Raw genomic sequence first — 45,373 nt, forward strand, 5'->3', positions numbered from 1 at the left:
CCGCGTGGGCCTGGCGGAGGCCGGCCTGGTGGTCCTCCGCGGGTCGGGGGGGGGCGTGGGGGGGGGGGGGGGGGGCGGCGGGGGGGGTGGCGCGGGGGCGCCGTCGGCCGGTGGCGGGGGTTCTTGGGGCTTACAGCGCGCCGATCACCGCGCGGAGCAGGATGATGGCCAGGAAGACCACGATGAACGCCAGGTCCAGGGAGACGCCGCCCATGCGGACGGGGGGCAGGACGCGGCGCACCGGGGCCAGGACCGGCTCGGTGATGGCGCGCACGCCGACGGCCAGGCGGTTGCGCACCGAGCCGGCGGCGGCCGGACCGGCGAGCACGAAGCTCCAGTCCAGCGCGGCGCGGGCCAGCAGCAACACCTGGAACGCCAGCAACGCCAGGCTCACGAGCCAGAGCACAAGTCCCATCTGGTACCTCCATCAAACCGTCGAGACCCTGCGTCAACTGTGCGTCAGGCCGGTGTGGTTTCGCTGAGTGCCGGCTGAGAACCCGCTTGAGTGGGGTGAATCCGGAAAAGTGGATCGCTTCCAGAAAATCGGCATATGGTCGTTATGTGACTTCGGAGGGATTGACATGAGCGACATCAAGGACCAAAATGCGGCCGGCTGTCCGGTCGCGCACGACTCCGTCACCGCACACGGCAGCGAGAGCGAGAACCCGGCCATCGACTCGCCGACGCCGAAGGCCGGGCGGCGGGCGCACACGAACCGGGACTGGTGGCCCAACCAGCTCGACCTGTCGGTGCTGCACGCCCACTCGGACAAGAGCAACCCGCTGGGTGAGGGCTTCGCCTACGCCACGGAGTTCGCGAAGCTCGACGTGGACGCGCTCAAGCGGGACATCGTCGAGGTGCTCACCACGTCGCAGGACTGGTGGCCGGCCGACTTCGGCCACTACGGCGGGCTCATGATCCGGATGAGCTGGCACGCGGCCGGCACGTACCGCATCTCCGACGGCCGCGGCGGGGCCGGCGACGGGGCCCAGCGCTTCGCCCCGCTCAACAGCTGGCCCGACAACGCCAACCTCGACAAGGCGCGCCGGCTGCTGTGGCCGGTGAAGCAGAAATACGGCCAGAAGATCTCGTGGGCCGACCTGCTCGTGCTCGCCGGGAACGTGGCCCTGGAGTCGATGGGGTTCAAGACCTTCGGCTTCGGCTTCGGCCGCGAGGACGTGTGGGAGCCCGAGGAGATCTTCTGGGGCCCGGAGGACGACTGGCTCGGCGACGAGCGGTACGTGAGCGACTCCGAGATGGTGCCGGACGTCGGCGCCACCGAGATGGGGCTCATCTACGTCAACCCCGAGGGGCCGCGCGGCAGCGCCGACCCGCGGGCGGCGGCCCACTTCATCCGGGAGACGTTCGGCCGGATGGCGATGAACGACGAGGAGACCGTCGCCCTCATCGCCGGCGGCCACACCTTCGGCAAGACCCACGGCGCCGGGATCGCCGACGAGCACGTCGGGCCGGAGCCGGAGGGCGCCCCGATCGAGGCGCAGGGCCTGGGCTGGCTGAGCAGCCACGGCACCGGCGCCGGCGCCGACGCGATCACCAGCGGGCTCGAGGTCACGTGGAGCGACCGGCCGACCCAGTGGAGCAACCGGTTCCTCGAGATCCTCTTCGGCTACGAGTGGGAGCTCACCACGAGCCCCGGCGGTGCCAAGCAGTGGGTGGCCAAGGACGCCGAGGCGATCATCCCCGACGCGCACGACCCGTCGAAGCGGCACAGGCCGACGATGCTCACCACCGACCTGTCGCTGCGGCTGGATCCGGTGTACGAGAAGATCTCCCGCCGCTTCCTGGAGCGCCCCGACGAGTTCGCGCTCGCCTTCGCCAAGGCCTGGTACAAGCTGCTGCACCGCGACATGGGACCGGTCAGCCGCTTCCTCGGGCCCTGGGTTCCCGAGTCCCAGCTGTGGCAGGACCCGGTGCCGGCGGTCGAGGGTGACCTCGTGGGCGACGCCGACATCGCCGCCCTCAAGGCCAAGGTGCTCGAGTCCGGCCTCACGACCGCCCAGCTGGTCTCGACCGCCTGGGCCGCGGCCGCGAGCTTCCGCTCCACCGACAAGCGCGGCGGGGCCAACGGGGCCCGGCTGCGCCTGGAGCCCCAGCGCTCCTGGGAGGTCAACCAGTCCGAGCGGCTCGCCCCGGTGCTGAGCACCCTCGAGGGCATCCAGCGCGAGTTCAACGCGGCCGGCGGCGCGAAGATTTCGCTGGCCGACCTGATCGTGCTGGCCGGCTCGGCGGCGGTGGAGCAGGCGGCGCGCGACGCCGGCGCCGACGTGACCGTGCCGTTCCGCCCGGGCCGCACCGACGCCACGCAGCAGCAGACCGACGTCGAGTCCTTCGCGGTCCTCGAGCCGCGGGCCGACGGGTTCCGCAACTGGGTGCGGGCCGGCGAGAAGCTCCCGCCGGAGACGCTGCTCGTCGACCGGGCCTACATGCTCGACCTGACCGCGCCGGAGATGACCGTCCTCGTCGGCGGCCTGCGCGGCCTCGGCGCCAACGTCGGCGCCGCCGGGCACGGCGTGTTCACCGAGCGGCCCGGCCTGCTCACCAACGACTTCTTCGTCAACCTGCTCGCCCCGGGCACCCGGTGGAAGGCGTCGGAGTCCGAGGAGAACGTGTACGAGATCCGGGACGTGACCACGGACGAACTGCAGTGGACGGCCACCGCGGTCGACCTCGTCTTCGGCTCCAACTCCCAGCTGCGGGCCCTCGCCGAGGTCTACGCCAGCCAGGACGCCCGCGACAAGTTCGTCGCCGACTTCGTCGCGGCGTGGACGAAGGTGATGGAGCTGGACCGCTTCGACCTGAAGCACTGACGTGACGCCGATGCGACCTGCAGCGACGCCGACGCGGCCGCGGCTACCCGACCTCCGGGTGGCCGCGGCCGCGTCATAGGCGGGACGCCGAGCAGGCGCTGGATGGCGCCGGTGACCGAGGACGCGCACGGTCGAACCGCAACCCCCAACCGGGCCCGGGTATGGTCACGAACGGTGCCGGATCGGGAGAAGGAGGAAGCGGCTATGGGTTGGCGGGCACGGCGCGTGGGCGACAATCACCACACCGTGACACTGGACGCGTGGCGGGCGATCGACCTGCGGGTGCGGCCCGACTTCCGCAAGACCCTGGTCTTCGGGACGCTCGCCCTGGGCGCCCTGGTCGCCGGCCATGACGTCGGCGGGGTGCACGCCCAGTCGCTGCGCGTGCGGCTGGTCGCCTACGGCTGCGCGCTGCTGACCGTGGTGTTCGGGCTGGCGGCCACCCGCAGCGCGGCCCGCGAGGTGCGCCGGATCGTGGTGGCCCGGGCCGGTGACGCGGCCGGCACGCCGCTGCGGCTCATGGTGCTGCTGGCCGGGTACCTGATCACCGCCCTGGCCGTCTGCGACCTGCTCGGCGTCCAGCTGCGCCAGGTGCTCGTCGGCGGGGCCATCACCGGCATCGTGGTCGGCCTGGCGGCGCAGCCGGTGCTCGGCAACCTGTTCGCCGGTCTGGTACTGCTCTTCGCCCGCCCCTACGTACCGGGCCAGCAGGTGCGGGTCATGTCCGGTGCCATCAACGGCCCGCACGTCGGCATCGTCGTGTCGGCGGGCCTGCTGTACACCATGCTGGAGACCGCCGACGGGCCGCTCAACATCCCGAACTCCGCCCTGCTGGCCGCGGCGGTCGGCCCGGCGCCCAAGGATGCCGCCGAGCCCGCCGCGGCATCCGACCCGGGCGTCGCCCCGGCCGACCCGGGCGCCGAGCTCGCCACCGTGATCGCCGGCGCCGAGTCGGGCGAGCAGCGCAAGAACGTCGGCTAGCGGCAATACCGCTGACCTAAGTGGTGTTGTTGGGGTTCTTTCGTTTGGCGGGGCTGGGTTTGGTGGCTTCCACGATGGTGATCGTGTGGTCGGGAGGTGCGAGGTTGGACGCCGCCGTTCGCCTACGATGCCGACGTGGGTGAGTTCGTGGGCGGAGACGTCTAGGTGGTGCGGAACGCGGCCATCATGGCCATGTCCTCGTGCTCGAGGTTGTGGCAGTGGAGCAGGTACCGGCCCGGGTAGTCGGTGAACCGTACGGCCACGTCCACCGATTCGCTGGGCGCGAGGTCCACAGTGTCCTTCCAGCCCTTGTCGAGCGGGCCGGGGCCCTTACCGCGCCGGGAGAGCACCTGGAACGGGTCGAGGTGCACGTGGACGGGGTGGTGCAGGTCCGACTGGAACCGCCACACCTCGATCTCGCCGAGCCGTACGTCGGCGTCGATGCGGTCGGGGTCGAAGGGGCGTCCGTCGAGCAGCCAGCCCGGGTGTTCGCCGGTGGGCGCCCGGCGGAAGGTCCAAGTGCGGGTGCGCACCGCCCGGTCCGCCCGCAGCGGCTCGATCAGACTCAGGTGCCGCGGGATTCGACTGTCGTCGCTGCCGCGACCGGTGACCCGGAACCGCATCACGTCGGCGGCACCCCCGCTTCCGAGGCCGTTGCGCAGTGTGATCTCCGTGCCCGGTGGGAAGGCAGCGAAGTCGACGACGACCTCGCACCGCTCGCCGGGGGCGAGGAGCACAGTGGAGTGCTCGATCGGCTGTTCCAGCAGGCCGCCGTCCGATGCGATCTGTACCAGCGGCGTCCGCGCCGGGTCCAGGCCGAGGCGGTACCGGCGCGCGTTGGACGCGTTGAGCAGCCGCAGCCGGTAGCGGGCGGCCGCGACCTCCAGCACCGGCCAGGGCGCGCCGTTGACCAGGACGACGTCGCCGAGAGCCCCCTCCGTGTGCGCGTCGTCGACGCCCGCCCCGTGGTGGTTCGCGGGGTACCGGAACGAGCCGTCCTCGTCGAAGGAACGGTCGCTGATCATCAGCGGGACGTCCCGCTCGCCCGAGGGCAGGCCGAGCGCGTCCTGCTCGTCGTCGGTGACCAGGTGGAACCCCGCGAGCCCCCGGTACACCTGCGGACCGGTGAAGTCCATCCGATGGTCGTGGTACCAGAGCGTCGCGGCCCGCTGTCGCATCGGATAGCTGTAGTCGCGTCGGCCGCCGGGCTGGATGAGGTCGGTCGGGTAGCCGTCGCTGTCCGCGGGCGTGTGCCCGCCGTGCAGGTGCACGGCGACCGGCACTCGCAGGTCGTTGCGGTGGGTGACCACGGCCCGGCGTCCGCTGCGGGTGACCAGCGTGGGGCCGGGGAACGTTCCGTCGTAGCCGAGGACGCGGGTGCGCACGCCCGGCAGGATGTCCAGGTCCGCCTCGCGCTGGACGATCTCGTAGAAGTCGGTGGTCGCGTCGGTGCGTACCGGCCGGGCGACCGCCGGGATCGGCAGCGGCACCTGGAACGGCCGGGGCAGCGGGACCCGGCTGTGCACCAGTTCACCGGTCTGCCCGCGCGGGACCGGCAGGGTCAGACCGCCGAGGCTGGCCGCGCCGAGCGCCGACAGTCCAAGCGCGCCGAGGACCTGTCGCCGCTTCACCGCGCACCGTCCGCGGGCGACGGGCGGGACCGGCGGGAGCGGCGCGGCCGGGCGGACGCGGCGCCGGCGCTGAACAACCAGATGGTGATCAGGATCTGGCCGACGGTGAGTGAGACCCCGAGCGGCAGGTGCACCACGAGCAGGCGTTCGTACCCCATGCCCACCTGGACCTCGACGGCCAACGCGACCGCGAGGCTGGCCCAGATCGGCCACACCCGCCCGCGCCCGCCCCAGAAGTAGACCACCGCGCAGATGAGCTGGGCCAGGTCCAGGCCAGTGATGACGAATGCGTTGATGTCGTGCAGGGCGAGCGAGTCGACGTCGCCCATGAGAAACCCGCCGGCGAACACCGGTTGGCCGAGGAACGCGAGCGAGTGCAGGACCGCGACGACCCGCAGCACCTGCAGCGAGGCGCGGGGACCGCGATCCGCCGGTGGCGGGGACGCGGCGGGTTCCCCGATGATGGCGTCGGCTTGCGTACTCATGCGGCCGCTCCTTGCGTTTGTGCTGGTCTTCGTGTCTTCGTGCCGCCTGACCACCAGGCTGTCCACAGCGCCCACCACGACACCACGACACGACGCCTCGTCGGGCTGGGGCGAAGCCCCGTCAGCCGTAAGCGGTGCGGTCTTGGTAGCGTTCTGAGCAGGCACAGGGCCGCCGCGCGGCGGCCTCGGGTGCGGGCTCGGTCAGTGCCGCAGGGCCGCGATGACGGCCTCACGCAGGGTGGTGGTGGGGCGGCCGAGCAACGCGGCGAGGTCGCTGGTCACGGTCTGCAGCGCCCCCTGGGAAACCTTCACGTCGGCGTCGACGAGCAGCTCGACCAGGAAGCCGGGTAGCCCGGCGCCGGTGAGAACATGCGCGTACCGCTCGGCGGGCAGGTCGGTGTAGGTGACCGGCTTGCCGGAGACCGCGGCGGCCTCGGCGGCCAGGTCCGGCAGCGACCAGGCGACCTCGCCGGTGAGTACATAGACCTTGCCGGACTGCGGCTGCTGACCGGCCAGCACGATGGCGGCGGCTTCGGCGAGGTCGGCGCGGGTGGCCGAGGCGATGCGCCCCTGTCCGGCGGAGCCGACGATCGCGCCGCGCTCGACCGCGCCGGCCAGCGCGGCGGTGTAGTTCTCGGTATACCAGCCGTTGCGCAGCAGGACCGTCGGCAGGCCGGAGGCGGCGAGCGCCTGCTCGGTGTCGCGGTGCACCCGCGCGACGTTGATCGGGTTGGTGTCGGCGTCGGCGATCGAGGTGTAGGCGACCAGACCCACGCCGGCCGCCTTCGCCGCGTCGACAACCGCGCGGTGCTGGATGATGCGCAGATCGTCCGGCCCGGTGGTCGAGACGAACAGCAGCTTGTCGGCGCCCGTGAACGCGGCGGCGAGGGTGTCGGGGCGGTCGTAGTCCGCCTGCCGGACCTGCACACCGCGGCCGGCGAGGTCGGCTGCCTTCTCCGGGCTGCGTACCGCCACCGCGATCCGCTCGGCGGGCACACCCATCTTGATCAGGTTCTCCACCGAGTGGCGGCCGAACTGCCCGGTGGCTCCGGTAACAACGATCATCGCCTTACTCCCTGTCACGTCGAGGGGTTGCCGGGCAAGTCTCCCGGCTTCGATATCGCGCCGCCGGACGGAGCGGTCCTGCTTCGTTCGCACAGAACACGAACGTCGCGGCAGCTGGGAAGTCCGCTGCGTGCTGCGGGTATTCGGCGCTGGTGGCCCGCTGCTGCGGCGTCGGCCTGCTCGGCAGTCAAGCCATCGCGAGCGCCGTCCTTGAGGCTGAACTCTGCGAACAGGTGTTGACACATGATCATGTGCTCGAGTTGCAATGCATCCGAGAGGAGCTGCCACAGGCGCACCCACCCCACAGCACCCTTTTGATTCCCGCCTTCTTAATCGCGGCGATGATGGATGCTGCTCCTCGAACCTGGACGTCATAAAGGTTCGGGTTCTTCCATCCAGCATTGAAGGCGCACAATCGGATACAAGTCTCCAGCGCTAGGCAATACAGATGCCTGGCACCGCGACCTTCTGAAAGAGGTGCGGAGTGGCGACCACGGAGGACGGATACGCGGCGAGGCCGGCTTTGAACTCTGGATGCGTGAAGGCGGTGCGGTACTGGGCCGTCGACTCCCAAACTGAGTAGTTCACATAGGTCGAACTGTCCCCGATGGCGCGGTGAAGCTGAGTCGAGATGAACCCCGGTTGCCGCTTCATGAAGGCCGCGTCGTTCTGCCATGCCTCGAGGAAACGTGGCTCATCGGCTTTGTCCAGCGTGACCAGGTTCACGAGTACGACGGGCGTGGCATCCACCGCGAGCTGTCGGTCGATCGGAAACGCGGGGTCGAGGGGGCGAAGTACCGGCATGACAGGCGCTCCTTTCAGGCCACGTTGGTTGTATGATGTCAACGTGGTGCTATGGAGCGTAGGAGTTTGACATGGTGATGTCAATACAACAGCATGGTGACAGATGACGACCAATCGCACGCGGGCCGCCGACGCCTTGACCGACCTCGTCATCGACGTACTGAGGCTGAACGGCCTCCTCGTGACGGCAGGCGACCGGATGGTGGCGCAGCTCGGGCTGACGAGTACCCGCTGGCAGGTCCTCCGAGCCATCATCGACGCCGAACACGCCCAGCCCGTTGCGTGGCTCGCCCGCGACATGGGCGGAAATCGCCAGAATGTGCAGCGAATCGTGAACGACTTGCAGAAGATGGGGTTCGTGACACTCGAGGAGAACCCGCATCACCGCCGCGCGTCACTCGTCGTGCTGACCGATAAGGGGCGCCGGACGTACGACGAGGCCAGCCGGCTGCAAGTGCCGTGGGCGAACGGCCTTTCCGAGGACCTGGCGATCAAGGACATCGACACGACTCGCCGCGTCGTCGCGGAGCTGCGGAAGAAGCTCGAGCTGAATGGCGAACGGGCTTCGACATGACCTGATCATGGGAGCCGTAAGCCGAAAAACACTCGTGAAGGGTCGGTCCGCATGACGCCGGGACCGACCCTGCGGCTAGCGGCTCAGCGCGGCCTTGTCGCCGAGGTACGCGAGCTTCTCGGGATTGCGCACCGCGTAAGGCCTGTTTCATAACTGGGGTGGGAGCGAGGCGGAGTCCAGATTTCGTCTGGTGGTGGCCCGCGGGAGCCAGGCTACCGGTGTTGTAACCGGGCTTCCGCGGGACGCCGCCAGACGGAATCTGGGCCCGCCGCAGCCCCGCCTCAGTTATGAAACAGGCCTTAGACGCCGGCGATGCGGCCGTCCTCCACGTGCAGCGCGAGGACCGTGTCGATCCGGCCGCCGATGCGCGATCGTGGTCGAGCTGGCCACCTTCCCGGGCGACGGCCCGACCGGTGGCTTCTTCAGTGACGAGGGCCCGATTCCCTGGTAACGGAGTTGCTGAGCTCCTCCACCTGCCGCCGCACGCCGGGCAGGAAGGGGGAGCTCAGCAGCTGTACCCAGGGAAGGAACAGCGGCTCGGGAAGGCTCTGGAACCCGAACCACCCCTGGTCCACGAACTTGCCGGGTTCCAGGATCTCCGGCTCCCCGTCCGGGCACTCGCCGACCATCCACACGGTCACGTAGTGGCGCCCCTCGGCGGCGAACACGTCGTTGGTGACCGCGGCGACGCGCAGGCCGCCGACCTCCAGCCCGGTCTCCTCGGCGACCTCCCGGGCCGCCGCCTCCTCGAACGACTCGCCGTACTCGAGGTGCCCGCCCGGCACCGACCACGTCCCGGCGCCGTGGGCGCCGCGCCGCCGCCCCATGAGGAACTCCCCGCCCCGCACCACGAACACCCCGACACCGACCCGCGGCTGCGCCTGATCCATACCACCAAGTGTCCCTGAGCGGGAACGAGGCGGGGGCGCGGAAGACACTTCCGCGCCCCCGGTAGCGGGTCAGCCGAGGAGCAGGAGCTGCCACAGGTCGTAGGAGCGGATGCCGCGGCCGTGGGTGGCGGCGTACAGGCGGAGGCCCTGCAGGCCGGTGCGCAGTTGCATCGTGGTGGTCGTGGGCAGGTTGCGGCCGAGGACCTTCCAGCCGGTCTGGCCCGGCGCCCGGTACAGCACGCCCAGGTCGGTGCCGACGATCAGGCCGCCGCCCCAGCTGACCTTGACGGCGTTGGCCGGGATGTCGGGCAGGTTCGAGGAGATGTCCGTCCAGTGCGCGCCCGCGTCGCGGGATTCGAAGACGTGGCCGACGCCGGCGCCCGGGCCCTCCGTCCACTTGCGGGAGTAGCCGTTCATGGCCACGAAGACGTGGTTCGGGTCGGCCGGGTCGGCGTCGAAGCCGGAGACGTACCGGTTGGGGATGACGCCGTCGACCGGCAGGCTCAGCTGGTGCCAGCCGGTGCCGTCGGCCCTGCCGACCGCGATGCCGCGGGTGAAGCCCTGGTTGTTGCAGGGGCCGCACCAGCCGACGTAGACCAGGCCGCCGGAGATCGCGACGCCGGTGGAGACGTGGCCCTTGCCGAGGTCGAACACGTTGACCCAGTCGGCGCCGGACTGGATGTCGAAGCCGTTGTGCTGGACCCACACGTGGGTGCCGCCGGCCACCCAGTCCTTGCCGTCGGCGGCGATCGGCGCGATGAACCGGGCGCCGGCCGAGCCGAGGGCGTTGTCGGGCGGGGCGATGCCGCGGCTGGAGACCTTGCTCGGGTCGCTCATCCAGGAGCCGTCGTTGACGGCGCAGTTGTTGGTGACGGACAGGGCGAGGTACACGTATTCGGCGGCGATGTTGCAGCCGTTGGCCGGGTCGACGATGGTGTCGCCGCCGTCGCCGCCGAAGTTGGAGCCCATCACCCGGTCGCCGGGGCGCAGGATCGACTGGCCGTTGTCCTGCAGGCCGCCGCTGACGGCCAGGCCCGCGGTGCGGCCCTGCCGGTCGGCGCCGACGCCCACCGAGTAGTACTGCAGCACGTCCATGCTGCCGTCGTTGAGCGACGCCCAGTCGGTGGCGTGGCCGGACGCGTCGGCCTTGCCGTTGACCGGCCGCCGGTAGATGCCGCCGTCGTCGCCGACGAGCAGGTACGGCTGGCCGCCGTTGCTGCCGATGGCGGCGGCGTGCTGGTCGGCGTGGACGGTCTGGTGGCAGTCGCCGGTCTGCTTCGACGGGTCGATGCTCCAGCACGGGAAGTTGAAGTTCCAGTACGGGCCCGGCGTCGTCCACGTGGCTCCGGCGTCCTTGGTCTCGAAGACCTCCTCGAGCCCGACGTACAGGTGCCGCGGGTCCTTCGGGTCGACCTGGAGGAACTGGTTGTACCAGGCCTGGACGCCGGGCATGTAGCCGGGCGCGGTGTTCGCCGAGCCGGACGCGGCCAGCTTGTGGTAGTCGGCGGCCAGCCGCCACGGGCCGAACGGCGAGCCGCTGTCGGAGACGAAGACGCCGTACAGGTTGCTGTCGCCGTTCGTCGCCAGCATCTCGGGGGACTGCTCGATGGCGTAGTACTTCGAGCCGTCAGCGGAGCGGCCGAAGGTGACCGCGCCGACGTTGTCGGGGTCGCTGGCGATGTCGCCGGCGAGCGTGACCTTCTGCCAGGCGCCGCCGACCTTGGTGTAGAAGCCGTTGTAGTCGTCGCCGCTGCGCCAGCCGGCGGCGAGCACGACCTTCGAGGGGTCGCGCGGGTCGATGGCGACGTCGTTGGTGATGTTCTTGTACGGGGCGTCCTCGTCGCCGGCGTCCGTGCCGCCCGGCAGGAACGCCGGGTTGGGCGCGAACTCCAGGTGCCACGGCCCCGCGAGGCTGGTGGTGGAGTGCGTCCACACGCCGCGGCTGGTGGCCGCCCACACCGTGTCGCCGCCGAAGCGCAGCGCCCGGATCGTGGTGTTCTCCAGCTCCGTGCCGCCGACCCGGTCCGACGGGGAGAACTCGCCGTGGCGGGGGTCGGCGAGCACGTACACGCCGGTGCCGACGAAGCTGGTCGAGCTGGTGTTGGCCTCGCCGGTGGCGAACCACAACCGGCCGCGCCCGTCCAGGCGCAGGTCGCCGGTGGCCGGCGCGGGCAGCCTGTCGGAGATCGGCTGCCAGCGGCCGCCGCCGGTGGTGGAGCGCCACACGCCGCCGTTGGCCGAACCGGCGTACACGTCGCCGCGGTCGTCGGCGGCCATGCCCACGACCCGGCCGGTGACGTTGCCCGCGCCGCCCGACGAGTTGGAGTTGATGTCGCGGTACCGCGGGTCGTCCGAGTTGTAGGGCAGGCCCGTCTCGTCGAGCCAGCGACCGCCGGTGCGCGGCAGCGACTGCAGCTGCGCCCACGCGGCCGAGTAGGCGCCGGGCGCGACGATGCCGGGCGCGCTGCGGGCCTCGTTCCACTGGTCCGCCTGCTCCATGATGTCGCTGGTGCCCTCTTCGTCGCCGTCGCCCGGCGCGAAGCCGTGCACGACGCCGTGGCGATGCGCGGTGGCCGCCCGGTCCCCGGCGTGCACGGGCCGGGGCGATCCCGGCGGCGCCGCGCCGGCGGGCAGCCCGCCGAGGATCAGGACCGTCGCCGACAATCCGGCGACGAGGGGGACACGTCGGTGCATGCTGGGCCGCAATGCCCGCTCCCTCCGTGACGAGCGCCGGCCGCGGGAGGACGGCGCGTTCACGACTGATCGTTCATGCGGCGCGGGCCCACGCAATGCAAACTGATCAATACCGAAATGGCCGAGGGTGCAGGAGAGGGTAGAGGGATGTCGATTTCCTACACCGTGACGTGCAGGTGATTGGTTGGCCGGATGCGGCGCGTGGGCGTCACGGTGCCAGGGGTCCGGCGGCGGCGGTTGCCGGCCTTGCCCGCCCCCGCACCGTAGTGGTCAGGCCGGGCCGAGCGCGAGGTCGGGCTGGCCCAGTTCGAAGGGGTACCGGGCATGCACGGCTTCCCACCACGGCTCGAACGGGGTGAAGATCGTGCCGAGTTCCTCGTGTGCGACCTCGGCGTAGCGGCCGGCGCGCTCGACCGGTTCGAGCGGGACGCCGTACAGGGCGGCGACCGCGGACCAGGACGCCGGGCCGTTGACGGTCCCGTCGGGGGCCACGTCGAGCCCGTCGGGCACCGCGACGTCCGTCAGGGTCGGTTCGAACTCGTCGTCGGGTTCGCCGTCCGGGTACACGTAGACGTGCTGCAGCCGGCGCAGGCCTTCGCCGGAGCCGGCCAGGATGATGTGTTCGGCGCCGTACTCGTCGTGGTCGAGGGCCAGGATCGCGCGGCGGAGGCCGGGCACCCGCGCGGCCGCGATGGCGAGCGCCTCCGCAAGCCAGGTGTTGCCGCTGTCGGCGAGCAGCGACACGCGGGCGCCTTCGTCGGTGGAGCGGATCCAGGCCGCGGCGGGTTGCGTCGCGTGCTGCGCCAGCGGCTGCTGGCGGGATGCCTCGGCGATCGCCTCGAGCAGCTGCCGCGGGTCGGCGCCGGGCTCGAGATCGGCCGCGGCGCAAGCCATGAAGGTCGACACGGCTCAGACTATCCCGAGACGCCCTTGCCCCGGGTTGTACGTACTGAGAGTGATCTTCGCTACGGAAGCCAGGAGTGACTTGCGGCATTGCCGTCCGGCGGGCGCCCGTGGCCGGCGCGCCCGCCGTGCAGCTCGTGTCCAAGCCCTGCGAACGGCCTACACGGGCAGGCGGACGACCTCGCCGCGCTCGGCGGACTCGCGGGCGGCCTCCAGCACGCGCAGGGCGGCGATCGGGCCGGCGGGGTCCACCGGGGCGGGGCCGCCGTCGCGCAGGGCCGCGGCCAGGCCGGCGTAGAAGTCCTGGTACGCGCCCGGCTCGGTCGGCACGGTGCGCTGGGCGCCGTCGTAGTCGGTGAGCACGCCGTACTGCGCCGGGTCCTCCTCGCCCCAGCCGGGCTCCGTCGGTAGGCGGCCGGCGCGCAGGGCGTCCTCCTGGACGTCCAGCCCGTACTTCACGTAGGCGCCCCGGTCGCCCAGGACCCGCAGCCGGGGGCCGGGGGCGGCGGCCAGCGCGCTCATCCACAGGTGCGAGCGGGCCTCGCCCTCGTGGCGCAGGGCCACGAAGACGTCGTCGTCGACGGTCAGGCCGGCGCGGCGGGTGAGGACCTCGGCGTACACCTCGGTGGCCGGACCGAGCAGTTGGAGGGCCTGATCCACCAGGTGGCTGCCCAGGTCGTACAGCAGGCCGCCCACCTCCGCGGGGTCCCCGCTCTCGCGCCAGCCGCCCTTGGGGACCGGGCGCCAGCGTTCGTAGCGCGACTCGAAGCGCAGCACGCGGCCGAGGTCGCCGTCCTCGACCAGCTTACGGGCGGTGAGGAAGTCGCCGTCCCAGCGCCGGTTCTGGTACACGGTCAGCAGCAGGCCCCGCTCGGCGGCCAGGGCGGCCAGCGCGGCGCCCTCCGCGGCCGTGCGGGTCAGCGGCTTGTCGACGACGACGGGCAGGCCGGCCTCCAGCGCGGCGCGGGTCAGCGGCACGTGGGTGCGGTTCGGCGAGGCGATGACGACCGCGTCGAGCTCGCCGGGGGCGGCCCACAGCTGCTCGGCCCGCTCGACGAGCCGGGCGTCCGGGTAGGCCTCGGCGGCGCTCGCGCGGCGGCCCGGGTCGGCGGTGACGATCGCGGCCAGCCGCAGGCCCGGCGTCGAACTGATCAGCGGCGCGTGGAACGCGGAGCCGGCGAGGCCGTAGCCCACGAGGCCCACGCGGAGGGTGGTGTCGCTCATGCCTCCAGTCTTCAGCACGATCACCCCGTCGATGCGTAGGGTGGGCCCCATGAGCACCGTCTTCTCGAAGATCATCGCCGGGGAGCTGCCCGGGCGCTTCGTGTGGCAGGACCCGGACGTGGTGGCCTTCCTGAGCATCGCGCCGCTGCGGCCGGGGCACGCACTCGTGGTACCGCGGCAGGAAATCGACCAGTGGACCACGGCCGAGGACGGGCTGTTCGCGCGGTGCACGGCCGTGGCGCAGCACGTCGGGCGGGCCGTCCAGCGGGTCTGGGACGCGCCGAGGGTCGGCCTGGTGGTGGCCGGTTTCGAGGTACCACACGTGCACCTGCACGTCTTCCCGACCTGGGGCATGGACGACTTCGACTTCGGCCGCGCCGACCAGCACCCCGACCCGGCCGCGCTGGACGACGCCGCCGGCCGCATCCGCGCCGCGCTGCGCGAACTCGGCCACGCCGCCGAGGTGCCGGCCTAGCCCAGGCCGGGCGGCACCACCGTTACGCACGACGGCGCCGGATGAGCCTCTCGACCACGATCAGGTTGACGATCCAGCCCAGGGTCTGACCGATCGGGATCATCGCGGGTGCGCGTTCGCCGATCGCTCCCGGGTCGGCGCCACCGAACGGGATCTGGACCAGCAGGAGCAGGGGGACGATGATGCGCGCCGTGACGGCGAGGAACGTCAGCGCGTAGTTGCGCATCATCCACGCCCGGTGGCCGGCGAAGTCGCGCCGGCGGGCCGCCCGGTACGCGAGGCCGCCCGTGACCAGCCACAGGACGGCCGCGGTGGTCAGGCCGATCTGCGTGAGGAGGCGTCCGGACCACACCGCGACCGGGATCGCGGTCAGGGCCGACGGCAGGACCCCGGCGAGGAGATAGACCCGGCCGAGCGTGCGGTGCAGCCGCCGGCGCGCCCGCACCTTCGGCACGAACTGCAGCGGGCCGAGCACGAGCGCCACCGCGGCCGTGAAGACGTGCGCCACCAGCATGGAGTAGTGCAGGCCGCCGCCCACGTCGATGCGGCTGCCGCCGGCATCGAGGCTCAGGTACGGGTACGCGAGCACCAGACCGAAAATGATCGCGACGACGAGGAGCAGTCTCTGCATGGCTCGATCGTCCGCGCTCCGGCCGGGGCCGGCGTCAACCTCACAGAGGCTCCGACGTACGCAAATCTGCGTAGCGTCGCGTGGCGCCGGCCGGACGACGTGTTTGTCGACGACCGCGTCTTACGGGGCGGTGGCCTCGTCGACCGCCGTCTGCTCCATGCCGTACAGCAGGGCCTCCGCGGTCGAAGGGGCGACGAAGTGGGTGTCGATTTCGATGCGCAGGAGCACCTTGCCGGTCGAGCCGAACGCCGTGCCGTCGTCGACGTTGAGGAACAGCCGGGCGTAGATCTCGTCGCGCTTGATCGGCCAGTCCATCGTGGTGTGCGGCAGCGCCGCGCGGATGTCGGCCGGGTCGACGGCCTCGGGGCGGATCGGGCCGCGGCGGTCGTTGTAGAAGCAGTTGAGGTCGAACTCGGGGCCGCGGTCGCGGATCACCTCGGCGGTGACCTCCTCCAGCCGGGCACGGTCGTAGTAGCCGTGCTTGTGTGCGGACATCGCGGCGCGCCGCACGCGGTCCAGCGCCTCGGCGAACGGCACCCCGGCCACGTCCATGCTGCACAGGCTGGTCTGCGACACCGGCCCGACGACCTCGGCCAGGCCGGGGCGGAACCGGTTGCTGGTGATGAGCCGGGTCGCGACCGGGTTCACGCCGCCGACGCGGGCCATCGTCACCGCGTAGACGGTCTGCATGATCACGGCCGGGTCGACCTGGGTGCGCGCGGCGAGCGTGCGCAGCGCGAGCTCGAGGGCGGTGGAGTTGAGCTCGCCGCGCCAGTACCGCGGCGACTGCGGGTCGCCGTCGTTTGCGAACCGGCGCAGCGGGATGGCCCGCATGGTGCTCTCCCAGTGCCGGATCGCGGACGCGCTCTGCCGCTGCCCGGCCGGGGAGCGCTGCCACCGCACCTGCTCCAGGGCCTGCAAGCCGTTGACGGGGGCGGTCTCGTTGCGCTCGCCCTCGGCCAGCATCACCGCCGAGCCGCCGCCGTCCATGACCAGGTGGCTCACGATGGCGACCAGGTGTGTCGGGGTGCCGCCCCGCTCGATGACCGCCATGCGCACCGGCCACTCGGTGGCGAAGTCGAGCTCGGTCTCCTCGTAGCGGCGCTGGACGGCCAGCCCCACCTCGTAGGGGTCGGCGTCGCCGGCGTCGACGACCTCCAGCCCGATCGTGCCGGCGGCGTGCACCACCTGGCGGGGCGTGCCGTCGGGGACGAACGCCAGCCGGGTGCGCATCGACTGGTAGCGGGACATGAGGTACCGCAGCCGCTCGACGGCGTCGTCCAGCGTGTGCCCATCGGGAAGCGGCAGTGTCCCGCCGAGCGGCATCCAGGACTTCTGCTCGACGAGGGCCTGCCAGATCTCTCGCTGCCCCCACGACAGCTCGTCCTCGCCGGAACCCTCTCCCGCGAACTCCACGGGAATCACACGCATCATCGGCCGATGGTAAGGCCCTTTTTTCGGGTCGCGTATTCATGGCTCCCGCTTCCGTCCCATCGGCCGATGACCCCTCCCGCGATCAGCCCATGGACCGTGACCGTGCGCTGCTGAGCGGGGTGCTCGCTGTGACGTCGCGGGCCCGCACGATCGACCCCGCCGGAGTGGGCCGTGCTGCTGGGCCGCCTGGCGGCGCGGGTGCTGCCGGGCGCTACGAGGTGGTGCCGTAGGGGCGGGGCGGGAAGCAGTCGGCGGCGCACTTCAGGTAGCCGGTCCAGCTGTTGCCGCCGCTGCCCGAGTAGAAGAAGACCAGGTAGACCTGGCCGTCGCCGGGGCGCAGCGCGTTCATGGTGACCGAGCCGAGGTGCTCGTCCGCCTTCGTGTGCTCGTCGATGGCCAGCTTCACGTCCGCGTGCGGGCCATCGGTGGCGTTCGAGCCGCGGTTCAGCGTGTACCGCCCGGCGGCGTCGATCGGCGGCGCTGCCGGGTCGGGGCTGGTGGGGTAGTCCTCGAACAGTTCGTGCGGCAGGTTCAGCGCGGTGAAGGTGCCGTCCTCGTTGAAGGTGATGAAGCGCGCGGTGCCGGCGTGCCACGTGCCGGCGATGGTGGCCGTGGTCATGTCGACGGGGTCGCCCGGATCCTGCAGCGCCTCCCCGATGGAGCAGCCGAGCGTGACCGCCAGCAGCGCCAGGAAGGCCACGGAAACCAGGCCCCGTTTCATGGTGCTCGATTGTTCCACGGGCGGCCGGGTGGCGGGGTGCTCCAGGCGCTTACCGCCCGCGCGCCATGTGGTCGAGCAGGTGCTGCACCTCGCGGTGCTCGCCCCCGGCGCGCAGCACGCGTCCGGCGTCCTCGCGCCGCTGCGCGCGCAGCAGCGCCCGGGCGGTGCGCAGGATCGCCTCGACGGACGGCTCGCTCGGTTCGCGCCCGCCGCGGGCCCGCACCGCCCTGTCGTGCGCGGCCAGCGCCTCGTCGAACGACCCGATGCCGGCCAGCAGGGCGGCGTGCAGCTCGTGATCCAGCTCGTCGCCGGAGCGGGCGGCCACCCCGCCCTGCAGCGGCGCGGCGATCGCCGGCTCGCCGTGGTACTCCTGCACGGCCCAGGCCAGCTGCCCCCGCGTGCCCGTCGCCGTGAGGTCGGCCAGGAGAGCCTCGAGGTCGGCGGCGCGACCCGGCCGGCACAGCAGCTGGACAAGATTCAGGCAGTGCGGCAGGCCGCCGCCCGCGACGCCGAGGCGCAGCAGGTGCTCGGCCCGGCGCGGGTCCCGCTCGGCGATGTGGTTGGCCAGCGCTGCGTGGTGGTACTCGCGCCCGTCGTCGGCGGCGATCTCGTACCGCAGCGCCACCGCCGCGGGCAGCCAGTCCGACGAGTCGGCCGCCACGACCAGCGCCCCCCACACCATGCCGGCGCCGGGCACCGCCGCCTCGACCGTGTCGACCCAGCTGCGGGTACCCATCCAGACGCACCAGACGCCCACGATGGGGACCGCCACCACGGCGGCGCGGACCACCCAGACGAGCAGGACCGCCGGCCAGAGCCGCACGCCCCAGAACTGTCGTATCCGCATATGTTGATGATGCCGAGCCGGTTCAACTGGGCATGGCCGAGTAGTGGTTCCCGCCGCTGCCGGCGTCCCAGATGTCGTACGCGGCGACGATGTCGATGGCGCCCGGCAGGGCGAGCCGCGTGAACAGCACCAGCCACAGCAGCAGCACCAGCGCGCTCAGCCATCGACGTCGCTCGGGCGCGCGGTCACGATAGCCCCGTGGCGCACGCGGGCCTCGGCGGGTCAGTCCAGCAGGTGGCGCAGGTACCGGTCGGGCCGGTCGAGAAACGCCCGGAAGTGCTCGACGACGGCGAGGTCGGACCAGGCGGCCGGGCGGATGCCGTGCTCGCCGAGCTCCAGCACGGTCGCGCCGGGCAGGGCGGTCAGCACCGGGGAGTGGGTGGCCACCACGAGCTGGGCGCCGGCGTCGGTGAGCGCCGCCATGCGGGACATGAGGCTGAGGGTGGAGGTGAAGGAGAGGGCGGCCTCGGGCTCGTCGAGCAGGTAGAAGCCGGGGCCGGTGAACCTGCGTTCCAGCAGCGCCAGGAATCCCTCGCCGTGGCTGCGCTCGTGCAGGTCCGTGTCGCGGGAGCCGGGCAGGTCCTCCAGGTATGTGTAGAGGCCGTGGGTGGTCTCCGCGCGCAGGAAGTAGGCGTCGGCGCGCCCTCCCGGGCTGCGCACCAGCCGCAGCGCCGCGCCCAGCGGGGACTCGGTGCGGCGGGTGCGGTGCATCGCGCTGCGCGAGCCGCCCTCCGGATTCAGCCCGTACGCCTCCGCCAGCGCCTCGATCAGCGTGGACTTGCCCGAGCCGTTCTCGCCGACGAGGAACGTCACGCCGGCCGGCAGGTTGAGCCCGGCGTCCAGCACCGCGCGGACGGCGGGAATGCGGGCCCACCACGCGCCCGCCTCCCACTCGGCACCCGGGTCGCGCTCGACCCGCCGCACCGGGCGGGCGAGCTGCCGGTTGCGCCCCTCCACGCCGGGAACACTACCGCCGGCACGGCACCGGCTCCGGTGAATCCCCGGGGGCGGCCCGCGCGGGCTCGCGCCCGCGGGCGGTGATCGGCGGGTCTGGCACAATTGGCGGCGTGCTCCCCGTCATGCGCCACACCACGCGCGACCTGCGCCGGCGCAACCGGGCCGCGCTGCTGTCGCTCATCTACCACCAGGGCACCGCGAGCCGCGTCGAGCTGATGCAGGCCTCCGGGCTGAGCTCGGGGTCGGTCAGCAACGTGGTGGGCGACCTGGTCGCCGACGGGATGATCGCCGAGATCGGCTCCGAGGACTCCGACGGCGGACGCCCGCGCACGCTGCTGCGGGTGCGGCCCGAGTTCGCCAATGTGGTCGGGGTCGACATCGGCGAGACCCACGTGCAGGTCGGGTTGTTCGACTGGACGCTGCAGCGCGTCACCAGCACCACCTTCGCCATCGCCGAGACCAGTCTGGAGCCGGAGTCGGTGGCCTGGATGGTCAGCGCCGGCATCGCGAAGGTCACCGCGGAGGCCGGCGTCGACCCGGCCCGCCTGCTCGGCGTCGGGGTGGGCGTGCCCGGGGCGGTGCAGCCGACCGGCGACGGCACCGCCGTGCACGCGCCGACGCTGCGCTGGTCCGGGGTGCGCCTGGACGAGATGCTGGCCGCGAGCGTCACCGCGCCGCTGCACATCGACAACGTCGCCCGGACCCTGGGCCAGGCCGAGATGTGGCGGGGCGCCGGGCGGGGCGCGAGCCGCAGCGTGGTCGCGCTGCTGGGCGTCGGCATCGGCGCCGCGCTGGCCACCGGGCCCGGCTCGCGCGAGGCGACGAGCAGCACCATCGAGTGGGGCCACACGGTCATCACGGTCGGCGGCGCGCCCTGCCGCTGCGGGTCGCGGGGCTGCCTGGAGGCGTATGTCGGGGCCGAGGCCGTCCTGTCGCGCTACGCGGAGCTGCCCGGCGCCGGGCCCATCGCGGCCGTCGGCACGGAGGGCCGGCTGGCGGAGCTGGCGGCCCGGGCCGCGGGTCCCGGCCCGGCGGCGAGCGTGCTGGACACCACCGCCGAGTACCTCGGCATCGGCATCGCCAACCTGGTGAACCTGCTCAACCCCGACCGGGTGGTGCTCGCCGGCTGGGTGGCCGAGGTCATCGGGCCGCAGATCCTCCCGGCCGTGCGGGCGGCGGCCCGCCGCCATGCCCTGCCCTACCTCTACGGGCAGCTGCAGATCCGGCTCGGCGAGCTGGGCACCGACGCGGTCGCGCTCGGCGCCGCCACGCTCCCGGTCGTCGAGCTGCTGGCGACGGGCGGACCCGCGAACGCCCGCTGACGCCACCGCCGGCGCCATTGACGGCTTTCCCTCGAGCACTTACCTTAAGTCGTAACATAAGTGCCTCCACGGGAGTCCGCACATGACCCCTCCTGCCGGCGACGGCCAGCTCTACATCGATGGAACGTTCCGTGACCCGCTCGGCGGGCGTACCGGCCCGGTGCTGGAGAAGGCCACCGGCGCCCCGATCGGCACCTACGGGCGGGGCGACGCGGCCGACGTCGACCTGGCGGTGCGGGCCGCGCGGGCCGCGCAGCCGGGGTGGGCCGCGCTCGGCGCCCCCGAGCGGGCCGGATTCCTGCGCCGCCTCGGCGCCTACCTGGAGGCCCACCACGAGGACCTCGTCCGGCAGAGCATGCGCGAGACCGGCGGCGTGCGGGCCAAGGCCGAGGACGAGGTGGGCGCGAGCATCCGCCAGCTGCAGATCTCCGCCGTGCAGGCCACGGACAGCGCGGGGGAGCTGCTCCAGCCGTACAAGGCCGGGAAGCTGTCGATGTCGCGCGCCGTCCCGCTCGGGGTGCTCGGCGTGATCACCCCCTGGAACTACCCGATGAACCTCGCCATGCGGGCGGTGGCGCCCGGCCTGGCGTTCGGCAACACGGTCGTGCTCAAGCCGGCCGAGCTGACCCCGATCATCGGCGGCCAGGTGCTCGCCCGGGCCGCGCGGGAGGCGGGCCTGCCGCCGGGCGTGCTCAACGTCGTCACCGGCGACGGGCCCGACGCCGGGCACGCGCTCGCCGAGCACCGCGGCGTCGACCTGCTCGACTTCACCGGCTCCCGCGCGGTGGGCCTGGCCATCGCCGCGTCGGCCGCCACCGACCTGCGCAACGTGCGCCTGGAGCTCGGCGGCTCCAACGCCTTCGTGGTGCTCGACGACGCCGACGTCGAGCTGGCGGCGTCCGCCGCGATGGTGGCCTCCCTGGAGTTCCAGGGCCAGACCTGCATCAGCGCCAGCCGCCACATCGTGCTGCGCGCGGTCGCCGAGCGCTACGTCGACGCCGTGACCCGGCGGGCCGAGGCGCTCACCGTCGGCGACCCGCTGTCCCCGGGCACCGACCTCGGGCCGCTCATCAGCGCGGCGCAGCGCGACCGGCTGCACCGCGAGATCGTCGAGCCGTCGATCGCCATGGGCGCGAAGCTGGTCACCGGCGGCACGTACGATGGCCTCTTCTACCGCCCGACGGTGCTGACCGGGGTCACCCCGGACATGCCCGCGTTCCGGGAGGAGATCTTCGGCCCGGTCCTCCCGATCACCGTGGTGGACTCCGACGAGGAGGCGATCGAGCTGGTCAACGGCTACCCGATGCTGATGGACTCGGTGTTCACCGCCGACCTGATCCGCGGCCTGGGCGTCGCCGAGCGGCTGCAGGCCGGCGAGGTCCACGTCAACGACGCACACGCCCGCCACGGCGCGGAGAACCAGATGCCCGGGTTCACCAAGCGGCAGTGGATCGGGGTCCAGCGCACGCCGCTGACCCTGCCGGCCTGGACGGCCGCGCGATGACCGCTCCCGTGCGCCAGGCGCTCATCGTCCGGGGCGGCTGGGAGGGCCACGCCCCCGTCGAGACCACCGAGCTGTTCCGGCCCGGGCTCGCCGACGCCGGCTTCGAGGTCACCGTCGCCGAGGACCTCGACGTGTACCGCGACGAGGCCCTCCTCGCCAGAACCGACCTCGTCGTGCAGTGCTGGACGGGCGGCACGCTCACCAGGCAGCAGAGCGAGGGCCTGCGCCGGGCGGTCCACGCCGGCACCGGGCTGGCCGGCTGGCACGGCGGGCTGGTCGCCACGTTCGCCGACGACCACGAGTACCTGCGCATGGTCGGCGGGCTGTTCCTGTTCCACCCGGCCGAGTTCGTCGACCACCGGGTCCGCATCGAGGCCGACCATCCGATCGTGGCCGGCATCGGGGACTTCACGGTGCACACCGAGCAGTACTGGATGCTCTCCGACGCCCGCAACGAGGTCCTGGCCACCACCGTCGTCGACCCGGCCGACGGCGGCCAGGGCGAAGGGGTGGTCGGCATGCCCGTGGTCTGGACCCGGCAGTGGGGCCGCGGCCGGATTTTCTTCTCCGCCATCGGCCACCGCATCGAGGACCTGCGCCAGCCCGAGGTGCACACCCTGACCGCCCGCGGGCTGGTCTGGGCGAGCCGATGAACGGCCCCTTCGGCCTCGGCACCGCCCCGCTGGGCATCTTCCCCGACCAGGTGGACGCCCAGCAGGCGCAGCGCTGCCTGGAGCGGGCCGAGGAGCTGGGTATCCGGTACTTCGACACCGCGCCCTTCTACGGCGCCGGCCTGGCCGAGGAGCGCCTGGGCGCCTTCCTTGCCGGCCGCGACGGCCTGATCGTGTCCACGAAGGTCGGCCGCACCGTGGTCGACACGAGCACCACGGTCTTCGACTTCGGCCGGGACGCGATCCTCCGCCAGTTCGACGAGAGCCTCCGGCGGCTGGGCACGGACCGGATCGACATCGTGTACCTGCACGACCCCGACGACCACTGGGCCGCCGCGATCGACGAGGCCTGGCCGGCGCTGGCCGAGCTGCGCTCGAGCGGGGCGGTCGGCGCCGTCGGGGCTGGCATGAACCAGACGGCGATGCTGCACCGGTTCGTGCGCGAGACCGACATGGACGTCATCCTGCTGGCCAACCGCTACACGCTGCTGCAGCAGTACGAGGCCGACGAGCTGTTCGCCGCGTGCGCCGAGCGGGGCGTGCGGGTCGTGCTCGGCGCGGTGCTCAACGGCGGCATCCTGGCCACCGGCGCGGTGCCGGGGGCGCACTTCCTGTACCGGCCGGTGCCGCCGGACGTGGCCGACCGGGTGGCCCGCATCGAGGCGGTGGGCCGCCGGCACGGGGTGCCGCTGGTCGCCGCCGCCCTGCAGTTCGCCGCGGCGCACCCCGCGCCCGCCTCCGTGCTGCTCGGCGCCAAGTCGGCCGGGGAGCTCGAGCGCAACCTCGCCGCGGCCGCGCACCCGATCCCGGCCGCGTTCTGGGCCGAGCTGCGCGGGCTCGGCCTGGTCGGCGCGGACCGTCCGCTGCCGGCCTGATCTGGCACCACCCGACTGACGCTGGCACCACCCGATTGACCGCACCCGTCTTCCGACTTACCTTAAGTCGAAGGAAAAGTCTGGGATCTCCGCTCGCACACACCCCCCGAGTGAGGAACCGCCATGAACATTCCCTTCCGAACGCCGCTGCTGGCCGGCGTGCTCGCCGCCGCGCTCGCCCTGTCGGCCGGCTGCTCCGGCGACAAGGACACCCCCGGCCCCTCCGGCAGCGCCGGCGGGAAGGTCGAGCTGACCTTCTGGGACTGGGACCCCAACATGGACAAAATCGTGGCGCTGTGGAACAACGCCCACCCCGACATCCACGTCACCGTCTCCAACCCGGCCGGCGGCGACCAGCTCGTCGCCAAGATGATCACCGCGCACCAGGCCAAGAACGGCCCCGACATCGCCAAGGTCGAGTACCAGTCGCTGCCCGCGCTCGTCTCCAACGGCGTGGTGCGGGACATCACCGAGTACACCAAGCAGGCTGTGACCAACTTCGACGCAGCGACCCTGAGCGCGACGACGTTCGAGGGCAAGGTGTACGGCATCCCGCAGGACGTCGCGCCGCTGATGCTGTTCTACCGCACCGACATCTTCCAGCAGTACGGGCTGGCGGTGCCGGCGACCTGGGAGCAGTACGCCCAGGAGGCCGCGACGCTGCACCAGAAGGCCCCGAACGTGTCGATGACCAACTTCGACGCCGCCGACCCCGGCTGGTTCACCGGCCTGGTCCAGCAGGCCGGCGCCGACTGGTGGACGGCCAGCGGCACGACGTGGAAGGTCGACATCAACGGCCAGGCGTCGAAGAAGGTCGCCGGCTACTGGGAAGGCCTGGTCAAGAACGGCACGGTGCTGAAGAACCCGTCGTTCTCGCCGCAGTGGAACAAGCAGATGAACGACGGCAGCATCGCCACCTGGATCTCCGGCGCCTGGGCCCCCGCCCAGCTCGGCGGCATCGCGCCCGAGACCAAAGGCAAGTGGGCGGCGGCGCCGCTGCCGGCCTGGACCGCCGGCGACAAGACCACCGGCATCTGGGGCGGCTCGGCGGTGACCGTCACGGCCGACTCCGCCCACCCGGCCCAGGCCGCCCAGTTCGTGTCCTGGCTCAACGCCGACGACACCGCGGTCGCCGCCCAGGTGGAGAACATCAACGTCTATCCGGCCTCGACCTCGGGCCGGTCGCTGCCGATCCTGCAGAAGCCGCCCGCGTTCCTGCCCAACCAGCCGGACTTCTACACGGTCGTCAAGTCCGTCGCCCCGTCGGCGCGCAGCTTCTCGATCTGGGGCCCGAACGTCACCGTCACCTTCCGCGGCTACACCGACGCGTTCGGCGCGGCGCTGCAGAACGGCGGCTCCTTCGGCGCCGCGCTCGACACCATCCAGGAGAGCACCACGGCCGACATGAAGAAGCTCGGCTTCAAGGTCGGATGATGCGCACACCACCGACGCGCCGGCGGCGGCGCAGCGCCCTGCCGTATTTCCTCGTGCTGCCGGCCACGCTGCTGTTCGCGCTGTTCATCGTGGCCCCGGGCGCCTACGCCGTGCTGCTGAGCCTGCAGCGGCGCAAGGTGTCCGGGGGGCTGCTCGGCGCCGGCTCCGAGGTGGTCTGGGCCGGGCTGGACAACTACCGCCAGGTGCTAGCCGACCGCGAGCTGCTCTCCAGCGTCCTGCGGATGCTCGCGGTCGGCGCGGTCACGATCCCGGTCACCATCGGGCTGGCGCTGCTGTTCGCCCTGCTGCTGGACACCGCCCGGGCCCGCTTCACCCGGGCGGCCCGGCTGCTGATCTTCCTGCCGTACGCGGTGCCGGGCGTGATCGCGTCCCTGCTGTGGGGCTTCATGTACCTGCCCGCGACCAGCCCGATCGGCGGCGACCACGTCGACTACTTCGGCCCGACCGGCGTCTACGGATCGGTGGCGAACATCGTGGTCTGGGGCGCGGTCGGCTTCAACACGGTGGTCATCTACACCGCGCTGCGCGCCCTGCCGCCGGAGATCTACGAGGCGGCCCGCCTGGACGGCAGCTCCGAGCTGCAGATCGCGCTGCGCATCAAGGTGCCGCTCGTGCTGCCGGCGATCACCATGTGCACCCTGTTCACCGTGCTCGCCTCGGCGCAGCTGTTCAACGAGCCCAACACCCTCAAGCCGCTGTCCAACGCCATCTCCTCCACCTGGGTGCCACTCATGAAGGTGTACACCGACGCGTTCGTCACCTCCGACATCTACTCGGCGGCGGCCACCTCCGTGGTCCTCGCCGTGGTGGCGCTGCTCGTATCGTTCGCCGCCGCCCGCGTGGTGCAGGCCCGCATCGCCGGGGACGAGCGGTGAGCGCCGCGACCGTGGCACCTGCCCCGCCGCGCACCCGCCCCGGCCCGGCGCCGCAGCGCCCCGGGCGGCGCGGCGTGGCCCTGCTGCCGACCGCCGCGCTGGTCCTCGGCGCCGTGTACTGCATCGTGCCGACGCTGTGGATCCTCATCGCCGCCACCAAGTCCCCGGCGCACCTGTTCTCCACGGCGACGTACCTGCCGAGCCTCGACGACGGGCTGGTGCGCAACATCCGGGAGCTCTCGGCGTACCACGGCGGGATCTTCTGGCGCTGGATGGCCAACAGCTTCCTGTATGCCTGCGTCGGCGGGGTCCTGGCCTCGGCGATCTCCGCCGCGGCCGGGTACGCGCTGGCCAAGTACGAGTTCGCGGGCCGCAAGGCGCTGTTCAACGTCATCCTGGCCGGTGTGCTGCTGCCGCAGATCGTGCTGGCGATCCCGCAGTACCTGTTGCTGTCCCACGTGGGGCTGACCGACAGCTACGCGGGCGTGATCCTGCCGCAGCTGTTCAATCCGTACGGCATCTACCTGTGCCGCATCTACGCCGCCGCCGCGGTCGACGACTCGCTGCTGGAGGCCGGGCGGATCGACGGGGCGGGCGAGCTGCGGCTCTTCCGGTCCGTCGGCCTGCGGCTCATGGTGCCCGGCCTGATCACCGTCTTCCTGCTGCAGTTCATCGTGATCTGGAACAACTTCCTGCTGCCGTTCGTCATGATCGCCGACGACAGCAAGTTCCCGCTCACGGTCGGCCTCTACAGCCTGCTGCGCCACGGCGCCGCCGAGGCCTCCCTCTACTCGCTGGTCATCACCGGCACGCTGCTGTCCGTGCTGCCGGTCATCGCGTTGTTCCTGTCGTTGCAGCGGTACTGGAACATCGACCTCGTCACGGGCGCGGTCCGCTGAGCGGTCTGCAGGCCCGAGGTGAATCTTGGGGTGGTTCGCGGCACCTGGACCGCCACGAGTCCTGCGTTTGGTGCCCACCGCCCTAACATCAATGAGTTGGAGTAGTTGCCTCCGCTCGCCGGCTCTGCCTGCCCAGCCACGGTGGAACCGACGTGTTCGACAAGAGGACCGACTGATGCACGGACGCCTCGCATCGTGGCTGGTACGGCTGAGTCCGCCGCCGCTCGCCATGGGGATCGCGGTCGCCGCTGGGTTCATCGTCGTGGAAACCCTGCTCGTGTACCCGCTCCGGCAGTTCGCTCCCATAGGTGCCCTGGCCATCATCGCCTACCTGCCCGGCGTGCTCGTCGTCTCCACGGTGTGGGGCTTGTGGCTCGGCGCGGGGACGTCGATCGTCAGCGCGCTCGTCTTTGACTTCTTCCACACCCCGCCGATCGGGCGCTTCGACACGGAGGACTGGCGGGACTGGCTCGGGCTCTCGGTGTACCTCATGATCGCGGGGGTCGCCAGTTCGCTGGCGCAGCTGGCCCGCACGCGGGCGGTCGAGACCATCGAACGGCGCCGGGAGGCCGACGCGGTCGCCGAGCTGACTCGGCTGATTCTCGGCGCCGACGATGTGCGCGCGGTCCTTCCGGAGGTCTCGGACCGGATCGCGCACGCCATGCGGCTGCCGTACGTGGAGATCGAGCCCGGCGCGGTGCCGCCACGCGAGGGCCGGGTCCAGCTGCCGTTGCAGCCGGGTGCGCTCGTCGTGCCCGCGGGTTTGCCGGACCGTGTCATGAGGCGCCTGCGGGACGGGGTGGTGCCCGGGCTGGCGACGGTGTTGCGGGCCGGCAGTTCGCTGCAGGCGAGCCGGGCCGACCTGCAGGCGCTGCTCATGCAACAGGCGGCGCTGCGGCGGGTGGCGGAGCTCGTGGGCCACGGCGTCGACCCCGCCGAGCTCGCCGCCGCGGTCGCCACCGAGGCGGCCGAGCTGTTCGGCCCGGACGCCACCCGGGTGATGCGCAAGGAGGGGCCGAACTCGGTGACCGTCGTCGCCGAGTACCGCACGACAGGAGTCGAGCCGATGCTGGGCAGGCGGCTCGACGGCTCCGGCGGCGTCACGGGGCTCGTGCTGCGCGACTCCCGCCCCGCCCGCATGGACTCGTACGAGGGCGCCCGGGGCGCGCTCGCCGACCTCGCCCGCGCCGAGGGCATCCAGGCCTCCGCCGGCGCGCCGATCATCGTCGACGGCCGGGTCTGGGGCGTCCTTGCCGCCCTGTGGTGCGATGCCGGGCCGCCGCCACGTGGCATCGAGCACGAGCTCGCCCGGTTCACCGAACTCGTCGCCACCGCGATCGCCAACACCGAGAGCCGTGCGGAGCTCACCGCGTCACGCGCCCGGCTCGTCTTCGCCGCGGACGAGGCCCGCCGCGGCATCGAACGCGACCTCCACGACCGTGTGCAGCAGCGGCTCGTCTCGCTCGGGCTCGAGTTGCGCGTCGTCGAGGCGCTGGTCCCCGAGGAGCTCGGCGAGCTGCGATCCCGGCTGTCGGACACCGCCGCGGGGCTGTCCGTCGCCTTCGACGACCTCCAGCGGATCGTCCGCGGCATCCATCCGGCGCTGCTCTCCCAGGGCGGGCTGGTCTCGGCGATCAAGGCGCTCGCCCGCCGTTGCCCGGTCCCGGTGGCGGTCCGCGGCCGGCCGGATCGCCCTCTGCCGGGTCATGTCGAAGTCGCCGCCTACCACGTGGTCTCCGAGGGACTTGCCAACTCGGCCACGCACGCCGACGCCTCCGAGATCGACGTGGAGCTCGATATCGTTGCCGACGCATCGGCGCCGGACGGATCAGCACAGGGCGAGGTCCTCAGCGTGACCGTCCACGACAACGGCACCGGCGGCGCGGATCCGTGTCGGGGCTCCGGCCTGGCCGGCGTGCGCGACCGCGTCGAGGCGCTCGGCGGCACGCTGACGCTGACCAGCCCCGTCGGCCACGGCACGTCGCTCACCGTGAAGCTGCCCATGGACGGCCAGGGCCGGCAGGGCACGGAGGTCGACCGGTCATTCGGTGCGACGCGCTCGTCGGCACCGACGCCCTGACCGAACAGGGACGGCGAGCAGCCGGTGGGGGAGCGCGCCGGGCTCGCCCCCCGCTGTGGTCACACCAGGGTTTGGCGCTGGCGGCCCAGTCCTTCGATCTCCAGCTCCACGACGTCGCCCGGGCGGAGGTACGGCTGGCCGGGCAGGCCCATGGCGACGCCCGCCGGGGTGCCGGTGTTGATGACGTCGCCAGGGTACAGAGTCATGAACTGGCTGAGGTACCACACCACGTGCGGCACGTCGAAGATCATGTCCGCCGCGCGCTCGTCCTGCCTCGGCTCGCCGTTGACCCAGGAGCGCAGCCGCAGCGCGGGCACGTCCAGCCCGGCGGCCGGCACCAGCCAGGGGCCGAGCGGGTTGAACGTCTCGCAGTTCTTGCCCTTGTCCCACTGCCCGCCGCGCTCGAGCTGGAACTCCCGCTCGGAGACGTCGTTGGCCACGGCGTACCCGGCGATGTGCCGTTCGGCGTCGGCGGGGCTCTCGAGGTACCGCGCCGGGCTCCCGATGACGACGGCCAGCTCGACCTCGTAGTCCGTCTTGGTGCTGGCCCGCGGGATGCGCACCTCGTCGTCGGGCCCGACCACGGTGTCCGCCGCCTTCATGAACACGACCGGCTCGGCCGGCGGCTCGGCCCCGGACTCGGCGGCGTGCCGCGCGTAGTTCAGCCCGATGCAGACGATCTTGCCGATGCCGGCGACCGGCGGGCCGTAGCGCAGGCCCGTCGCGTCCCCGAGCCGCGGCAGCGCGCCGGCGGCGAGGGCCTCCCGGACCCGCTCGATGCCGCCGCCCGCGAGGAACGGCCCGTCGATGTCGGCGGTGAGGCCGGTGAGGTCGAAGGCGGCGCCCTCGTCGTCGATGACGGCGGGGCGCTCGCCTCCTTCGGGCCCGATTCGGCAAAGCTTCATGCCGAGGACCCTAAACCGCAGAGGTCAAGTGGACAAGCCAATCGACCGTGCGTTCCTTGGTTCCTTGGTTCCTTGGTTCAGCAGGTGAGGTTGCCGCCGGCCGGGACGCCGAGGATGCCGACGAACTGGTTGTAGAGGTTCACCCGGCTCTGCATCTGCGCGGTGTTGCCGCCGTTGCACTCGATGCTGTTGATCGCCCGGATCGTGGTGCCGAAGCCCTGGCCGTTCACCATCGCGTTGTGCGACGTGGTGCCGGCGTTGCCGGTGCCGGTCATCCAGTACCACAGGCCGGTCTGCCAGGAGATCGACGAGTTCGTGCCCACCAGCTCCGGGTTGTTGAGCAGGTCGACGCCGAGCGCGTCGCCGGCCGCCTTGTAGTTGAAGTTCCAGCTCAGCTGGATCGGGCCGCGGCCGTGGTACGCCGACTGGCCGGCCGGGCAGCCGTACGGCTGGCTCCGGTCGCAGTAGTTCGGCCAGGCCGCGGTGTTGATCTCGTTGATGTACACCAGGCCGCCGGTCTCGTGGCTGACGTTGGCCAGGAACGCCGCGGCCTCCTGGCGCTTGACGGTGTCGCTGCCGGTGGTGGCGAACGCGGGGTACTTCTGCATGGCGTCGGTCAGCCCGGCGTACGTGTAGAACGAGTTGCGGCTCGGGAACATCTGGTTGAACTGGGCCTCGCTGACCACGAAGCCGCCGGTGTTGCCACCGCCGCCCCCGCCCCCGCCCCCGCCCCCGCCGCCGGTGCCACCGCCGCAGGTGTACGGCGACCAGTACCAGGTGCTGATGGTCGGGTCGTAGCCCGGGTTGTCGTGCGTGGCCTGGTAGTACTGGCCGTTGGTGTACCGCACGATCGCGCCGGTGACGTACGACTGGCCGGCGACCCAGTTCGGGTAGTTGCACGTGCCCGTGCCACCGCCACCGCCGGTGCCGCCGCCGCAGCTGCCGTTGTCGGCCCAGACGCCGGAGCCGCCGGTGCTCGGGACCTCGTGCTGGGTCCACCACTTGGCGGTCCAGTTGTGGCCGTTGTACGAGGCCTGCATGCCGCCGGTGTACACCGTGGCGTCGGCGTACGCGGGCGCGCAGGCGGCGTCCGCGTGGGCGGCGGCCGTGGGCAGGATGGCGGCCGTGGCGGCGGCGATCGTCAGGCCTGCCGTGGCCAGGAGTGCGAGGAGTCGTCTTTTGGGCATGGGGTGGCTACCCTCCCGTGCGCGTACTGATCGAGGGATGGACATCTGTCCATCTCAATTAGTAAACAAGACTTAGTTTTTTGTAAATAGTGTTACCTGATTACGCTGCGCAAGCTCGGCGCCCTTACGTAACGGCGCTTCCGCGCGCGACGGCGGCGATCCGTTCCAGGTGGGCGGCCATCGCCGCCCGCGCGCCGTCGGCATCGCCCCGCTCGATGGCGCCCACGATCGCCGCGTGCTCGCTGGCGGTCCTCGGCAGGACACCGGGCGCGGCCGCGGTCAGCCGGCGGCTCTGCGCGCCGAGGGTGGCGAGGGTCTGCAGCATCGTGGCGAGCAGCGCGTTGCCGGCGGCCCCGGCGATGAGCCGGTGCAGCTCGGTGTCCGCGGCCACCGGATCCGGCCCGTCGAGCGCGGCCCGCATCGCCGCCACGTCCGCGGCCCCGGCCCGCTGGGCCGCCAGGGCGGCGAGCGCCGGCTCCAGCAGCAGCCGCGCCTCGAACAGCTCGTCGATCGTGCGCTCGTTGAGCGCCATCACGAACTGCAACGGCTCCAGCAGCGCCGCGGTGTCCAGCGACGCCACGAACGTCCCGGCGCCGTGGCGGCTCTCCAGGATGTTGAGGCTGACCAGCGACCGGATCGTCTCGCGCAGGGTGGGCCGGCTGATCCCGAGCATCTCGCTGAGCTCGCGCTCCGCGGGCAACCGCTGCCCCGGCCGCAGCCGGCCGTCCACAATCATCCGCTGGATGCTGCGCACCGCGTCGGACGCCGCCGAGCTGCGCCGCAGCCGCTCGAACCCCGGCGCGTCCACTCCAGTCACTGTACCGGGCCGCCCGCGTCGAGTCCTGACGCCCGCACACGGGTTGGCTGCCACGCAACTGCACGGCGTACGCACCGTGCCCGCTCCCGGTCTGCGTGGATCATCGTTGCCATATGCACGGTGTTAGGGAGACGCATGAACAAGGTAGGACGAATCGTTCTCGGCGGGATTGTGGCTGTCGCCTTCATGGCGGCGGCAACGAGCGCCCCCGCCGCGGCTAGCGCCACCGCCGAGCCGGCGGTCGCACTGCGGGCCGCTCCGAGTAAGGCACCAGGACCCTGGTCCAGCAGCGGCTGCCGGTGGAGGAGCCCCGGCTGCCGTTGGGCGTGACAGCACCCCAAGCGCAGCTCGGTAACCGCTATCCGGCGGCGCGGAAGGTGGGGATGCGGCCGCCGGCCAGGATCAGGTCGACCTGGCGCGGGGAGAGGCGGTGGCGGCAGCGGATGGTGCTGCCGCGGGTCGCGTTGCGGACCTCGATGTCGTGGTCGTTGCGGAGCGCGTCGGCCACGCCGGGCAGCTCCAGGCGGTCGCCGGTGGCGGGGATGTCGGAGTCGTCGCCGTACTCCAGCGGCAGCACTCCGAAGTTGACCAGGTTCTGCCAGTGGATGCGGGCGTAGGAGCGGGCCAGCACCAGCCGCAGGCCGAGGGAGCGCGGGGCCAGCACGGCGTGCTCGCGGGAGGAGCCCTGGCCGTAGTTGCGGCCGGCGACGATTGCGTGGGGGTGTTCGGCCCGCTCGACGTAGCCGGCGTCGACGCGGCGGAAGGTGAACTCGGCGAGCTTGGCGATGTTGCTGCGGAAGGGTAGCGCCTCCGCGCCCGCCTGCAGGATCTCGTCGGTGGAGATGTCGTCGCCGACCACGATGGCGACGCGAGCCGCCAGGTCGGCGGGCATCGGGTCCAGGTCGGGCAGGGAGCCGATGCTCGGCGCCTTGTCCAGCTCGGCCGGCTCGTCGGTGGGGGGCTCCAGCATCGCCCGGTTGACCGCGGAGCGCGACGGCAGCGACAGCGCCGGGTAGTCCATGCCCAGGGTGCGCGGGTCGGTGATCCGGCCGGTCAGGGCGGCGGCCGCGGCGGTCTCCGGGGAGCACAGCCAGACCCGGTCGTCGGCGGTGCCGGAGCGGCCGGGGAAGTTGCGCGGCATCGTGCGCAGGCTGTTGCGGCCGATCGCCGGGGCCTGGCCCATGCCGATGCAGCCCAGGCAGCCGGTCTGGTGCAGCCGGGCGCCGGACTGGATGAGGGTCATCGTCGCGCCCATCGCGGTCAGGTCGGCGAGGGTCTGCCGCGAGGACGGGTTGACGTCCAGCGACACCTGCGGGTGGGCCTGCCGGCCGGCCAGGATCGCGGCCACGACGGCGAAGTCGCGCAGGCCCGGGTTGGCCGACGAGCCGATGACCGCCTGGTGTACGTCGGCCCCGGCGACCTCCTGCACCGCCACCACGTCGCCGGGCGATCCCGGGCGGGCGATCAGCGGTACCAGCGCGGACAGATCGATCTCGTCGGTCACGTCGTAGCCGGCGCCGTCGTCCGCCCCGAGCCGCGTGAAGTCCTCCGCCCGGTCCTCGGCCTCGAGGAACTCGCGGACCCGGTCGTCGGCGGGGAACACGCTCGTCGTGGCGCCCAGTTCGGCGCCCATGTTGGCGATGACGTGGCGGTCCATGGCGGACAGGCCGGCCAGGCCGGGGCCGTGGTACTCGATGATGCGGTGCACCCCGCCGGCCACCCCGTGGCGGCGCAGCATCTCCAGGATCACGTCCTTGGCGCTCACCCACGGCGGCAGCTCGCCGGTCAGGCGCACGCCCCAGATCTCGGGCATGACCAGGTACAGCGGCTCGCCGGCCATGGCCATCGCCACGTCCAGGCCGCCGACGCCGATGGCCAGCATGCCCAGCGAGCCGGCGGCGCAGGTGTGCGAGTCGGAGCCGGCGAGCAGCTTCCCGGGCACGCCGAAGCGCTGCATGTGGGTGGGGTGGGACACGCCGTTGCCGGGCTTGGAGTACCACACGCCGAAGCGCCGGCAGGCGGAGCGCAGGAACAGGTGGTCGGCCATGTTGCGCTCGTCGGCCTGCAGCAGGTTGTGGTCGACGTACTGCACCGACTCGGTCCGCACCCGGTCGATCCCCAGCGCCTCGAGCTCCAGCATGACCATCGTGCCGGTCGCGTCCTGGGTGAGCGTCTGGTCGACCCGCAGGGCGACCTCCTCGCCGGCCGCCGGGTCGCCGCCGGCCAGGTGGGCGTGGATGAGCTTCTGTGCGACGTTCATCGCCACGGTTGCCACGCTACTGCGGCCAGGTACGCTGGCCGCCGCCGACGCCCGACGAATGGGGATTCATGCGGAAATCAGCGGTTATCGTGGGTCTGATGGTGGTCGCCGCGCTCGTGGCTCTCGCGTTGCACAGCCGGCCCGCGCCGAAGGGCACGGCCACGCACGCCACGCACAAGGGCCTGCACGTGAAGGGCGCACAGATCGTCGAAGGGGACGGCAAGCCGTTCGTCATGCGCGGGATCAGCCACCCGTACGCCTGGTACAAGGCCCAGAGCGGGGTGTACGCCGACGTCAAGCGGCTCGGGGCCAACACGCTGCGCGTGGTCCTCGACGGCCGGGTCACGGCGGGCGAGGTGGCGGACATCATTGCCCGCTGCAAGGCTAACCGGCTGATCTGCGTGCTGGAGTACCACGACACCACCGGCCACGGGGAACAGGACGGGTCCGTCGGCCTCGACGAGGCCGCCGACTTCTGGGCCGGGCTGCGGCCGGTGCTGCAGGGCCAGGAGGACTACGTCGTGGTCAACCTCGGCAACGAGCCGTACGGCAACACCGGCGCCGAGGCCTGGACCGCCGCGACGGAGGCGGCGATCGCCCGGCTGCGCGCCGCCGGCCTCGGCCACCTGCTCATGGTCGACGCGCCCGGCTGGGGCCAGGACTGGAAGGGCGTCATGCGCGGCAACGCGCCGGCCGTGTTCGCGAGCGACCCGCGGCACAACGTCGCGTTCTCTGTGCACATGTACGGCGTGTACGACACCGCCGCCAAGGTGACCGGCTACTACGACGCGTTCCACCGGGCCGGCCTGCCCCTGGTGGTCGGCGAGTTCGGGTGGAAGCACACCGACGGCGCCGTCGACGCCGACGCCATCATGCGCGAGGCCGCCGCCCGCGGGATCGGCTACCTCGGCTGGTCGTGGAGCGGCAACACCGGCGGCGTGGAGTACCTCGACGCGGCCACCGGCTTCGCCGCGGACCGCCTGACGCAGTGGGGGAGGCGGCTGTTCGACGGCCCGGACGGTATCCGGGCCACGGCGCGGGAGGCCGAGGTGTACGCCGCCCAGGCCGGGTAGATACCGCGGCGTGGAGCGATCGGAGGAGCTGCACCGCCGGCTCGCCCGCTGGAGACCGACGTACCTGCCCCTGATCCTGTCCTTCGTCGTCGTCGTGTTGGGCGACCTGTGGCTCACCGGGTCGTACTCCGGCCGGCTCGGCTGGCCGCTGACCGTGGTCTGGACATGGCCGCTCTTCACCACGCTGACCGGCATCGTCGGCATCCGAAGAACCCGCCGGGCCCTGCGCGAGTCGCACGAGCGCTGGTCCGACGGCGCCCCGGTGCCAAGCGGCGAGCAGCTCATCGTCGCGGTGCCCACCGTCGGGCGGCACGACACCTACCCGGCGCTGGAGCGCTCGGTGCGCTCGTACCTGAGCCACCTGCCGGACCGCTTCCCGCGGCTGCGGGTCGACGTCGTCGTCGACGAGGGCTGCGAGGCGGCCGGGCCCATCGCCGACCTCGCCGCGGGCAGCGACAAGGTCCGCGTGGTGACCGTGCCGGACGGCTACCGCACCCCGAACGGCACGCGGTTCAAGGCGCGTGCCACCCACTACCTGGCGGAGCAGCGCAGCCGGGAGGGGGAGGCGCGCGACGACGTGTGGGTGCTGCACATGGACGACGACACCGGGGTCGGCCCGGACACGGCCCTGGCGATAGCCCGGTTCGTGGCGGAGCAGGCGCAGGCCGGGCCCGAGCGCAAGCACCTGGCGCAGGGGATCCTGACGTACCCCCGCGAATATGCGGCGAACCGCCTGACCTGGCTCGCCGACTCGGCCCGCCCGGCGGAGGACGTCGGGCGTTTCTCCGCCTGGACCGGTGGCGGCACGCCCCGGGCCGGCGTGCACGGCGAGCTGCTGCTGGTGCGCGCCTCGATCGAGGCGAGCATCGGCTGGGACTTCGGCCCTCGCAGCCTCGTCGAGGACGCCCAGTTCGCGCTGCTGTTCAGCGCCCGCTACGAGGGGCGCAGCGCCTGGTTCGCGGGCCGCTGCTACGGCGCCTCACCGGCCAGCATGCGCGACTTCTTCAAGCAGCGGGAGCGGTGGTCGTGGGGGCTGGCCGGGCTGGTCTTCAACCGCTCCCTGCAGCTGCGCAACCGGCTGCTGCTGGGCTACTCGGTCATCTCGTGGGTGATCGGGCCGTTCCAGAACGTGGCCGTGGTCATGCTGCTGGCCTTCCTCGTCGCGGACCGCAACACCTCCCCGGTGACGAACATCGTCATCCCGCTGTGGGCGCTGAACATGGCGTACGTCATCTGGATGTACTGGGAGGGCCTGCGGGTCAACGCCGCGGTCTCCGAGAACGGGCGCCGCCGCTGGTGGGAGCCCTTCGCCGTGATCGCGCTGATCCCGGTCTTCGGCCTGATGGAGGGGCTGTCGGGGCTGCGTGGCTTCGTGAAGTTCGCCCGCCGGTCCGAGAACAAGTTCCAGGTCATCGCGAAGCCGTCATGAGCCGCCTCAGTCGCCGGTGAGCCCGGCCTCGCGGGCCAGGACGATGGCCTGGGCGCGGTCGGCCACCTGCAGCTTGGTGAAGATGTTCGACACATGGTTGCGCACGGTCTTCTGGCTCACCCCGAGCCGCTCGGCGATCTGCGGGTTGGTCAGGTGCCGGGCGATGTGGGCCAGGATCTGCCGCTCCCGCTGGGTGAGCTCCGGGAACGGGTCGGGGGCGGTGCGGTCCAGGGCGGCGAAGTACCCCATGAGCCGGGTCGCGATGGCCGGCCCGAAGATCGCCTCGCCGTCGGCGACCACCCGGATCGAGCGGATGATCTCCGACCGGCGGGCGCCCTTGAGCACGTAGCCGCGGGCGCCGGCGCGCACCGCGGCGAAGACCGAATCGTCGTCGTCGGCCATGCTGAGCACCAGGACCCGCACGTGCGGCATGTCGGCGGCCATCCGCGCGGCCGCCGCGATGCCGCCCATCCCGGGCATGACCAGGTCGAGCAGGACCACGTCGGGCTGCAGCCGGGGCAGCGCGGCCAGGGCCTCCTCGGCGCTGGCCGCCTCGCCGCACACCTCGACCTCGGCGCTGGTGGCCAGCAGGGCCCGCAGCCCGGCCCGGAACTGCTCGTGGTCGTCGACGACGAGGACCCGCACCGGCTCGCTCACGGGTTCGCCGCCATCGGCAGCCGCGCGGACACGCTGGTGCCGTCGCGCGTGGACCTGACGGTCAGCTCGCCGCCGAGCTCCGCGGCCCGCTCCCGCATCGAGTGCATCCCCACCCCGTCCGTTCCCGGCCGCGTGCCGCGCCCGTCGTCGCTGACCGTCAGCCGAAGCCCATCCTCGACCAGAGCGAGCCGCAGGTGTACCGCACCCGCCCCGGCATGCCGGCGGGCGTTCGCGAGGGCCTCGACCGCGATCCGGTACGCCGCCACCTCGGTCGCCGCCGGCAGCGGCCCCAGGTCGTCGGGCGCGTCGAGCCGGACCCGCGGCCCGGCGGGCCAGCCGGCCAGGTGCGCCCGCAGCGCGCCGACCAGCCCGAGCGTGTCCAGGGCCGGCGGGCGCAGCCCCTCGACGAGCCGCCGCACGTCGGCGACCGCGGTCTGCGCGTCGGTCACGATCTCCTCCAGCAGCCGCCGCGCCTCCTCGCCGCCCACCTCCTGGGCCGCCTCGGCCCGCATGGTGAGGCCGGCGAGCGTCGGCCCGAGCCCGTCGTGCAGGTCGCGGCGCAGCCGGCGGCGTTCCTCCTCGCGGGCCACGACGAGCTGCTCGCGGGAGCGCTGCAGGGCCGCGGAGTAGCGCACCGCCTGCACGGCGACGCCGATCGGCCCGGCCAGGTCGGCCAGCAGCCGCCGGTCGCGCCGGCCCAGGGTCGCCTCCCCGGGCCGCGGGCCGAGCCGCAGCGCGCCGACCGGCTCGCCCCCGGCCACCAGCGGCAGCGTGACCGGGTCGGCCGGCCGGGTGCCGAGCTCGTAGAGCGGGCCGCCGTCGACCTCGACGCCGACGTAGGACAGCCGCAGCGCCTCCCGGACCGTGCCGGTCGCCGTGGCCAGGATCGCCCCCGGGTCGGGCACGGCGGCCAGGCGCTCGCCGAGCCGGGTGAGCACCGTGTACGGGTCGTCGCGTTCGCCGTACACCAGGAGATTGACCCGGCGCTGCACCCACTCCCGCAGCCCGCCGAGGACCAGCGCGGCGGCCACGGCGGCGAGCACCGACGACGCGCCGAGCGCCCCGACGGCCAGCAGGTAGGCGCCGCTCACCGCCGCGGTGAGCACGGCGAAGGCCGCGGTACGGCTGATGAGCAGATCGATATCGAAGAGCCGGTGGCGCAGCACGGCCACCCCGACGCCGGCCGGGATGAGCGCAATGGCGAGCCCGTCGGCCACGTCCCAGGCCGCCCCGTCGACCGGCCAGACCCGATGCGGCTCGCCGTCGAGCAGCCCGGTGGCCAGCCGCGCCAGCACGACGAGGGCGACGATCCCGCAGGTGTACGCCAGCCAGCGCGCCTGCTGCCGGGGCACCCGGTCGAGCCCGCGGGCGCGCAGCACCACGCCGGCCGCCCCGGCCACGAAGACCAGGGCGGCGGCGAGCGTGAACGCCTTCTCGGCCACCGGCGCGACCCCGGCCATCGCGGCCACGCCGAGCGGGTTGGCCGGCGCCGCGGGCCGCACCTGCTCGTTGACCCCCGGCCGCAGCGCCCCGGTGAGCGCGGCCGCCGCCGCCAGCCCGAGCAGTCCGCGCACCGGCCACCGCCACCACCGGGCCGGCCGCCCGTCGGGGAAGTACGCGGGCAGCAGCGCGAGCCCGAGGTTGGCCGGCACCCACAGCCACGTCTGCGGCCAGGCGAGCGCCCGGACCCCGGCCACCGCGGCCTGCCCGCAGCACTCCAGCACCGCGAACGACAGGCCGCTGGTGAGCAGCAACCGGCCGACCGGGTTTCCGGGCCGCCGGGCGGCGATGAGTGCGCCGGCGACCGCGCACGCCGCGACCGCCGGCAGGTACGCGACCTCCCCGGCGGGCGCGTCGTTGCGCACCGCGAGCCAGGCGGCCACCCCGGCCAGCACCAGCCCTGCGGCACCCAACAGCCACGCCCTCATCGGCTGCACGTTAGACGACCGCCGCCCGCCCGCGGCCGCCGAACGCGAACCCCAGCCCGGCGACGAACACCCACACGGCGCCGGGGAAGAGGGCGCCGTACTGCGCCGGGAACACCTGCGTGGCCGCGACGAGCACCGCGCAGATCCCGCTGACCGCGCCCAGCCACCGGCTCGCCGACCCGTGCCGCAGCCCGCCCACAGCCACCGCCGCGGCCGCGATCCCGGCCCCGGCCCACAGCCACGGCAGCGTGTTGTAGACCTCGATCAGCGCGGCGATCGTGTCGGGGTCCCAGCGCTGCGGCTCGCCGAGGGCCCAGTACAGCTCGGTGCTGATGCCGCCCCCGACGAGCAGCAGCACGGCGACCAGCCCGACGCCGCCCGCGGCGACCGCCGGCACCAGCCCGCCGGCCGGCTCCTGCGCCGCGAGGTGCCGGCGCAGCCCGGCCGCGAAGACGACCAGCAGCGCCGCCACCGCGAAGCAGATCGCCTGGGTGGCCCAGACGTACCCGCGCTGGCCGCTGACGGCCGCCACCACCAGCGCGTTGTCCTTGATCCCGTCCCCGACCTGCGCGGTGAGGTTGCTGCAGATGAAGAGGCCGACCAGCCCGGCGAGCCCGCCGAGGGCCCCGGCGAACGCCCATGTTCTCGAAGAAGTCATGCCGGCACTGTCCGGCCGGGCCGCCCCGGGCCGCAGCGTCCGCCTGTCCCGGCCGCCCGGGAACGTTGTCCCGGTGATCGGGCCGCTTGCCGCAACCTGCCTGATCCTTGACAGCAGCATTGATCTATCCGGTGGTACCTCTGCAAAATGCGCTGCGTGGAAACGGGCGAGACAGCGCACAGGCGCCGGTGGTGGAACGACTGGACCGGCTGTGACGTCAGCGGGTGCAACGGCTGCGACATCCCCGGGTGCGACGGCTGTGACGTGCCCGGATGCGACTGCAACTTCCTGATGTTCACCTCGCTGCTGTCGGCGATGGCGATCGCGGCGCCGACCCGGCCGCCGCGGCGCTCGGCCAGCGGGCCGGGGCGGGCCGGGATGGTGGCCATCCGTGGCTACCAGCGCTTCCTCTCGCCGCACCTGCCGACGCGGTGCCGGCAGGTGCCCTCGTGCAGCAACTACGGCCTCGAGGCGGTGCGCCGCTACGGGCTGGTGGTCGGGTCGCGGCTGACGGCGGCGCGGATTCGCCGCTGCAACCCGTCGACGCCGCGGGGGACCCACGACCCGGTGCCGTAGCGGTTTGGCCATGGTCTGGCCGCTCCCGCGGCCCTGCGGGTCCTGAGGGCCCGGCGCGATGGGACTTTCGGCCCTGCTGTCCCGTTCGGCTCGGCAACAGAATCGCTGGCATGAGCGCCCTCGATCTCGCGCGGTGGCAGTTCGCGATCACCACCGTGTACCACTTCATCTTCGTGCCGATCACCATCGGCATGTCCGCGCTGGTCGCCGGATTACAGACCGCATGGGTGCGCACGGGGAAGGAGAAATACCTCAAGGCGACGAAGTTCTGGGGCAAGCTGTTCCTGATCAACTTCGCCATGGGCGTCGTCACCGGCATCGTGCAGGAGTTCCAGTTCGGCATGAACTGGAGCGCGTACTCACGCTTCGTCGGCGACATCTTCGGCGCCCCGCTCGCGATCGAGGGCCTGCTCGCGTTCTTCCTGGAGTCGACCTTCCTCGGCCTGTGGATCTTCGGCTGGGACCGCCTGCCCAAGCGGGTGCACCTGGCCACGATCTGGCTGGCCGCGATCGGCACGCAGCTGTCGGCGTACTTCATCCTGGCCGCGAACTCCTGGATGCAGCACCCCGTCGGCTACACCATCGACGCCGAGCGCGGCCGGGCCCAGCTCACCGACATCGGGGCCGTGCTCACCAACAGCACCGCGCTGGTCACCTTCCCGCACACGATCACCGCCTGCTTCCTCACCGCCGGCGCGGTGCTGCTCGCGATCAGCTCCTGGCACCTGCGCCGCGGCAACCAGACCGACGTGTTCCGCCCCGGCCTGCGCCTGGGCGCCTGGGTGGTGCTCGTGGCCGGCGTCGGCGTGCTCATCACCGGCGACCTGCAGGCGCGCATCATGACCGAGCAGCAGCCGATGAAGATGGCCGCCGCCGAGGCGCTCTACGACACCAGCAAGCCCGCGTCGTTCTCGGTGTTCACCATCGGCTCGCTGGACGGCCGCGAGGAGGTCGCCAGCGTGCGCATCCCGTCGCTGCTGTCGTTCATGGCCACCGCCGACCCGCAGGGCGAGGTCGAGGGCATCAACGACCTGCAAAAGCAATACCAGCAGCAGTACGGCGACGGCGACTACGTGCCGTACGTGCCGATCACCTACTGGTCGTTCCGCCTGATGATCGGCTTCGGCGCGCTCGCCATGGCCGTGGCCGCGATGGCCCTGTGGTTCACGCGCAAGGACCGCGCGCCCCGCAACCGCTGGCTCTGGCTGGCCGCGCTGTCCACCGTCGCGATGCCGCTGCTGGCCAACTCCTTCGGCTGGATCTTCACCGAGGTCGGCCGCCAGCCCTGGACCGTCTTCGGCCTGTTCAAGACCTCCCAGAGCGTGTCGCCGTCGGTCTCCGCGGCGTCGGTGGCGACCTCGCTGATCGTGTTCACGCTGCTGTACGGCGGGCTCGCCGTCGTCGAACTGATGCTCATGGTCAAGTACGCCAAGGCCGGCGCGCCCGAAATTGTCGTACCCCCCGACCAAGATGAAGCCGACCGCCCGCTCGCGTTCGCGTACTGAGAGAGGAGGCACTCGTCATGGCACTCACCACCGTCTGGTTCGCGCTCATTGCCGTGCTCTGGTGCGGCTACTTCCTCCTCGAGGGCTTCGACTTCGGCGTCGGCTTGCTGCTGCCCGTCCTCGGCAAGGACGAGCGCGAGCGCCGCCTGCTCATCAACACCATCGGGCCCGTCTGGGACGGCAACGAGGTGTGGCTGCTCGTCGCCGGCGGCGCCACGTTCGCGGCCTTCCCGGAGTGGTACGCCACGCTCTTCTCCGGCTTCTACCTCCCGCTGCTGCTCATCGTCGTGGCGCTGATCCTGCGGGGACTGGCGTTCGAATACCGTGGCAAGATCGACAGTCCACGGTGGCGGCGCCGCTGGGACGCGGCCATCGTCGGCGGCAGCCTGGTCCCGTCGATCCTGTGGGGCGTGGCGTTCGCCAACATCGTGCGCGGGGTTCCGCTCGACGCCCATCACGAGTACGCCGGCAACCTCTTCACCCTGCTCAACCCCTACGCCCTGCTCGGCGGCCTGACCACGCTGTCGCTGTTCGCCCTGCACGGCGCGGTGTTCCTGGCCCTGAAGACCGACGGCGACATCCGGCACCGCGCCGGCGCCCTGGCCTGGCGCCTGACCGTCCCGGCCGTCGCGCTCGCCGCCGCCTTCCTGCTGTGGACCCAGCTGACCCACGACGACGCGTGGGGCTGGGCGCTGTCCGCCGCGGCCGCCGCCGCCCTGCTGGCCGCGGTCCCCGCTGTGCGGGCCCGCCGCGAGGGCTGGGCCTTCGTGGCCACCGGGGCCACCCTGGTCCTGGCCGTGGCGGCCCTGTTCGTGACGCTGTTCCCGGACGTCATGCCGACCACCCTGGACGGCGGCGCGAGCCTGACGGTGACCAATGCGGCGTCCTCGCCGTACACCTTGAAGGTTATGACCTGGGTCGCCGCCTGCTTCACCCCGATCGTGCTGGGCTACCAGTCCTGGAGCTACTGGGTCTTCCGCCGGCGCCTGCGCGTCGAGCACATCCCGGCGGCCCACCAGTGACCCGGCCGTCCGCCCGCCCGGTGCGCCGGGCGGCGCGGCCCGGCCCGCCGGGCGCGGCACCGGCGGTGCGGCGGTGAAGCCGCTGGACCCGCGGCTGTTGCGCTACGCCCGGGCGGCCCGCTCCTACCTGGCCCTCTCGGTCCTGCTCGGGGCCGCCCTCGCCGGCCTGCTGGTCGCGCAGGCGACGCTGCTGGCCGACGCGATCGCCGACGTCTACCTGCACGGCGCAGACGTGCGGCGCATCGGTCCCACGCTCGGGGCGCTGGCCGCGGTGACCGCCGCCCGGGCCGTGCTGGCCTGGGCCCAGGAGGCGGCGGCCACCCGGGCCGCCGCCGCGGTCAAGCGCCAGCTGCGCTCCCGCCTGCTCGCCCACGTCGCCGCGCTCGGCCCGGCCGCGGCCCCGCCGAGCGGCGAGGTCGCGACGCTGGCCACGCGGGGGCTGGACGCGCTGGACGCATACTTCGCGCGGTACCTGCCGCAGCTCGTCCTGGCCGCCCTGGTCCCGCTGATCCTGCTGGCCCGCATCGCCCCCGCCGACCTGATCGCGGCCGGCACCATGGCGCTGACGCTGCCGCTCATCCCGGTCTTCATGGCCCTGGTCGGCCTGCAGACCGAGGCCGCCAACCGGCGCCAGTTCCGCCTGCTGAGCCGCCTGTCCCACCACTTCCTGGACGTGATCGCCGGCCTGCCCACCCTGCGCGTCTTCGGCCGCGCCCGCCGCCAGGCCGAGGTGATCGCCCAGATCAGCGCCGACCAGCGCCGCGTCACCATGCGCACGCTGCGCCTGGCGTTCCTGTCCTCGCTCGTCCTGGAGCTGCTGGGCACCCTGTCGGTCGCCCTGGTCGCCGTGGGCATCGGCCTGCGCCTGGTCGACGGCCACCTGTCCCTGGCCACCGCCCTGCTGGTGCTGATCCTGGCCCCGGAGGTGTATCTCCCGCTGCGCCAGGTCGGCGCCAACTACCACGCCAGCGCCGAGGGCCTGGCCGCCGCCACCGACGTCTTCACCATCCTGGAGACCGAGCCCGCGGCCCCGGCCGCCGGTGCCGCGCCGCCGCCGGTCGGCGAGATCCGCTTCGAGGACCTGGTGGTGCGCCACCCGGGGCGGCCGGCCCTTCCGCCGTTCAGCGCGGTCGTGCGGCCGGGCGAACTGGTCGCGCTGACCGGCCCGACCGGCTGCGGCAAGTCCAGCGCCCTGTCGGTGCTGATGGGGTTCACCACGCCGGCGTCCGGCCGCGTCACCGTCGACGGCCTCGACCTGTCCACGGTGGACGCCGACGCCTGGCGGCGCCGGGTCGCGTGGCTGCCGCAGCGCCCGTGGCTCTTCAGCGGCACGATCGCCGACAACATCCGCCTCGGCCTCGCCGACGCCGAGGACGCCGCGGTCCGGGAGGCCGCCCGCCGGGCCGGCGCGCTGGAGTTCATCGACGAGCTGCCCGACGGCCTGGCGACCCGCCTCGGCGACGACGGCGCGGGCCTGTCCGCCGGCCAGCGGCAGCGCATCGGCCTGGCCCGCGTCTTCCTGCGCGACGCGCCACTGGTCCTGCTCGACGAGCCCACCGCGGGCCTGGACGCGGCCACCGAAGCGGCCGTGATGTCCGCCATCCGCGAGCACGCCGCGGCCCGCACCGTCATCATGGTCGCCCACCGCCCCGCACTGCTGGCCCTCGCGGACCGCGAGATCCCCCTGACCCCTTCGGCGGTGTCCTGATGACCGACCTTCTCCGCGACCGCCCATCCCCGTTGGACCGCCCATCCCCGGCCGGTCGGCCCGCCGAGGGAGCTCCGGCCGCCGGCGCCACGAGGGCTGGGGCTGCGACGGCTGGTGGTGCGGCGCCCCGCCTTCCGGACGGGGACGTCCCGATGGCTCGCTACTCGCGCACAGGCCTCCCGGCTGGGGAGGCTGAGCGCGCCGGCGTCCCGGTGGCCGAGGCCGCGGGTGGCGGTGTTGGGGTGGTGGACGGGTCGCGCGGGGACGGCTCGGCGGCTGCCGGTGGGCGCGCGGGGCGCCGGCGGCGGGCCTGGGCCGAGGCGGCGGCGCTGGTGCGGCCGGCGGCGGGGCGGCTCGGCGTCGCGCTCGTGGCCGGGCTGGCCGCGGCGGGGGCGGCGGTCGGGCTCATGGCCACGTCGGCGTGGCTGATCTCGCGGGCGGCGCAGCATCCGCCGGTGCTGCACCTCATGGTGGCGATCGTCGCCGTGCGGGCGTTCGGGATCGGGCGGGGCGTCATGCGCTACGCGGAGCGGCTGGCCGGCCACGACGCCGCGCTGCGGATGCTCGGGGCGCTGCGGGTGCGGGTGTTCCAGCGGCTGGTGCCGCTGGCGCCGGCCGGGCTGCGCGGGTTCCGGCGCGGCGACGTGGCGGTCCGGCTCGCCGCGGACGTGGACGCCGTGGTCGACCTGGTGGTCCGGGTCTTCCTGCCGATCGCCGTGGCGGCGGTGACCGGGCTGGCGGCGGTGCTGCTGGTCGGCGCCCTCGTGCCGGCCGCCGGCGCCGCGCTCGCCGTGGGACTGGTCGTGGCCGGCGTCGGGGTGCC

Annotated in this window: 41 protein-coding genes and 1 pseudogene; 20 read left to right on the forward strand and 22 right to left on the reverse strand. The window is 72.8% G+C overall.

What is annotated here, in order from left to right; translation table 11 throughout:
• Positions 1-130: 130 nt before the first annotated feature.
• Positions 131-415, reverse strand: a complete 285-nt coding sequence (locus tag AB0M46_RS37650; RefSeq protein WP_363344220.1) for a YggT family protein — start codon at positions 413-415, stop codon at positions 131-133.
• A 166-nt stretch (positions 416-581) separates the two neighbouring features.
• Between AB0M46_RS37650 and katG the strand changes: the two genes are divergently transcribed.
• Together katG and AB0M46_RS37660 are read left to right on the forward strand one after the other, a co-directional pair.
• The gene (gene katG, locus AB0M46_RS37655; protein ID WP_363344222.1) at positions 582-2,828 is read left to right on the forward strand and encodes a catalase/peroxidase HPI; all 2,247 of its coding nucleotides are present in this window, start codon (positions 582-584) and stop codon (positions 2,826-2,828) included.
• Positions 2,829-3,074: 246 nt separating this feature from the next.
• A complete protein-coding gene (locus AB0M46_RS37660) occupies positions 3,075-3,809 on the forward strand; it encodes a mechanosensitive ion channel domain-containing protein (protein ID WP_363344224.1) in 735 nt (244 codons plus the stop codon).
• A 161-nt stretch (positions 3,810-3,970) separates the two neighbouring features.
• Here AB0M46_RS37660 and AB0M46_RS37665 read toward each other — a convergent pair whose 3' ends face one another.
• The 4 genes from AB0M46_RS37665 to AB0M46_RS37680 all read right to left on the reverse strand — a co-directional run bounded on the left by AB0M46_RS37665 (position 3,971) and on the right by AB0M46_RS37680 (position 7,794).
• Positions 3,971-5,440: a multicopper oxidase domain-containing protein gene (locus AB0M46_RS37665; protein WP_363344226.1), complete on the reverse strand. Its 1,470-nt coding sequence runs from the start codon at positions 5,438-5,440 to the stop codon at positions 3,971-3,973.
• On the reverse strand, positions 5,437-5,925 hold the full coding sequence (locus AB0M46_RS37670; protein WP_363344228.1) for a hypothetical protein: 489 nt from the start codon (positions 5,923-5,925) through the stop codon (positions 5,437-5,439). The genes AB0M46_RS37665 and AB0M46_RS37670 overlap by 4 nt, the downstream gene beginning before the upstream one ends.
• A gap of 201 nt (positions 5,926-6,126) precedes the next feature.
• Positions 6,127-6,990: an SDR family oxidoreductase gene (locus AB0M46_RS37675; protein ID WP_363344230.1), complete on the reverse strand. Its 864-nt coding sequence runs from the start codon at positions 6,988-6,990 to the stop codon at positions 6,127-6,129.
• A gap of 435 nt (positions 6,991-7,425) precedes the next feature.
• On the reverse strand, positions 7,426-7,794 hold the full coding sequence (locus AB0M46_RS37680; RefSeq protein ID WP_363344231.1) for an antibiotic biosynthesis monooxygenase family protein: 369 nt from the start codon (positions 7,792-7,794) through the stop codon (positions 7,426-7,428).
• Positions 7,795-7,897: 103 nt separating this feature from the next.
• On the opposite strand from AB0M46_RS37680, the gene AB0M46_RS37685 reads away from it, so the two are divergent.
• A complete protein-coding gene (locus AB0M46_RS37685; protein ID WP_363344233.1) occupies positions 7,898-8,368 on the forward strand; it encodes a MarR family winged helix-turn-helix transcriptional regulator in 471 nt (156 codons plus the stop codon).
• 422 nt (positions 8,369-8,790) lie between these two features.
• On the opposite strand, the gene AB0M46_RS37690 is transcribed toward AB0M46_RS37685, so the two are convergent.
• The 4 genes from AB0M46_RS37690 to AB0M46_RS37705 form a co-directional block, all read right to left on the reverse strand.
• The gene (locus AB0M46_RS37690) at positions 8,791-9,258 is read right to left on the reverse strand and encodes an NUDIX domain-containing protein (protein ID WP_363344235.1); all 468 of its coding nucleotides are present in this window, start codon (positions 9,256-9,258) and stop codon (positions 8,791-8,793) included.
• A gap of 69 nt (positions 9,259-9,327) precedes the next feature.
• Positions 9,328-11,952 carry a glycosyl hydrolase gene (locus AB0M46_RS37695; RefSeq protein ID WP_363344237.1) on the reverse strand — a complete coding sequence of 875 codons (2,625 nt, stop codon included), beginning with the start codon at positions 11,950-11,952 and terminating at the stop codon, positions 9,328-9,330.
• 270 nt (positions 11,953-12,222) lie between these two features.
• Positions 12,223-12,858 carry a hypothetical protein gene (locus AB0M46_RS37700; RefSeq protein ID WP_363344239.1) on the reverse strand — a complete coding sequence of 212 codons (636 nt, stop codon included), beginning with the start codon at positions 12,856-12,858 and terminating at the stop codon, positions 12,223-12,225.
• Between the two features lie 156 nt (positions 12,859-13,014).
• Complete coding sequence (locus tag AB0M46_RS37705; protein ID WP_363344241.1) at positions 13,015-14,154, reverse strand: Gfo/Idh/MocA family oxidoreductase; 1,140 nt, start codon at positions 14,152-14,154, stop codon at positions 13,015-13,017.
• Here AB0M46_RS37705 and AB0M46_RS37710 point away from each other — a divergent pair.
• Positions 14,129-14,554, forward strand: coding sequence for an HIT family protein (locus AB0M46_RS37710; RefSeq protein WP_363344243.1), 426 nt, complete (start codon positions 14,129-14,131; stop codon positions 14,552-14,554). The genes AB0M46_RS37705 and AB0M46_RS37710 overlap by 26 nt on opposite strands.
• 22 nt (positions 14,555-14,576) lie before the next feature.
• Here AB0M46_RS37710 and AB0M46_RS37715 read toward each other — a convergent pair whose 3' ends face one another.
• Both AB0M46_RS37715 and AB0M46_RS37720 read right to left on the reverse strand, forming a co-directional pair.
• Entirely contained in the window at positions 14,577-15,185 is a 609-nt protein-coding gene (locus tag AB0M46_RS37715; RefSeq protein WP_363344245.1) for a DUF2306 domain-containing protein, read from the reverse strand.
• Between the two features lie 120 nt (positions 15,186-15,305).
• Positions 15,306-16,619 (reverse strand): condensation domain-containing protein, encoded by a 1,314-nt coding sequence (locus tag AB0M46_RS37720; protein WP_363344247.1) that lies wholly within the window; start codon positions 16,617-16,619, stop codon positions 15,306-15,308.
• A gap of 89 nt (positions 16,620-16,708) precedes the next feature.
• Here AB0M46_RS37720 and AB0M46_RS37725 point away from each other — a divergent pair, with 89 nt between their 5' ends.
• Positions 16,709-16,849, forward strand: a complete 141-nt coding sequence (locus AB0M46_RS37725) for a hypothetical protein (protein ID WP_363344249.1) — start codon at positions 16,709-16,711, stop codon at positions 16,847-16,849.
• Here the strand turns inward: AB0M46_RS37725 and AB0M46_RS37730 are convergent.
• The 4 genes from AB0M46_RS37730 to AB0M46_RS37745 form a co-directional block, all read right to left on the reverse strand.
• Positions 16,831-17,340 (reverse strand): hypothetical protein, encoded by a 510-nt coding sequence (locus AB0M46_RS37730; protein ID WP_363344251.1) that lies wholly within the window; start codon positions 17,338-17,340, stop codon positions 16,831-16,833. The two genes, AB0M46_RS37725 and AB0M46_RS37730, sit on opposite strands and share 19 nt — an antisense overlap.
• A gap of 49 nt (positions 17,341-17,389) precedes the next feature.
• Positions 17,390-18,187, reverse strand: a complete 798-nt coding sequence (locus AB0M46_RS37735; RefSeq protein ID WP_363344253.1) for a hypothetical protein — start codon at positions 18,185-18,187, stop codon at positions 17,390-17,392.
• 22 nt (positions 18,188-18,209) lie between these two features.
• Positions 18,210-18,335, reverse strand: a complete 126-nt coding sequence (locus AB0M46_RS37740; protein ID WP_363344255.1) for a hypothetical protein — start codon at positions 18,333-18,335, stop codon at positions 18,210-18,212.
• A gap of 74 nt (positions 18,336-18,409) precedes the next feature.
• Complete coding sequence (locus AB0M46_RS37745) at positions 18,410-19,144, reverse strand: AAA family ATPase (RefSeq protein ID WP_363344257.1); 735 nt, start codon at positions 19,142-19,144, stop codon at positions 18,410-18,412.
• A 110-nt stretch (positions 19,145-19,254) separates the two neighbouring features.
• On the opposite strand from AB0M46_RS37745, the gene AB0M46_RS37750 reads away from it, so the two are divergent.
• The 8 genes from AB0M46_RS37750 (at position 19,255) to AB0M46_RS37785 (ending at position 28,825) form a co-directional block, all read left to right on the forward strand.
• Positions 19,255-20,466 carry an ROK family transcriptional regulator gene (locus AB0M46_RS37750; RefSeq protein WP_363344259.1) on the forward strand — a complete coding sequence of 404 codons (1,212 nt, stop codon included), beginning with the start codon at positions 19,255-19,257 and terminating at the stop codon, positions 20,464-20,466.
• An 82-nt stretch (positions 20,467-20,548) separates the two neighbouring features.
• On the forward strand, positions 20,549-21,970 hold the full coding sequence (locus AB0M46_RS37755) for an aldehyde dehydrogenase family protein (protein WP_363344261.1): 1,422 nt from the start codon (positions 20,549-20,551) through the stop codon (positions 21,968-21,970).
• Positions 21,967-22,623 (forward strand): ThuA domain-containing protein, encoded by a 657-nt coding sequence (locus AB0M46_RS37760; RefSeq protein ID WP_363344263.1) that lies wholly within the window; start codon positions 21,967-21,969, stop codon positions 22,621-22,623. Before AB0M46_RS37755 ends, AB0M46_RS37760 begins: the two co-directional genes overlap by 4 nt.
• The gene (locus AB0M46_RS37765) at positions 22,620-23,516 is read left to right on the forward strand and encodes an aldo/keto reductase (protein ID WP_363344265.1); all 897 of its coding nucleotides are present in this window, start codon (positions 22,620-22,622) and stop codon (positions 23,514-23,516) included. The genes AB0M46_RS37760 and AB0M46_RS37765 overlap by 4 nt, the downstream gene beginning before the upstream one ends.
• A gap of 123 nt (positions 23,517-23,639) precedes the next feature.
• Entirely contained in the window at positions 23,640-24,950 is a 1,311-nt protein-coding gene (locus tag AB0M46_RS37770) for a sugar ABC transporter substrate-binding protein (RefSeq protein ID WP_363344267.1), read from the forward strand.
• Entirely contained in the window at positions 24,950-25,846 is an 897-nt protein-coding gene (locus tag AB0M46_RS37775; RefSeq protein WP_363344269.1) for a sugar ABC transporter permease, read from the forward strand. Before AB0M46_RS37770 ends, AB0M46_RS37775 begins: the two co-directional genes overlap by 1 nt.
• On the forward strand, positions 25,843-26,745 hold the full coding sequence (locus tag AB0M46_RS37780) for a carbohydrate ABC transporter permease (RefSeq protein WP_363344271.1): 903 nt from the start codon (positions 25,843-25,845) through the stop codon (positions 26,743-26,745). The genes AB0M46_RS37775 and AB0M46_RS37780 overlap by 4 nt, the downstream gene beginning before the upstream one ends.
• Before the next feature lie 175 nt (positions 26,746-26,920).
• Entirely contained in the window at positions 26,921-28,825 is a 1,905-nt protein-coding gene (locus AB0M46_RS37785; RefSeq protein WP_363344273.1) for a DUF4118 domain-containing protein, read from the forward strand.
• 59 nt (positions 28,826-28,884) lie between these two features.
• On the opposite strand, the gene AB0M46_RS37790 is transcribed toward AB0M46_RS37785, so the two are convergent.
• From AB0M46_RS37790 to AB0M46_RS37805, 4 genes are all read right to left on the reverse strand, one after another.
• Positions 28,885-29,730: a fumarylacetoacetate hydrolase family protein gene (locus AB0M46_RS37790; RefSeq protein ID WP_363344275.1), complete on the reverse strand. Its 846-nt coding sequence runs from the start codon at positions 29,728-29,730 to the stop codon at positions 28,885-28,887.
• Positions 29,731-29,807: 77 nt separating this feature from the next.
• Positions 29,808-30,917, reverse strand: a complete 1,110-nt coding sequence (locus AB0M46_RS37795) for a glycoside hydrolase family 19 protein (protein WP_363344277.1) — start codon at positions 30,915-30,917, stop codon at positions 29,808-29,810.
• A gap of 124 nt (positions 30,918-31,041) precedes the next feature.
• Positions 31,042-31,725 (reverse strand): FCD domain-containing protein, encoded by a 684-nt coding sequence (locus AB0M46_RS37800; protein ID WP_363344279.1) that lies wholly within the window; start codon positions 31,723-31,725, stop codon positions 31,042-31,044.
• A gap of 367 nt (positions 31,726-32,092) precedes the next feature.
• The gene (locus tag AB0M46_RS37805) at positions 32,093-33,994 is read right to left on the reverse strand and encodes an aconitate hydratase (RefSeq protein WP_363344299.1); all 1,902 of its coding nucleotides are present in this window, start codon (positions 33,992-33,994) and stop codon (positions 32,093-32,095) included.
• 98 nt (positions 33,995-34,092) lie between these two features.
• Between AB0M46_RS37805 and AB0M46_RS37810 the strand changes: the two genes are divergently transcribed.
• Together AB0M46_RS37810 and AB0M46_RS37815 are read left to right on the forward strand one after the other, a co-directional pair.
• A complete protein-coding gene (locus AB0M46_RS37810) occupies positions 34,093-35,067 on the forward strand; it encodes a cellulase family glycosylhydrolase (protein ID WP_363344281.1) in 975 nt (324 codons plus the stop codon).
• 10 nt (positions 35,068-35,077) lie between these two features.
• Positions 35,078-36,496 (forward strand): glycosyltransferase family 2 protein, encoded by a 1,419-nt coding sequence (locus tag AB0M46_RS37815; protein WP_363344283.1) that lies wholly within the window; start codon positions 35,078-35,080, stop codon positions 36,494-36,496.
• Between the two features lie 6 nt (positions 36,497-36,502).
• Here the strand turns inward: AB0M46_RS37815 and AB0M46_RS37820 are convergent, their stop codons facing one another.
• The 3 genes from AB0M46_RS37820 to AB0M46_RS37830 are packed head-to-tail and all read right to left on the reverse strand — an operon-like array spanning position 36,503 to position 39,739.
• Positions 36,503-37,153, reverse strand: coding sequence for a response regulator transcription factor (locus AB0M46_RS37820; RefSeq protein WP_363344285.1), 651 nt, complete (start codon positions 37,151-37,153; stop codon positions 36,503-36,505).
• A complete protein-coding gene (locus AB0M46_RS37825) occupies positions 37,150-39,081 on the reverse strand; it encodes a sensor histidine kinase (RefSeq protein WP_363344287.1) in 1,932 nt (643 codons plus the stop codon). Before AB0M46_RS37825 ends, AB0M46_RS37820 begins: the two co-directional genes overlap by 4 nt.
• Positions 39,082-39,091: 10 nt before the next feature.
• Positions 39,092-39,739: a hypothetical protein gene (locus tag AB0M46_RS37830; RefSeq protein WP_363344289.1), complete on the reverse strand. Its 648-nt coding sequence runs from the start codon at positions 39,737-39,739 to the stop codon at positions 39,092-39,094.
• A 156-nt stretch (positions 39,740-39,895) separates the two neighbouring features.
• On the opposite strand from AB0M46_RS37830, the gene yidD reads away from it, so the two are divergent.
• The 5 genes and pseudogenes from yidD to AB0M46_RS37855 all read left to right on the forward strand — a co-directional run.
• Positions 39,896-40,315 (forward strand): membrane protein insertion efficiency factor YidD, encoded by a 420-nt coding sequence (gene yidD / locus AB0M46_RS37835; protein WP_363344291.1) that lies wholly within the window; start codon positions 39,896-39,898, stop codon positions 40,313-40,315.
• A gap of 110 nt (positions 40,316-40,425) precedes the next feature.
• Positions 40,426-41,820 carry a cytochrome ubiquinol oxidase subunit I gene (locus tag AB0M46_RS37840; RefSeq protein WP_363344293.1) on the forward strand — a complete coding sequence of 465 codons (1,395 nt, stop codon included), beginning with the start codon at positions 40,426-40,428 and terminating at the stop codon, positions 41,818-41,820.
• A gap of 17 nt (positions 41,821-41,837) precedes the next feature.
• Complete coding sequence (gene cydB / locus AB0M46_RS37845) at positions 41,838-42,842, forward strand: cytochrome d ubiquinol oxidase subunit II (protein WP_363344295.1); 1,005 nt, start codon at positions 41,838-41,840, stop codon at positions 42,840-42,842.
• Positions 42,843-42,915: 73 nt separating this feature from the next.
• Positions 42,916-44,550, forward strand: a complete 1,635-nt coding sequence (gene cydD / locus AB0M46_RS37850) for a thiol reductant ABC exporter subunit CydD (RefSeq protein ID WP_363344297.1) — start codon at positions 42,916-42,918, stop codon at positions 44,548-44,550.
• 245 nt (positions 44,551-44,795) lie between these two features.
• Positions 44,796-45,373 (forward strand): annotated as a pseudogene (locus tag AB0M46_RS37855) (thiol reductant ABC exporter subunit CydC); the annotation flags it as partial.

The organism is Dactylosporangium sp. NPDC051485 (assembly GCF_040682015.1).
Classification (GTDB): Bacteria; Actinomycetota; Actinomycetes; order Mycobacteriales; family Micromonosporaceae; genus Dactylosporangium.

Coding starts and splice junctions, on each gene's coding strand:
- AB0M46_RS37825 (WP_363344287.1), bottom strand. CDS start 39,081: ATGAGGGCGTGGCTGTTGGGTGCCGCAGGGCTGGTGCTGGCCGGGGTG.
- AB0M46_RS37790 (WP_363344275.1), bottom strand. CDS start 29,730: ATGAAGCTTTGCCGAATCGGGCCCGAAGGAGGCGAGCGCCCCGCCGTC.
- AB0M46_RS37685 (WP_363344233.1), top strand. CDS start 7,898: ATGACGACCAATCGCACGCGGGCCGCCGACGCCTTGACCGACCTCGTC.
- AB0M46_RS37730 (WP_363344251.1), bottom strand. CDS start 17,340: ATGAAACGGGGCCTGGTTTCCGTGGCCTTCCTGGCGCTGCTGGCGGTC.
- katG (WP_363344222.1), top strand. CDS start 582: ATGAGCGACATCAAGGACCAAAATGCGGCCGGCTGTCCGGTCGCGCAC.
- AB0M46_RS37760 (WP_363344263.1), top strand. CDS start 21,967: ATGACCGCTCCCGTGCGCCAGGCGCTCATCGTCCGGGGCGGCTGGGAG.
- cydB (WP_363344295.1), top strand. CDS start 41,838: ATGGCACTCACCACCGTCTGGTTCGCGCTCATTGCCGTGCTCTGGTGC.
- AB0M46_RS37765 (WP_363344265.1), top strand. CDS start 22,620: ATGAACGGCCCCTTCGGCCTCGGCACCGCCCCGCTGGGCATCTTCCCC.
- AB0M46_RS37695 (WP_363344237.1), bottom strand. CDS start 11,952: ATGCACCGACGTGTCCCCCTCGTCGCCGGATTGTCGGCGACGGTCCTG.
- AB0M46_RS37720 (WP_363344247.1), bottom strand. CDS start 16,619: ATGATGCGTGTGATTCCCGTGGAGTTCGCGGGAGAGGGTTCCGGCGAG.
- AB0M46_RS37650 (WP_363344220.1), bottom strand. CDS start 415: ATGGGACTTGTGCTCTGGCTCGTGAGCCTGGCGTTGCTGGCGTTCCAG.
- AB0M46_RS37840 (WP_363344293.1), top strand. CDS start 40,426: ATGAGCGCCCTCGATCTCGCGCGGTGGCAGTTCGCGATCACCACCGTG.
- AB0M46_RS37810 (WP_363344281.1), top strand. CDS start 34,093: ATGGTGGTCGCCGCGCTCGTGGCTCTCGCGTTGCACAGCCGGCCCGCG.
- AB0M46_RS37770 (WP_363344267.1), top strand. CDS start 23,640: ATGAACATTCCCTTCCGAACGCCGCTGCTGGCCGGCGTGCTCGCCGCC.
- AB0M46_RS37705 (WP_363344241.1), bottom strand. CDS start 14,154: ATGATCTTCGAGAAGACGGTGCTCATGGGGCCCACCCTACGCATCGAC.
- AB0M46_RS37675 (WP_363344230.1), bottom strand. CDS start 6,990: ATGATCGTTGTTACCGGAGCCACCGGGCAGTTCGGCCGCCACTCGGTG.
- AB0M46_RS37670 (WP_363344228.1), bottom strand. CDS start 5,925: ATGAGTACGCAAGCCGACGCCATCATCGGGGAACCCGCCGCGTCCCCG.
- AB0M46_RS37805 (WP_363344299.1), bottom strand. CDS start 33,994: ATGAACGTCGCACAGAAGCTCATCCACGCCCACCTGGCCGGCGGCGAC.
- AB0M46_RS37710 (WP_363344243.1), top strand. CDS start 14,129: ATGAGCACCGTCTTCTCGAAGATCATCGCCGGGGAGCTGCCCGGGCGC.
- AB0M46_RS37715 (WP_363344245.1), bottom strand. CDS start 15,185: ATGCAGAGACTGCTCCTCGTCGTCGCGATCATTTTCGGTCTGGTGCTC.
- AB0M46_RS37725 (WP_363344249.1), top strand. CDS start 16,709: ATGGACCGTGACCGTGCGCTGCTGAGCGGGGTGCTCGCTGTGACGTCG.
- AB0M46_RS37775 (WP_363344269.1), top strand. CDS start 24,950: ATGCGCACACCACCGACGCGCCGGCGGCGGCGCAGCGCCCTGCCGTAT.
- AB0M46_RS37830 (WP_363344289.1), bottom strand. CDS start 39,739: ATGACTTCTTCGAGAACATGGGCGTTCGCCGGGGCCCTCGGCGGGCTC.
- AB0M46_RS37795 (WP_363344277.1), bottom strand. CDS start 30,917: ATGCCCAAAAGACGACTCCTCGCACTCCTGGCCACGGCAGGCCTGACG.
- AB0M46_RS37680 (WP_363344231.1), bottom strand. CDS start 7,794: ATGCCGGTACTTCGCCCCCTCGACCCCGCGTTTCCGATCGACCGACAG.
- AB0M46_RS37690 (WP_363344235.1), bottom strand. CDS start 9,258: ATGGATCAGGCGCAGCCGCGGGTCGGTGTCGGGGTGTTCGTGGTGCGG.
- AB0M46_RS37735 (WP_363344253.1), bottom strand. CDS start 18,187: ATGCGGATACGACAGTTCTGGGGCGTGCGGCTCTGGCCGGCGGTCCTG.
- AB0M46_RS37755 (WP_363344261.1), top strand. CDS start 20,549: ATGACCCCTCCTGCCGGCGACGGCCAGCTCTACATCGATGGAACGTTC.
- AB0M46_RS37785 (WP_363344273.1), top strand. CDS start 26,921: ATGCACGGACGCCTCGCATCGTGGCTGGTACGGCTGAGTCCGCCGCCG.